This window comes from Novosphingobium sp. (genome assembly GCF_036803765.1).
In the GTDB taxonomy this organism is placed as follows: domain Bacteria; phylum Pseudomonadota; class Alphaproteobacteria; order Sphingomonadales; family Sphingomonadaceae; genus Novosphingobium.
Genome location: NZ_DAIRTS010000014.1, coordinates 1 through 57,366, shown reverse-complemented (window position 1 = coordinate 57,366; position 57,366 = coordinate 1). Strand labels below are relative to the sequence as shown.

Annotated in this window: 48 protein-coding genes (1 of these 48 only partly in view); 31 read left to right on the top strand and 17 right to left on the bottom strand. The window is 66.7% G+C overall.

Going from position 1 to position 57,366, the window contains the following annotated elements:
* A protein-coding gene (locus tag V7Q48_RS11000; RefSeq protein WP_333838126.1) for a zinc-binding metallopeptidase family protein crosses the window boundary here: on the top strand, window positions 1-342 show its 3' portion. It extends 786 nt beyond the left edge of the window; the window shows 342 of its 1,128 coding nt (coding positions 787-1,128); its start codon lies beyond the left edge, outside the window; the stop codon is at window positions 340-342.
* Window positions 343-356: 14 nt separating this feature from the next.
* Here the strand turns inward: V7Q48_RS11000 and V7Q48_RS10995 are convergent, their stop codons facing one another.
* Complete coding sequence (locus V7Q48_RS10995) at window positions 357-2,174, bottom strand: putative bifunctional diguanylate cyclase/phosphodiesterase (RefSeq protein WP_333838125.1); 1,818 nt, start codon at window positions 2,172-2,174, stop codon at window positions 357-359.
* A 165-nt stretch (window positions 2,175-2,339) separates the two neighbouring features.
* Here V7Q48_RS10995 and V7Q48_RS10990 point away from each other — a divergent pair, with 165 nt between their 5' ends.
* From V7Q48_RS10990 to proS, 7 genes are all read left to right on the top strand, one after another.
* The gene (locus V7Q48_RS10990) at window positions 2,340-4,106 is read left to right on the top strand and encodes a chloride channel protein (RefSeq protein ID WP_333838124.1); all 1,767 of its coding nucleotides are present in this window, start codon (window positions 2,340-2,342) and stop codon (window positions 4,104-4,106) included.
* Window positions 4,107-4,178: 72 nt separating this feature from the next.
* The gene (gene radA, locus V7Q48_RS10985) at window positions 4,179-5,546 is read left to right on the top strand and encodes a DNA repair protein RadA (protein ID WP_333838123.1); all 1,368 of its coding nucleotides are present in this window, start codon (window positions 4,179-4,181) and stop codon (window positions 5,544-5,546) included.
* A 9-nt stretch (window positions 5,547-5,555) separates the two neighbouring features.
* Complete coding sequence (locus V7Q48_RS10980) at window positions 5,556-6,158, top strand: CvpA family protein (RefSeq protein WP_333838122.1); 603 nt, start codon at window positions 5,556-5,558, stop codon at window positions 6,156-6,158.
* Between the two features lie 3 nt (window positions 6,159-6,161).
* A complete protein-coding gene (locus V7Q48_RS10975) occupies window positions 6,162-6,590 on the top strand; it encodes an iron-sulfur cluster assembly scaffold protein (RefSeq protein ID WP_333838121.1) in 429 nt (142 codons plus the stop codon).
* Window positions 6,591-6,647: 57 nt separating this feature from the next.
* On the top strand, window positions 6,648-8,255 hold the full coding sequence (locus V7Q48_RS10970) for an MFS transporter (RefSeq protein WP_333838120.1): 1,608 nt from the start codon (window positions 6,648-6,650) through the stop codon (window positions 8,253-8,255).
* 119 nt (window positions 8,256-8,374) lie between these two features.
* Window positions 8,375-8,947, top strand: coding sequence for a polyhydroxyalkanoate synthesis repressor PhaR (gene phaR, locus V7Q48_RS10965; protein WP_333838119.1), 573 nt, complete (start codon window positions 8,375-8,377; stop codon window positions 8,945-8,947).
* 84 nt (window positions 8,948-9,031) lie between these two features.
* On the top strand, window positions 9,032-10,579 hold the full coding sequence (gene proS, locus V7Q48_RS10960) for a proline--tRNA ligase (RefSeq protein WP_333838118.1): 1,548 nt from the start codon (window positions 9,032-9,034) through the stop codon (window positions 10,577-10,579).
* Between the two features lie 514 nt (window positions 10,580-11,093).
* Here proS and V7Q48_RS10955 read toward each other — a convergent pair.
* Window positions 11,094-11,552: a universal stress protein gene (locus tag V7Q48_RS10955; protein WP_333838117.1), complete on the bottom strand. Its 459-nt coding sequence runs from the start codon at window positions 11,550-11,552 to the stop codon at window positions 11,094-11,096.
* Between the two features lie 232 nt (window positions 11,553-11,784).
* On the opposite strand from V7Q48_RS10955, the gene V7Q48_RS10950 reads away from it, so the two are divergent.
* From V7Q48_RS10950 to lpdA, 3 genes are read left to right on the top strand one after another with little or no spacing between them, the layout of a single operon-like run.
* A complete protein-coding gene (locus V7Q48_RS10950; protein ID WP_333838116.1) occupies window positions 11,785-13,104 on the top strand; it encodes a pyruvate dehydrogenase complex dihydrolipoamide acetyltransferase in 1,320 nt (439 codons plus the stop codon).
* Window positions 13,101-13,505 carry an acyl-CoA thioesterase gene (locus tag V7Q48_RS10945; protein ID WP_333838115.1) on the top strand — a complete coding sequence of 135 codons (405 nt, stop codon included), beginning with the start codon at window positions 13,101-13,103 and terminating at the stop codon, window positions 13,503-13,505. Before V7Q48_RS10950 ends, V7Q48_RS10945 begins: the two co-directional genes overlap by 4 nt.
* Before the next feature lie 12 nt (window positions 13,506-13,517).
* Entirely contained in the window at window positions 13,518-14,930 is a 1,413-nt protein-coding gene (lpdA, locus tag V7Q48_RS10940; protein WP_333838114.1) for a dihydrolipoyl dehydrogenase, read from the top strand.
* A gap of 45 nt (window positions 14,931-14,975) precedes the next feature.
* Here the strand turns inward: lpdA and V7Q48_RS10935 are convergent, their stop codons facing one another.
* On the bottom strand, window positions 14,976-15,791 hold the full coding sequence (locus V7Q48_RS10935) for an SDR family oxidoreductase (protein WP_333838194.1): 816 nt from the start codon (window positions 15,789-15,791) through the stop codon (window positions 14,976-14,978).
* A 371-nt stretch (window positions 15,792-16,162) separates the two neighbouring features.
* Between V7Q48_RS10935 and V7Q48_RS10930 the strand changes: the two genes are divergently transcribed.
* The 5 genes from V7Q48_RS10930 (at window position 16,163) to V7Q48_RS10910 (ending at window position 21,476) form a co-directional block, all read left to right on the top strand.
* Window positions 16,163-16,873 (top strand): Crp/Fnr family transcriptional regulator, encoded by a 711-nt coding sequence (locus tag V7Q48_RS10930; protein WP_333838113.1) that lies wholly within the window; start codon window positions 16,163-16,165, stop codon window positions 16,871-16,873.
* 78 nt (window positions 16,874-16,951) lie between these two features.
* A complete protein-coding gene (gene ku, locus V7Q48_RS10925) occupies window positions 16,952-17,839 on the top strand; it encodes a non-homologous end joining protein Ku (RefSeq protein ID WP_333838112.1) in 888 nt (295 codons plus the stop codon).
* Window position 17,840: 1 nt separating this feature from the next.
* Entirely contained in the window at window positions 17,841-20,414 is a 2,574-nt protein-coding gene (gene ligD, locus V7Q48_RS10920; RefSeq protein WP_333838111.1) for a DNA ligase D, read from the top strand.
* Between the two features lie 102 nt (window positions 20,415-20,516).
* Entirely contained in the window at window positions 20,517-21,191 is a 675-nt protein-coding gene (locus V7Q48_RS10915; protein ID WP_333838110.1) for a DUF2490 domain-containing protein, read from the top strand.
* 84 nt (window positions 21,192-21,275) lie between these two features.
* Window positions 21,276-21,476 (top strand): hypothetical protein, encoded by a 201-nt coding sequence (locus V7Q48_RS10910; RefSeq protein ID WP_333838109.1) that lies wholly within the window; start codon window positions 21,276-21,278, stop codon window positions 21,474-21,476.
* 82 nt (window positions 21,477-21,558) lie between these two features.
* On the opposite strand, the gene V7Q48_RS10905 is transcribed toward V7Q48_RS10910, so the two are convergent.
* Together V7Q48_RS10905 and V7Q48_RS10900 are read right to left on the bottom strand one after the other, a co-directional pair.
* Entirely contained in the window at window positions 21,559-21,927 is a 369-nt protein-coding gene (locus V7Q48_RS10905) for a PRC-barrel domain-containing protein (RefSeq protein ID WP_333838108.1), read from the bottom strand.
* Window positions 21,928-22,076: 149 nt separating this feature from the next.
* On the bottom strand, window positions 22,077-22,433 hold the full coding sequence (locus tag V7Q48_RS10900; RefSeq protein ID WP_333838107.1) for a hypothetical protein: 357 nt from the start codon (window positions 22,431-22,433) through the stop codon (window positions 22,077-22,079).
* Between the two features lie 126 nt (window positions 22,434-22,559).
* Here V7Q48_RS10900 and V7Q48_RS10895 point away from each other — a divergent pair, with 126 nt between their 5' ends.
* From V7Q48_RS10895 to V7Q48_RS10885, 3 genes are all read left to right on the top strand, one after another.
* Window positions 22,560-23,729, top strand: coding sequence for an NAD(P)/FAD-dependent oxidoreductase (locus V7Q48_RS10895; protein WP_333838106.1), 1,170 nt, complete (start codon window positions 22,560-22,562; stop codon window positions 23,727-23,729).
* Window positions 23,730-23,872: 143 nt separating this feature from the next.
* A complete protein-coding gene (locus tag V7Q48_RS10890; RefSeq protein WP_333838104.1) occupies window positions 23,873-25,327 on the top strand; it encodes a M10 family metallopeptidase in 1,455 nt (484 codons plus the stop codon).
* An 86-nt stretch (window positions 25,328-25,413) separates the two neighbouring features.
* Window positions 25,414-27,138 carry a M10 family metallopeptidase gene (locus V7Q48_RS10885; protein ID WP_333838103.1) on the top strand — a complete coding sequence of 575 codons (1,725 nt, stop codon included), beginning with the start codon at window positions 25,414-25,416 and terminating at the stop codon, window positions 27,136-27,138.
* 19 nt (window positions 27,139-27,157) lie between these two features.
* Here V7Q48_RS10885 and V7Q48_RS10880 read toward each other — a convergent pair whose 3' ends face one another.
* The 3 genes from V7Q48_RS10880 to V7Q48_RS10870 form a co-directional block, all read right to left on the bottom strand.
* Window positions 27,158-27,427, bottom strand: coding sequence for a hypothetical protein (locus V7Q48_RS10880; protein ID WP_333838102.1), 270 nt, complete (start codon window positions 27,425-27,427; stop codon window positions 27,158-27,160).
* 218 nt (window positions 27,428-27,645) lie between these two features.
* Window positions 27,646-28,284 (bottom strand): CoA transferase subunit B, encoded by a 639-nt coding sequence (locus V7Q48_RS10875; protein ID WP_333838193.1) that lies wholly within the window; start codon window positions 28,282-28,284, stop codon window positions 27,646-27,648.
* Window positions 28,284-28,994 (bottom strand): CoA transferase subunit A, encoded by a 711-nt coding sequence (locus V7Q48_RS10870; RefSeq protein ID WP_333838101.1) that lies wholly within the window; start codon window positions 28,992-28,994, stop codon window positions 28,284-28,286. Before V7Q48_RS10870 ends, V7Q48_RS10875 begins: the two co-directional genes overlap by 1 nt.
* Window positions 28,995-29,082: 88 nt before the next feature.
* Between V7Q48_RS10870 and V7Q48_RS10865 the strand changes: the two genes are divergently transcribed.
* Window positions 29,083-29,952, top strand: a complete 870-nt coding sequence (locus V7Q48_RS10865; RefSeq protein ID WP_333838100.1) for a LysR family transcriptional regulator — start codon at window positions 29,083-29,085, stop codon at window positions 29,950-29,952.
* Between the two features lie 23 nt (window positions 29,953-29,975).
* On the opposite strand, the gene V7Q48_RS10860 is transcribed toward V7Q48_RS10865, so the two are convergent.
* Entirely contained in the window at window positions 29,976-31,475 is a 1,500-nt protein-coding gene (locus V7Q48_RS10860) for a Ppx/GppA phosphatase family protein (RefSeq protein ID WP_333838099.1), read from the bottom strand.
* Window positions 31,476-31,480: 5 nt separating this feature from the next.
* Window positions 31,481-33,688, bottom strand: a complete 2,208-nt coding sequence (locus V7Q48_RS10855; RefSeq protein ID WP_442947125.1) for an RNA degradosome polyphosphate kinase — start codon at window positions 33,686-33,688, stop codon at window positions 31,481-31,483.
* Window positions 33,689-34,272: 584 nt separating this feature from the next.
* Here V7Q48_RS10855 and V7Q48_RS10850 point away from each other — a divergent pair.
* From V7Q48_RS10850 to V7Q48_RS10840, 3 genes are all read left to right on the top strand, one after another.
* A complete protein-coding gene (locus V7Q48_RS10850) occupies window positions 34,273-34,449 on the top strand; it encodes a YezD family protein (protein WP_333838097.1) in 177 nt (58 codons plus the stop codon).
* A 130-nt stretch (window positions 34,450-34,579) separates the two neighbouring features.
* A complete protein-coding gene (locus tag V7Q48_RS10845) occupies window positions 34,580-37,051 on the top strand; it encodes a TonB-dependent receptor (protein ID WP_333838096.1) in 2,472 nt (823 codons plus the stop codon).
* 140 nt (window positions 37,052-37,191) lie between these two features.
* Window positions 37,192-38,484 carry a cytochrome b/b6 domain-containing protein gene (locus V7Q48_RS10840; protein ID WP_333838095.1) on the top strand — a complete coding sequence of 431 codons (1,293 nt, stop codon included), beginning with the start codon at window positions 37,192-37,194 and terminating at the stop codon, window positions 38,482-38,484.
* 22 nt (window positions 38,485-38,506) lie between these two features.
* On the opposite strand, the gene V7Q48_RS10835 is transcribed toward V7Q48_RS10840, so the two are convergent.
* The 5 genes from V7Q48_RS10835 to V7Q48_RS10815 form a co-directional block, all read right to left on the bottom strand.
* Complete coding sequence (locus V7Q48_RS10835) at window positions 38,507-39,142, bottom strand: TetR/AcrR family transcriptional regulator (protein WP_333838094.1); 636 nt, start codon at window positions 39,140-39,142, stop codon at window positions 38,507-38,509.
* 103 nt (window positions 39,143-39,245) lie between these two features.
* Window positions 39,246-39,500 carry a hypothetical protein gene (locus V7Q48_RS10830; RefSeq protein ID WP_333838093.1) on the bottom strand — a complete coding sequence of 85 codons (255 nt, stop codon included), beginning with the start codon at window positions 39,498-39,500 and terminating at the stop codon, window positions 39,246-39,248.
* Between the two features lie 113 nt (window positions 39,501-39,613).
* Complete coding sequence (locus tag V7Q48_RS10825; protein ID WP_333838091.1) at window positions 39,614-41,101, bottom strand: efflux transporter outer membrane subunit; 1,488 nt, start codon at window positions 41,099-41,101, stop codon at window positions 39,614-39,616.
* Entirely contained in the window at window positions 41,101-42,726 is a 1,626-nt protein-coding gene (locus V7Q48_RS10820) for an MDR family MFS transporter (RefSeq protein WP_333838090.1), read from the bottom strand. Before V7Q48_RS10820 ends, V7Q48_RS10825 begins: the two co-directional genes overlap by 1 nt.
* On the bottom strand, window positions 42,726-43,868 hold the full coding sequence (locus tag V7Q48_RS10815; protein WP_333838089.1) for an HlyD family secretion protein: 1,143 nt from the start codon (window positions 43,866-43,868) through the stop codon (window positions 42,726-42,728). The genes V7Q48_RS10820 and V7Q48_RS10815 overlap by 1 nt, the downstream gene beginning before the upstream one ends.
* Window positions 43,869-44,420: 552 nt before the next feature.
* Here V7Q48_RS10815 and ahpC point away from each other — a divergent pair.
* From ahpC to V7Q48_RS10775, 8 genes are all read left to right on the top strand, one after another.
* Window positions 44,421-44,984, top strand: coding sequence for an alkyl hydroperoxide reductase subunit C (ahpC, locus tag V7Q48_RS10810; protein WP_191323012.1), 564 nt, complete (start codon window positions 44,421-44,423; stop codon window positions 44,982-44,984).
* A gap of 233 nt (window positions 44,985-45,217) precedes the next feature.
* The gene (ahpF, locus tag V7Q48_RS10805) at window positions 45,218-46,774 is read left to right on the top strand and encodes an alkyl hydroperoxide reductase subunit F (protein WP_333838086.1); all 1,557 of its coding nucleotides are present in this window, start codon (window positions 45,218-45,220) and stop codon (window positions 46,772-46,774) included.
* Window positions 46,775-46,941: 167 nt separating this feature from the next.
* Entirely contained in the window at window positions 46,942-48,414 is a 1,473-nt protein-coding gene (locus V7Q48_RS10800) for an ATP-binding protein (RefSeq protein WP_333838085.1), read from the top strand.
* Window positions 48,415-48,533: 119 nt separating this feature from the next.
* Window positions 48,534-49,016 (top strand): MarR family winged helix-turn-helix transcriptional regulator, encoded by a 483-nt coding sequence (locus V7Q48_RS10795; RefSeq protein WP_333838083.1) that lies wholly within the window; start codon window positions 48,534-48,536, stop codon window positions 49,014-49,016.
* Between the two features lie 95 nt (window positions 49,017-49,111).
* On the top strand, window positions 49,112-49,510 hold the full coding sequence (locus V7Q48_RS10790) for a c-type cytochrome (RefSeq protein WP_333838081.1): 399 nt from the start codon (window positions 49,112-49,114) through the stop codon (window positions 49,508-49,510).
* 204 nt (window positions 49,511-49,714) lie between these two features.
* On the top strand, window positions 49,715-53,128 hold the full coding sequence (locus V7Q48_RS10785) for a glycosyl hydrolase (RefSeq protein WP_333838079.1): 3,414 nt from the start codon (window positions 49,715-49,717) through the stop codon (window positions 53,126-53,128).
* 71 nt (window positions 53,129-53,199) lie between these two features.
* Window positions 53,200-53,643: an RrF2 family transcriptional regulator gene (locus V7Q48_RS10780; protein ID WP_333838077.1), complete on the top strand. Its 444-nt coding sequence runs from the start codon at window positions 53,200-53,202 to the stop codon at window positions 53,641-53,643.
* 114 nt (window positions 53,644-53,757) lie between these two features.
* A complete protein-coding gene (locus V7Q48_RS10775) occupies window positions 53,758-54,567 on the top strand; it encodes an outer membrane protein assembly factor BamD (RefSeq protein WP_333838075.1) in 810 nt (269 codons plus the stop codon).
* A gap of 92 nt (window positions 54,568-54,659) precedes the next feature.
* On the opposite strand, the gene amyA is transcribed toward V7Q48_RS10775, so the two are convergent.
* Together amyA and V7Q48_RS10765 are read right to left on the bottom strand one after the other, a co-directional pair.
* A complete protein-coding gene (gene amyA / locus V7Q48_RS10770; RefSeq protein ID WP_333838073.1) occupies window positions 54,660-56,147 on the bottom strand; it encodes an alpha-amylase in 1,488 nt (495 codons plus the stop codon).
* 100 nt (window positions 56,148-56,247) lie between these two features.
* Window positions 56,248-57,309 (bottom strand): glycosyltransferase family 4 protein, encoded by a 1,062-nt coding sequence (locus V7Q48_RS10765; RefSeq protein ID WP_333838071.1) that lies wholly within the window; start codon window positions 57,307-57,309, stop codon window positions 56,248-56,250.
* Window positions 57,310-57,366 lie beyond the last annotated feature (57 nt).

Sequence of the window (57,366 nt, the reverse complement as noted above, 5' to 3'; positions counted from 1 at the left end):
GCGCATTACCTGCACATCGTCGACGTCCTGGCCACCGCCCGCGGCTTTGACCTGTCGCTGACGGCCTTCGGGGGCAGCGATGGCGATGGCCACGTCGCGGTCGAGTTCGATCCGTACCGCGCCGACGCGCCCGCTCTGACGGCCGAGATGGCGCCGGTTTCGTTCGCCATGAACGCCGTCAATCGCGCCATGGGTCAGCCCGATCTCTACCCGTTCCACCTGTCAGACGCGATCGCCGCCAAGCTCGCCTTCATGCAGCAGATGGTCGCCGACGCGCGCGCAGCCAATTCGCAGGCAATGGCCGAGCACCACCAGCCAGAGGTCATGGGCGTCGCGTCCTGATCGGGCGCAATTGGTCAGGCGCTGCGGCGATCGCGCGCCCACTGGTCATGGCGCGCGGCCTGCGCCTTGACCAGCGCGGCCAGGCCCGCAGCATCGACTGCCGGCGAGAACAGGTAGCCCTGGCCCAGCATGCACTCCATGTCCGCGAGCTTGGCCGCCTGGGCCGCTGTTTCGACACCCTCGGCCACGACCTGGATGCCGAGCTTGGAGGCGATGCCGATCACGCCCTCGACAATGATCTGGCTCGGCCGGTGCGATACGATCCGATCGACGAAGGACTTGTCGATCTTGATATAGTCGACCGGCACCGAGATCAGGTGCGTCAACGAGGCGAAGCCGGTGCCGAAGTCATCGAGCGCGACCTTGAGGCCGTGACGGCGCAGCGCGGCGACGGAATTGCGCACGACCCCGGCATCGTCGTCCATATAGACCGCCTCGGTGATCTCCAGCACGATGAGCGAGAGCGGTACGCCGTTCGCGCTCATGGTTTCGGCCAAGTGATCGAAGAACCCGGCGCTGTGCAGGTCGGGTGAACTGACGTTGATGCCGACGCGCTGGAAGTCGAGCCCACGGTCGAGCCACTGGCGCGCGTCCTGCGCCACCTGGCGGACCATCGCGCGAGTCAGCGCGCAGGCGGTCTGCGCATCGGTCGTCGCCTCGTGGAACGCTCCGGCGCTGTGGATCTGGCCGCCGACCTCGATGCGGCACAAGGCCTCGAGCCCGGTGATCAGGCCGGTCTCGAGATGGATGACCGGCTGGTAGTAGGCAAGCAGCCGGCCATCGCGCAGCGCGCTGTCCACTTCGCGTACCGCATTCATCCGCCGCGTCATGCGCGTGCCGATCCCCGGCCAGTATCGGATCACCCCGCCGCGGGCGATGTCCTTGCCGTGGTACAGCGCGAAATCGGCATTCTGCTGGACGCGTGTCGCGTTGCAGTCTCCGGGCGTGCAGGTGGCGATGCCGACCGTCGCGGCAGGCCGGACCAGGTCGCCCACGTCCTCCACCGGCTCAGCCAGGGCGCCAAGCAGCCGGCCGGCGGCCGTCTCCAGCGCTTCGAGCGTGGCGGAATGATCGACGATCACGGCAAATTCGTCACCGCCGATGCGGAAGACGCGATTGGGGTGGGCGGCCGCCACGAAGCGATGGGCGGCATGGCACAGCAGCCTGTCGCCGGCATGATGGCCGAACGTGTCGTTCACCGCCTTGAAATTGTCGAGGTCGATCTGGAACAACGCCCATCCGCCCTGCTCGCAATCCAGTGCCTCGAGCGCGGCGTTGAAGGCGGCGCGGTTGGCAAGGCCGGTCAGTTCGTCGGTGTTGGCGCGGCGAAGTTGCTCCTCCACCCGCCAGTGTCGCTCGAGTGCAATGGTGCACAGATCGACGCAGGCATCGACGATGCGTCTCTCTTCTGCGGTCGGCGGACGCGGATCGCGGTAATAGAGCGCCAGCGCGGCGACCGGATCAGGCTTCCCGGCGAAGATGGGCCGGGACCAGCAGGCGCGATAGCCATGCGGCAGGATGTGATCGCGATACCCGGCCCAGGCCGGGTCGCAGGCAATATCCGCGCTGACCACTTCCTGCCCGGTAAAGCATGCCGTGCCGCACGATCCCGCGGCGGGGCCGATCGGCAGGCCGTTGACAGCATCGACATAGGCCTGGGGCAGTCCGGCGGCGGCGAGCGTTTGCAGCGTTTCTTCGGGCGACAGGGTGACGATTGAGCAGGCAAGGCCCGGCAATAGCCGCCCGAGGTCTTCGCAAAGACGCTGCGCCGTGGCCTCCAGCGTCTCGCCGCGCGCGATCATTTCGAGAATGCGGCCTTGGAACTTGATCATCGCGCCATCCCGATCATTCCGGTCAATGCGTTGGTATGCTGGATTTGGGCTAACGAGTCCTTGCGCTGCCTAATGGTGGTACCCGTACGCGCCTGGAATATCTTGACAATTGATCGGGGCCACTTTGCGTTTGACCCGCCCGCCGTTCGCGGCTTTGAACGGGCGATGCGTAACGGTTGGTCCAGCGCCGTCTCTGCTCTCTCGATCAGGCTCTTCGTGCGCCTGCGCCGCCTGCTGCGCGGCAGCGAGGCCGCTTTCATCGTGCTCGCCGCGATCGCCGGCCTGCTCGCCGGCCTGTCGACCAACGCGCTCGGCTGGCTCGCCCACGCGATGCAGCAGGTGTTCTACGGGCTCGAGGGGAACCGCCTGAGCGCTCTGCCCGAAGTGCGCCACCCCTGGCGCTTGCTGGCGCTGCCGCTCGGCGGGCTGGTGCTCGTCCTGTGGTCGCGCTGGCTGCGGCGACGCGGGCGCGGGCTGGTCGACGTGGTCGAGGCCAATGCCCTCCATGGCGGGCGGGTGCCGCCTGCCGACAACCTCATCATCGCCGGCCAGACTGTCGTCTCGAACGGCGTCGGTGCCTCGGTCGGGCTTGAGGCGGCCTACGCGCAGATGGGCGGCGGGATGGCCTCGCTGCTGGGACAGGCTATGAAGCTGCGGCGCAACGACTTGCGCACGCTCGTCGGGGCCGGGGCAGGCGCGGCCGTGGGGGCCGCGTTCAACGCGCCGCTCGCCGGTGCCTTCTATGCCTTCGAGATCGTCATCGGCTCCTTCGTGCCTGGGGCCGTCGCGCCGGTCATGGCGGCTGCACTGGCCGCTGCGGCGATGTCGCGGCTGATGGGCAGCGAGCCTTGGCTGATCGCGACGACCGCTGCCGGACGTGCGCTGGCCTATCCGCAGTACCTCGCTTTCGGCGTGCTTGGTGTAATCTGCGCGGTCGTCGGCATCGTTACGATGCGCCTCGTCACCGGGGCGGAGCAGGGACTGCAGCGGCTCCCCTGGCTGGCCCGCTGGCGGCCGGTGCTGGGCGGTGCGCTGCTGATCCCGCTGGCCCTCGTCACGCCGCAGTCGCTTTCGGCCGGCCATGGCGCGCTGCATCTCAATCTCGCGCTGCGTCCCGGCCTCGATTTCCTGGCGATCGTGCTGCTGGCCAAGATCGCGGCCTGCGTGATCGCGCTGTCGAGCGGTTTTCGCGGCGGCCTGTTCTTTGCCTCACTGTTCCTCGGCTCGGTCGTGGGCCAGGCGTTCTCGATCATCGCCGGGCAATTGGTGCCGGGGCTGGCGCTGGACCCGACCGATGCCGCGCTCGTCGGCATGGCCGCGCTCAGCGTGTCGATCGTCGGCGGGCCGATGACGCTGGCCATGCTCATGCTCGAGATCACGCACGACTTCGCGCTCATGGGCGTGGTGCTGACCGCCTCGCTGGTTTCGGGCACGTTGACGCGCGAGCTGTTCGGTTATTCATTCTCCACCTGGCGCCTGCACTTGCGGGGCAGCACCATCCGCGGCCCGCGCGACATCGGCTGGATGCTCAACCTCTCGGCCGGGCGGATCATGCGGCGCGACTGGGTGTCGATGCCCGAGGACCTGACCGTTGCCGAATTTCGCGCGCGCATGCCGCTCGGCTCGTCGAGCAAGGCCGTGCTCGTCGACGAGCAGGGGCGCTATGGCGGCATCCTGTCGACCGCCGCGGCCTATCGCGCCGACTTGGCGCCCGACACCCGCCTCCATGCGCTCGCCGGCCTGTGCGACGTGACCGTCGCCCCGGCGGCCGACATCAAGGCGATCCTTGCACTGTTCGACGACCACGCCGCCGACGAAATCGCGGTGGTCGACGGCGTCGGCGTGGTGCAGGGGGTCATCACCGAACGTCATGCGCGGCGTCGCTATCTGGAGGAAGTCGAAGCCGCACAGCGCTCGGCCTTTTCGGAATAAGCGGTTCGCGCGCGCCAGACTGGAGCGAACGGTGGCTTGCGTTCCACATCTGTTCGCATTAGGCGCTAGCACATGGCCAAGCCCAAACGCCGTTATGTCTGCCAGGCCTGTGGCAGCCTGTCCTCGCGCTGGCAGGGGCAATGCCCCGATTGCGCGGAGTGGAATACGCTCGTCGAAGAAGCACCGCAGACGGTGTTCTCGGCCAAGCATGACTTGTCGAGCGGCGGTCGCGCGGTGCAGTTCGTCTCGCTCGACACGCCCGTGGCCCTGCCGCAGCGCCGCAAGACCGGCCTTGCCGAATTCGACCGCGCGCTTGGCGGCGGGCTGGTCCCCGGCTCGGCGATCCTCATGGGCGGCGACCCCGGTATCGGCAAGTCGACACTGCTGCTGCAGACCGCGGCGGCCATTGCCAACAGCGGCGGCCTCGTCGTCTACATCAGCGGCGAAGAGGCTTCGGACCAGATCCGCCTGCGCGCGGACCGGCTGGGGCTGGGCAAGGCGCCGATCCGCCTCGCCTCGACGACTTCGGTGCGCGACATCCTCACCACGCTGGGCACCATGGATGCGCCTGCGCTGCTGGTGATCGATTCGATCCAGACCATGCACTCCGACCAGATCGAGGGCGCCCCCGGCACGGTCAGCCAGGTGCGCGGCTGCGCCTTCGAGCTGATCCGCTATGCCAAGGAAAACGGCGTCGCGCTGGTGCTCGTCGGCCACGTCACCAAGGACGGCTCGATCGCCGGACCGCGCGTGCTCGAACACATGGTCGATGTGGTGATGAGCTTCGAGGGCGAGCGTAGCCACCAGTACCGCATCCTGCGCGCCATCAAGAACCGCTTCGGCGCGGTCGACGAGATCGGCGTCTTCGCCATGGCCGGGGCAGGGCTGGAGGAAGTGGGCAACCCCTCGCTGCTGTTCCTGTCGGGGCGCGAGGACCCCGTGCCCGGCAGCGCGGTCTTCCCCGCGCTCGAGGGGACGCGCCCGGTACTGGTCGAGATCCAGGCCCTGACGGTTCGCCTCGCCAGCGGCGCCACCCCGCGCCGTGCGGTGGTCGGCTGGGATTCGGGCCGCCTCGCCATGTTGCTCGCCGTGCTGGAATCGCGCTGCGGCCTCAGCTTTTCCTCGGCCGAAGTCTATCTCAACGTCGCGGGTGGTTATCGCCTGACCGACCCGGCGGCCGATCTCGCGGTGGCCGCGGCGCTGGTTTCGGCCCTGGCGGACCGGCCGCTGGCGGCGGGCAGCGCCTGGTTCGGCGAAGTCTCGCTGGCGGGCGAAGTGCGCCCCGTCGCCCATGCCGGCGTGCGCCTGCGCGAGGCGGCGAAGCTCGGTTTCCAGCAGATGCACGGGCCCGACGGCGCGGCGGAAAAGGTCGAGGGCTTGCGCTTCTCCCCCATCCGCCTCCTGCCAAATCTCGTTGACCGGGTGATGAGCGGGGCTTAGGTCCGGCCCATGACCGGGTTCGATTATGTCGTCTTCCTGATCGTCGCGGTCGGCGCGATCGGCGGGTTCTTTCGCGGCTTCGTGGAAGAAGTGTTCTCGCTCATGGCCTGGGCCATCGTGCTGGTCGCGGTGCATTACGGGCTCGAGCCGCTGACCGCCTGGCTTCAGCCGCACCTCAAGACCGAGACCGGCGCGGGCGTGCTGGCCTATGCCCTGCTGATGATCGTACCCTGGGGGCTGATGCGCCTCATCGCCCGCCGGCTCGGGGCGGCGAGCCGCGATTCCATGCTCGGCCCGATCGATCGCCTGCTCGGCTTCGGTTTCGGTGCGGTCAAGGGGGCTATCCTCGTCGTGCTGGGCTTTGCGCTGATCGTCTTTGCCTACGACGTGGTCTGGGGCGTGAAGGGCCGGCCCGAGTGGATCACCGCCGCGCGAACGTATCCGTTCCTGAATGCCGCGAGCGAGGAACTGGTCTCGATGATTTCCGAGCGCCGCGCTGCCGCGGCTGAGGCGGCCGACGACGATGCGACCGCCAACGCGACGACCGATCCCGAGGCGAAGCCGACGCACAAGGCAAAGTCGCACCGCCGCAAGCATCCGGTGGAAGGCTGACCCATGGCGAGCGTCGCCGTCCTCTACACGCCCGACGTGCTCGCCGCCGCGATGGAACTGGCGCAGTGGCCGTGGCGCGACGATCTGCCGCTGACCGGGTCGGCGCGATCGCGGGCCTGCGGCAGCGCGCTCGATATGGGCCTAGCGCTCGACGATGATGGCAACATCACCGCCATAGGCCTCAGGCCCCACGCCTGTGCCGTCGGGCAGGCCGCAGCCCGCATCTTTGTCGGCGCCGCAGCCGGCCGTTCCCTGGCCGACATTACCGCCGCGCAGGCCGCGCTCGCCGCATGGCTGGCCGATGCCGAGGCGCCCGAGCCGGATTGGCCGGGGATCGCCCTGCTGCGCACCGCGCGCGGCGTTCCGGGGCGGCACGGCGCGATCATGCTGGCCTGGGATGCGGCACTGGCGGCCTTGGCCAAGGCAGGCTAGGCTGCGGGCACAAGACAAGCCAGAACAGGGGCCGTGGCCCCGGGGGACATCACGACCATGACAACCACGACGGCGCAGCCGAGCGCTGCCGACATCCGCCTCGTCATCGGCGCGAGCGCGGCGGGCACCGTGTTCGAATGGTACGATTTCTTCATCTACGGCACGCTCGGTTCGATCTTGACCAAGGCGTTCTTCCCGACCGGCAATGCCACGCTCGAACTGTTGCTGTTCTGGCTGGTCTTCGCGGTCGGTTTCGGTTTCCGTCCGCTGGGCGCAGTCCTGTTCGGCTTCCTCGGGGATCGCCTGGGGCGCAAGTATACCTTCCTCGCCACCGTCGCGCTGATGGGCATCGCCACGGCCGGCGTCGGCTTCGTCCCGCCGGCGGCCCAGATCGGCTACGCCGCGCCCGCGATCGTCATCATCCTGCGGATCGCGCAAGGGCTGGCGCTGGGCGGTGAATATGGCGGCGCCGCGGTCTATGTCGCCGAACATAGCGAGCCGGGGCGGCGCGGGTTCTTCACCAGCTTCATCCAGGCCGGCGTCATCGGCGGCTTCATCCTCAGCCTCGTCGTGGTCCTTGTCTGCAAGCTGGCGTTCGGCCCGGCGGCATGGGCGGCATGGGGCTGGCGCGTGCCGTTCATCCTCAGCCTCGCGCTGCTGGCGATCTCGCTGTGGATGCGCTTCAAGCTGTCGGAAAGTCCGGTGTTCCAGGCGATGAAGGCCGAAAACGAACTGGCCGGCAACCCCTTCATCGAGAGCCTGACCTGGCCCGGCAACAAGAAGCGCCTGCTCGTGGCGCTGTTCGGCATCGCTGCCGGCCTCACAGTGATCTGGTACACCGCGATGTTCAGCAGCCTGAATTTCCTAAAGACCGCAATGCGGATGAACGAGACGGCGGCCGAATTGATCGTCGGCATCGCCGCCCTGTTCGGTATCGGCGGCTTTCTGCTTGCTGGCTATCTGTCGGACAAGGTTGGGCGCAAGGCGCCGATCGTGTGGGGCTATGTCGCAACGCTCATCCTGCTGTTCCCACTCTATCATGGCATCGGCGCGGTCGCCAATCCACGCCTTGCGGCGCAGGCGCGCGAGTTGCCGGTAATCGTCGCCGGCCCCGATTGCCGGTTCGACACTTTTGCAGCCGAGCAGGCCACGCCGTGCGGCAAGCTGCTGTCCGACCTCACCGCCAGCGGGGTGCCCTACCGTCTCGAGAACGCCGCGTCGCTCAGCCTCCACGCCGGCGCCGCGCGCCTGCCGCTCGATGACTATGCCTGGGGCGATAAGAAGCTGCGCGCCGAGCAGTTGCATTCGATGCTGCGCACAACGGGCTACGATCTCGCGCGCGTCACGCCTTCGGTGGGGCAGGCGGTCCTGTTGATCCTGTTGCTCGTCGCGCTCATGGCGCTGTCGGGGGCGACGTATGGCCCGGTCGCCGCAGTGCTGACCGAGATGTTCCCGCCGCGCATACGCTATTCCTCGCTGTCGATCCCCTATCACATCGGAACGGGCTATTTCGGCGGATTCCTGCCCTTCCTGTCGACGCTGATCGTCGCCAAGACGGGCAATCCCTATTCGGGGCTGTGGTACACCTGGGTCGTGGTCGTGGTGGCGTTCCTCGTCTCGGCCTGGGGCCTCAAGGGTGGGATGCCGCGCGACGACGCGTATTGACCGGTCGCCGCCACCATCCCGGTCGCAAGGTTTCGCCACCGGGATGGACCGACTGTTATTGCGCTGCACATATCGCGTCTGCTAATGGTTGACGACATCCGCAGCGGGGTCAGAAAAAAATGGCAAACCAGGCAAAGGACGGCGACACCGTCATCATCAAGAAGTACGCCAACCGCCGTCTCTACAACACGCGGACGTCCAGCTACATCACGCTCGATCACCTCGCGCAGATGGTAAAGGAAAACGTCGAATTCAAAGTGATCGACGCCAAGACTGGCGCTGATCTGACGCATTCGATCCTGACGCAGATCATCATGGAGGAAGAGGCCACCGGCGAGCAGATGCTGCCGACCAACTTCCTGCGGCAACTGATTGCGATGTATGGCAATTCCATGCAGGCGCTGCTGCCCGGCTACCTGGAGGCCTCGATGGAACACTTCCGCGAGAACCAGAACAAGCTGCGCAAGGCGATCGAGGATTCGATCGGCGCCAACCCGCTCGCGCAGATCGCGCAGCGCAACATGGAAATGTTCAAGGCTGCGGCCGCGGCCTTCGTACCCGGCGCCACCGCCGCGGCAACCGCCCCGCGCCCCGAAGGCGACAAGCCTGCGAGTGGCGAGACGGGCGAGCTGTTCGAACTGCGCAAGCAGATGGCCGAGATGCAGAAGAAGCTCGACCAGCTGGGCAACTGATGCGGGTCTTCTGCCGTTAGATTTTGCAAGTGCGGTCGCATTGGGGCGTTGCCCGAATTCGCCGCACCCGCTAACCGGCAGGGCATGAACCAGCCCAAGATCAAGCACGCGCTGCCGGTCACGCGCGACGAAGACTTTGCCCAGTGGTACCAGGCGGTGATCGCCGAGGCCGAGCTCGCCGAGGAATCCGGCGTGCGCGGCTGCATGGTCATCAAGCCATGGGGCTATGGCATCTGGGAACGCATCCAGAAGCTGATGGACGAGCGCATCAAGGAAGCCGGCGTCGACAACTGCTACTTCCCGCTGTTCATCCCGCTGTCCTATTTCGCCAAGGAAGCCGACCACGTCGAGGGCTTCGCCAAGGAAATGGCGGTCGTCACGCATCACCGCCTGATCGCCGATCCCACGGGCGGGCTGATGCCCGATCCCGAGGCCAAGCTCGAAGAACCGCTGATCGTGCGCCCGACCTCGGAGACCGTGATCGGCGCGGCGATGGCGCGCTGGGTTCAGTCGTGGCGCGATCTTCCGCTGCTGACCAACCAGTGGGCCAACGTCGTGCGCTGGGAAATGCGCACGCGCATGTTCCTGCGCACCAGCGAGTTTCTCTGGCAGGAAGGCCATACCGCGCACGCCGACGAGGCGGACGCGATGACCGAGACGCTGCGCGCGCTCGAAATGTACCGCAGCTTCGCCGAGGACGTGCTGGCTCTGCCGGTCGTCGCCGGCCCCAAGCCCGAGAACGAGCGATTCCCCGGCGCGGTCGCGACCTATTCGATCGAGGCGATGATGCAGGACGGCAAGGCGCTCCAAGCCGGCACCTCGCATTACCTCGGCACCACGTTCTCGCAGGCAGCCGGCATCCGCTACCAGGACAAGGAAGGTCAGCAGGCGCTGGCGCACACCACGTCGTGGGGCGTGTCGACGCGCATGATCGGCGGCGTCATCATGACGCACGGCGACGACGACGGGCTGCGCACGCCGCCGCAAGTCGCGCCGCATCAGATCGTGATCCTGCCCATGCTGCGCGACAACGACGGCGACGAGGCGCTGCTCGCCTATTGCGAAGAACTGCGCAAGGCTCTGGTCACGCAGCAGGTGTTCGGTGAAAAGGTGCGTGTCCTGCTCGACAAGCGCCCCGGCAAGGCCACCGCCAAGCGCTGGGCCTGGGTCAAGAAGGGCGTGCCGCTGATCCTCGAAATCGGTGGCCGTGACGCCGAGGGCGGTCAGGTGTCGGCCGTGCGCCGTGACAAGCTGTGGCGCGAGGACGGCAAGGTCAACTTCGTCGGCCAGAGCCGCGAGGACTTCATTGCCAGCGCTGTTGGCGAACTCGAAGCGATCCAGGCCGCGCTCTTCGCCGAAGCCGCCGCACGCCGCGACGCGCAGATCGAGACCGGCGTGACCGACCTCGACGGCCTTGCGGCCTACTTCGCCGAAGACCGCAAGTTCCCCGGCTGGGTCCAGCTCGGCTGGTCGCGCCCGACCGGCGCGGCGCTCGACAAGGTCGTCGAGCAACTGAAGGCACTCAAGCTGACCATCCGCAACACCCCGCTCGATGCACCGGCACCCGGCGGCACCTGCCCGTTCACCGGCGAACCGGCGGTCGAGACGATCCTGATCGCGCGGGCATACTGAGCCGGCCCGAACGGATCCAAGGGTGGGGAAAAGCCGCGGGTGGCAAGCTATCAGCTGCCCGTGTGCCACCTCCGTTCGCCCTGAGCCTGTCGAAGGGCGCTAGCGCTGCGCTTGCCAGCACGGGGCTTCGACAAGCTCAGCCCGAACGGTTCTATGGATAGGGAAAATGTGCGGTAGCAAGCTACCAACTGCCCACACATTACCCCCGTTCGCCCTGAGCCTGTCGAAGGGCGCTAGCGCTGTGCTTGCCAGCATGGGGCTTCTTCAAGCTCAGCCCAAACGGTTCTATGGATAGGGATGATGGGCGGCGGCAAGCTGCCAACTGCCCACACATTACCCCGTTCGCCCTGAGCCTGTCGAAGGGCGCTAGCGCTGCGCATGCCAGCACGGGGCTTCGACAGGCTCAGCCCGAACGGTTCTATGGATAGGGATGATGTGCGGCGGCAAGCTGCCAACTGCCCATACATTACCCCGTTCGCCCTGAGCCTGTCGAAGGGCGACAGCCGCAGACCGCTCAGCTCACGGCGTCGATCGCCTCATCGCTCACGCCGCCAGGCACGATCATCAGCACGCAGGGCAGGGTGCCGGCGTGGGCTGCGAAGTGGCTGACCAGCGGGCCGGGACCATCGTCCGCGGCGCCGAGCACCAGAGCCGAGACCTCGGGATGATCCTTGAGGTATTCGCGCACGACTTGCGGGCCGTTGCCCTGGCGCACCGAGATCAGCGGCGCGAGGCCGGACTCGCTGGCGAGGCTGCCGGCGGCGGTGGTGGCCAGCACCTCGGCGCGGTCGCGCGCTTCCTGCTCGATGGTGGCCTGAACGCTGCCGAAAGCGACGAATTCTTGGGGCGGGACGAGGGCGAGGATGTGTACGCCGCCTCCGGTGCGAACGGCGCGGCGTGCGGCGAAGCGGAGCGCGCGCGCGGATTCCTCGGTCTCGTCCATCGTGACCAGATAGATCCGCTGGTCGTCCATTGTCGCAAGTCCCTCCCGTTTGGCCGCTGAAGCTAGGGCAAATGCCCCCGGCTGGCAACGCATGCCCCATGCGCGGCGATTTGCGCAGCGCCTGCCGTATGACGCTTGACCTCGGCGGCAAAGCTGGTGAAATGCGGTGGTGAATTTCTAAAAATAAAAACCAGAATTTTCCACGAATAACCGTTTTAACGAACCATATTCGCACCTTTGCTGCAAGGACACCGAACTCGCCATGCCCACCGAGATCAAGATGCCCGCTCTCTCGCCCACCATGGAAGAGGGCACGCTCGCCCGCTGGCTCGTCAAGGTGGGGGACAAGGTCTCCTCGGGCGACATCATGGCCGAGATCGAGACCGACAAGGCCACCATGGAATTCGAAGCCGTCGACGAAGGCACGATCGTCTCGATCGATGTCGCTGAGGGTAGCGAGGGCGTGAAGGTCGGCACCGTGATCGCCACGATCGCGGGCGAGGACGAAGACGCCAGCGCCCCGTCCGCCAAGGCCCCGGCCAAGGCGGAAGCCGCGCCCGCTGCCGCACCGGCCCCCGCCAAGGCTGCAGAAGCAGCACCCGCGCCGGCCGCCAGCGCTCCGGCGCAGGCTCCGGCTTCGGCACCGGGGGCAAAGGGTGACCGCGTGATCGCCACCCCGCTCGCACGCCGCATCGCCGCCGACAAGGGCATCGACCTGGCCGGCGTGAAGGGCTCCGGCCCCAATGGCCGCATCACCAAGGCCGACGTGCTGGGCGCGACGCCGGGCGCTGCTGCCGCACCTGCCGCGGCTCCCGCGGCCGCCGCACCGGCTCCTGCCGCAGCACCCGCGGCCGTCGCCGCGCCGGCCCCGGCCGCCGTGCCCGACTACGGCATCCCGTTCGAGGCGCAGAAGCTCAACAACGTGCGCAAGACCATCGCGCGCCGCCTGACCGAGGCCAAGCAGACCATCCCGCACATCTACCTCACGGTCGACGTGCGTCTCGATGCGCTGCTCAAGCTGCGTAGCCAGCTCAACGCCGCGCTCGAGGCGCAAGGCGTCAAGCTCTCGGTCAACGACCTGCTCATCAAGGCGCTCGCCAAGGCGCTCGTCCAGGTCCCCAAGTGCAACGTCAGCTTCGCTGGTGACGAACTGCGCAGCTTCACTCGCGTCGACGTGTCGGTCGCGGTGGCGGCGCCCTCGGGCCTGATCACGCCGATCATCAAGGACGCCGGCGCCAAGTCGATCTCGGCGATCGCCACCGAGATGAAGGCGCTGGCCGCCAAGGCGCGCGAGGGCAAGCTGCAGCCGGCCGAATTTCAGGGCGGCACTGCCTCGCTCTCGAACCTCGGCATGTTCGGCATCAAGCAGTTCGAAGCCGTGATCAATCCGCCGCAGGGCATGATCCTGGCGGTTGGCGCGGGCGAGCAGCGTCCCTACATCGTCGACGGCGCGCTCGGCATCGCCACGGTGATGAGCGCGACGGGCAGCTTCGACCATCGTGCGATTGACGGGGCCGACGGTGCTGAACTGATGCAGGCGTTCAAGACCATCGTCGAGAACCCGCTGGCGCTCGTCGCATGAGCGCCAAGGCCGACACGGTGGTGGTGACGGGCGTGCAGTCGCGCGAACCCGCCATCCGCGTCACCGCCATGCCCGCTGATTGCAACGCCTATGGCGACATCTTCGGCGGCTGGCTGATGAGCCTGATGGACAACGCCGCGGGGCTGATCGCCGCGCGGCGTTGCCGGGGGCGCGCGGTCACCATCGCGGTCGACGGGATGAAGTTCGTCCAGCCGGTCAAGGTCGGTGACGAGGTCTCGGTCTATGGCGAGATCGTGCGAACCGGCCGGACTTCGATGACCATCGCGATCGAGGCCTGGCGCCGCGAACGCCATCGCGAGCAGTCCTCGATGGTCACGCAGGCCAATTTCACGTTTGTTGCCGTCGACGGCACGGGCCGCCCCCGTCAGATCGACGAATAAGGAGAATTCCAAGTGGCTGATCAATATGACGTGATCGTCCTCGGTTCTGGCCCCGGCGGCTATGTCGCGGCGATCCGCTGCGCGCAGCTGGGCCTCAAGACCGCGATCGTCGAGCGCGAGCTGCTCGGCGGCATCTGCCTCAACTGGGGCTGCATTCCCACCAAGGCGCTGCTTCGCTCGGCCGAAGTCTTCAACCACATGAAGCACGCCAAGAACTATGGCTTGGCCGCGGACAACATCCGTGCCGACCTCGACGCGATCGTCACTCGCTCGCGCGGCGTTGCCAAGCAGCTCAATCAGGGCGTCACGCACCTGATGAAGAAGAACAAGATCACCGTGCACATGGGCACCGGCGTGCTCAAGAGCCCGACCTCGATCGAGGTGAGCGGCGACAAGGGCAAGGAAACGATCAGCGCCAAGCACGTCATCGTCGCCACCGGCGCGCGCGCCCGCGACCTGCCATTCGCCAAGGCTGACGGCGACCGCGTCTGGACCTATCGCCACGCCATGACCCCCAAGGTCATGCCCTCGAAGCTGCTGGTGATCGGCTCGGGCGCGATCGGCATCGAGTTCGCGAGCTTCTACAACGACATGGGCGTCGATGTGACGGTCGTGGAAATGATGGATCGCGTGGTGCCGGTCGAGGACGCCGATGTCTCGGCCTTCCTCGAGAAGTCGCTGACCAAGCAGGGCATCAAGATCATGACCGGCGCCGGCGTCGAGGCGCTGGCCGTCTCGGGCAATGGCGTGAAGGCCAAGATCAAGGCCAAGGACGGCAAGGTCGCCGAGAGCGACTTCAGCCACGTCATCGTCGCGGTCGGTATCGTGCCCAATACCGAGAACATCGGGCTTGAGGCGCAGGGCGTGAAGATGGACCGCGGCTTCATCCAGATCGACGATTACGGCCGCACCGGCACCAAGGGGCTCTGGGCGATCGGCGACGTCACGCCGGGTCCGTGGCTGGCGCACAAGGCGAGCCACGAGGGCGTCATCGCCGCGGAGGCGATCGCGGCCGAGCTGGGCAACAAGGACGTGCACCCGCATCCGATGGACCGCTCGAACATCCCGGGCTGCACCTACTGCCACCCGCAGATCGCGAGCGTCGGGCTGACCGAGGCCAAGGCCAAGGAAGCGGGCTATACCGTCAAGGCCGGCACGTTCCCGTTCATCGGCAACGGCAAGGCGATCGCGCTGGGCGAGGCCGAAGGCTTCGTGAAGACGGTGTTCGATGCCAAGACCGGTGAACTGCTCGGTGCGCACATGATCGGTGCGGAAGTGACCGAGATGATCCAGGGCTTCGTCGTCGGCAAGACGCTGGAGACCACCGAGGCCGAGCTGATGCACACGATCTTCCCGCATCCCACGGTCAGTGAATCGATGCATGAATCGGTGCTCGCCGCCTACGGCCGCGCACTGCACATCTGAAAGATCGCTCCCCTCCCGGCATGCGCGGGGAGGGGAGCGCTTTTATCAGCCGTTGACGACCAGCCCGCCGTTGGGGTGCAGCACCTGGCCGGTCATGTAGCTGGAATCGGCACAGGCCAGGAACAGGAACGATGGCGCGACCTCGTTGGGCTCGCCCGCCCGCTCCATCGGCGTGTCCTCGCCGAAGGTCTTGACCTTCTCCGGGTCGGCCCCGCCCATCGGATTGAGCGGCGTCCAGATCGGCCCCGGCGCCACCGCGTTGACGCGGATGCCCTTGCTCACCAGGTTCTGGCTCAGTGATCGCGTGAACGCGGTGATCGCGCCCTTCGTCGCGCTGTAGTCCAGCAGCTTGGGCGATCCCTTGTACATCGTCACGCTGGTGCAATTGATGATCGCGGCGCCCGCCTCAAGGTGATCGAGCGCGGCCTGGACCATGTGGAACATCCCGAAGATGTTGGTGCGGAACGTGCCTTCGAGCTGTTCCTGGCTGATGTCGCGGATGTCTTCTGCGGGATGCTGCTCCCCGGCATTGTTGACCAGCACGTCGAGCCCGCCGAAGCGATCGACGACCTTGTCCACCACGGCACGGCAGAACGCGGCATCGCCGACGTCGCCCTGCAGGCACAGCGCGTGCCGGCCTTCCTGCGCGACGATCTCGGCCGTGGCGTGCGCGTCCTCGCGATCATGGCGGAAGACGATCGCGACGTCGGCACCCTCGCGCGCGAACAGGGCCGCCACCGCACGGCCAATGCCGCTGTCGCCGCCGGTGACGATCGCCACCTTGCCGGCGAGGCGGCCTGAGCCGGGATAGATCGGCTGCCACTTGGGTTCGCGCTGCAAGGCGGCTTCCTGGCCCTGCATCGCCTGGGCCGCAGGGTCGGCGCCTGTCTGCGCGTCACTGGCCTTGGCCTGCTGGTCCTGCGCATTTTCGCCGACCTTGCCCGCGTTGCCATGGGCATGGGGCGTTGTCTCGGCCTGCGGATGGGTCAATTCGGATTGATCGGTCATCGCGGGTTCCCGGGGGTTGCGCGGCCCTCTCCCTTAAGGCTGCGGGGACCACGACAACGGTCGAAAGAAGAAAAGGTGTCAGGCCTTTACCTATGTGAAGACTGAAATGTGACGCTCCTCTCATATGGCCTCGCAATGAACATGGGGCCACGCGGAATGATCGATCAGGAGATTGCGGCTCCTACGGGCCGAAAGCTGCGTGCATGGGAAACATGACTGCGCCGATGCTTTCCAACGACCCATTGATCCATCGCCTGCAACGGTTTCAGCCTCTCTCGTCGGACGACATACACGCGCTCGAGCGGCTGTGCGCGGTGCCGCGGCGGCGCCTGCGTGCACGGACCGAGTTTCTGAGCGAAGGCGACCGGCCGGGGCAGGTTTCCATCCTCCACGAGGGCTGGGCTTGCAAGCTGGTCATGCTTCCCGACGGCCGTCGCCAGATCGCCGGCTTCCTGCTTCCCGGCGACCTCTTGTGGCGCCCGGCCGGCGACGTGCGGCTCGACTATTCGGTCCAGGCCCTGACCGAGGTCTCGATCATCCCGATCGGCGCCGCGGCGTTCGAATTCCAGTTTGCCGCTCGGCCGGCACTGGCGACGGCGCTGGCGGTGCGCGACCGGGTCGAGGAGGCGATCCAGCGCCGCTGGCTGGTCAACCTCGGCCAGCGCAGCGCGCTCGAGCGCATCGGCCACCTGTTCTGCGAACTGCACCATAGGCTCGACGCGATCGGGCTGGTCGACGGCACGGGCTTTGCGTTCCCGGTCACCCAGGTCGAACTGGGCGAGGCGACGGGGCTGACGCCGGTGCACGTCAACCGCACCCTGCGCGCGCTGCGCCACCAGGGGCTGATCGACCTGGAGAGCCGGACGCTGCGTCTCCCACAGCCGGCCGAGCTTGCGCAACGGACGCTGTTCGATCCGGGCTATCTCGAGCCTTAGGTCGCAGATCACAAACCTTGAGCAGGCCGCCGGGAACCGGACGCGGTCACCGTGCGCTTGGGGCCGTGGAGGTACGCTATGCCCGCACGCGCCTGGTGGAAGGGACAGATCAAACTGGCCCTCGTCTCGATCCCCGTCGAAATCTATCCTGCAACGCGTTCCGGCGCGGCCATCGCCTTCCACCAGATCCACGAACCGAGCGGCGAGCGCATCCGTTACGAGAAGGTGGCGCCGGGCGTCGGCCCGGTCGATCGCGACGACATCATCAAGGGCTTCGAGATTTCCAAGGGCCAGTACGTGCTGCTGGACGATGAGGAGATCGAGGCGGTCAAGATCGAAAGCCGCAGCACGCTCGACCTCGTCCAGTTCGTGGGCGCGCACGAGATCGACGTGCTCTATTACGAAAAACCCTATTTCGTCGTGCCGGCCGACGATCTGGCCGAGGAAGCCTATGGCGTATTGCGCGATGCCTTGCGCGCCACGCAGAAGGTGGGGCTCGGCCAGTTGTCGGCCCGCGGACGCGAGCAGCTCGTCTCGCTCAAGCCTTGCGGGCGCGGCCTGATCCTCGAGGTGCTGCGCTATGCCGACGAGGTGCACAAGGCGCAGGGTTATTTCCGCGAGATCGGCGACGACAAGCCCGAGAAGAGCCTGCTCGATCTGGCGACGATGCTGATCGAGCAGAAGACCGCGCCGTTCCACCCTGACGAATTCCAGAACCGCTACGTCGATGCGCTGCATCGCCTGATCGAGCGCAAGAGCAAGAGCCGCAGCAACAAGCGCATTCTCGAAGATCCGGGCGAGCCGGAGCGCAAGGGCGGCAACGTCATCGACCTGATGGCCGCGCTCAAGAAGTCGGTCGGCAGCGATGCGGAGAAGGCAGCGCCCGCCAAGCCGCGAAAGACCGCCACCAAGGCCGCGGGCAAGACGCCGGCGAAGCGTGGCGCCACCCGCCGCAAGAGCGCCTGACATGGCGCGTCGCCCTGCCACGCCGAAGGCTTCGGCCAAGTCCAGCGAGGACGCGCTCGCGATCTACAACGCCAAGCGCGACTTTACCCGCACGGCCGAGCCGGCCGGAAAGGCGGGGAAGGCGGGCAGCCGTCATTTCGTGGTGCAAAAGCACGATGCCACGCGGCTGCACTGGGATTTCCGGCTCGAAGTCGATGGCGTGCTCAAGAGCTGGGCGGTGACGCGCGGCCCCAGCCACGACCCCGAAGACAAGCGGCTGGCGGTGCGGACCGAAGACCACCCGCTGGATTACGCGACCTTCGAGGGGACCATTCCCGCCGGGGAGTACGGCGGCGGTACCGTCATGCTGTGGGACCAGGGCACCTGGGCGCCGATTGCGGGCAAGAGCGCCGCCGACCTTGAAGACGGGCACCTCCATTTCACGCTGGACGGGCAGCGGATGCGCGGCGAATGGCTGCTGGTGCGGATGAAGCCGCGCAAGGGCGAGAAGCGCGAGAACTGGCTGCTGCGCAAGGTCGCCGATGCCGAGGCGGGCGAGGGCGATACTCTGGTGGAAACCGCGCTGACCAGCGTCACCACCGGACGCACCATGGCGCAGATCGCGGCCGGCAAGTCGGGCAAGGCTGCCAAGGCCAAACCTGCCAAAGCGGGATCATCGAGCAAGGCGAAGGCTCCTGCCAAGTCTTCGGCCCGGTCGAAGAAGGCGGCTGCGCTCCCGGCATTCCGGCCTGTGCAACTGGCGACGCTCGTCGACGCCGTGCCGCAGGGGCGCGAGTGGATTCACGAAATCAAGTTCGACGGCTATCGCGCGCTGGCGTCGGCCAATGGGGGTGAGGTGCGGATCCACACCCGCTCCGGCCTGGACTGGACCGAACGCTTCGCGCCGATTGCCGAGGCTTTGGCCGCGCTGGACCTGCCGGGTGTCCTGATCGACGGGGAGATCGTCGCGCTCGACGACGACGGAAACCCCAGTTTTGCGCGGCTGCAAGCGGCGATGAAGGACGAGGCCGATGCCCGCCTCGCCTTGTTCGCGTTCGACCTGCTGGCGGTGGACGGCGCCGACCTTACAAGCGAGCCGCTGCTGGCGCGCAAGGAGCGGCTCGCCGGATTGCTGGAGAATGCCGGTGCGCCGATCCACCTGTCGGACCATGTGGTCGGCGCAGCGGGCCAGCGCCTGTTCGAGACGATGTGCGCCGCGGGGCAGGAGGGCATCGTCTCCAAGCGCGGCGACGCGCCCTATCGCGGCGAGCGCACGCGCGGCTGGGTCAAGGTCAAGTGCGCGCAGCGGCAGGAATTCCTCATCGTCGGCTACACGCAAAGCACCGCGCGGGGTCGCCCCTTCGGGTCATTGCTGCTGGCCCAGCGCGATCCCGAGGGCGAGGGGCTGGTCTATCGTGGCAAGGTCGGAACCGGGTTCGACACCGACACGCTGACCGATCTCGCACGGCGGATGAAGCCGCTCGAGCGCAAGACCGCTCCGCTCGATGTACCCCGGGCCGAGGCGCGCGGCGCACGATGGGTGCGCCCCGACATGGTTGCCGAAGTCGTCTACGCCACCATCACCCCCGACGGGCGGCTGCGTCATGCCAGTTTCGTCGGGCTGCGCGCCGACAAGCCTGCGAGCGAGGTCGTGCCCGAAACCGCCGTTCCGGTCGCCGAAGTCGCCAAGGCCGCGCCAGGGAAGGCGCGCAAGAAAATGCCGGCGCCGGCGGACGACGGCGTCACCATCACGCACCCGGAACGCGTGGTCTTTCCCGAAACCGGCGAGACCAAGGGCCAGCTGGCTGACTGGTATCGTGCCATGTCCGGCCCCATCCTGCGCGATCTGGCGCGGCGCCCGGGCAGCCTCGTGCGCTGCCCGCAGGGCCGGGCCAAGGCCTGCTTCTTCCAGAAACACGACAGCGGCCTGTTCGGCAAGGAGGTCGCTCACGTCAGCATTGCCGAAAAGGACGGCAAGTCGGACGACTATCTCTACCTGACCGATGCGGCCGGCCTGCTGCGCTGCGTGCAGATGGGGACGATCGAGTTCCATGGCTGGGCCTCGCATATCGAGGACGTCGAGCAGCCCGACCGCATGATCTTCGATCTCGACCCCGACGAGGATCTCGAATTCGACGACGTGCGCCGCGCCGCGCTGCATATCCGCGATGCCTTGGCCGATATCGGCCTCGTCAGCTTCGCCATGCTGTCGGGCGGCAAGGGCATCCATGTCGTCGTCCCGCTGACACCGGGCCATGACTGGGAGGCGCACAAGGACTTTGCGCGCCGCTTTGCCGGTGCGCTCGCCGCGGCCGAGCCGGATCGCTACGTCGCGACGATGAGCAAGGCCAAGCGCAAGGGGCGCATCTTCATCGATTGGCTGCGAAACCAGCGCGGCAGCACCGCGATCATGCCTTGGTCGGTGCGATCGCGGGCCGGGGCGCCCGTCGCCGTGCCGGTCGCGTGGGACATGTTGCCCGAATGCGAAAGCGCACACCGTTGGTCCATCGCCGATCAGCCGTTCCTCGCGGGCCACGCCGACAAGATGGAAAGCGAGGGCTGGGGCCGCGCGGATCAAACCCTGCCCGATCTGTGACGCGGCGGTCGATGTCGAAAGATTGCAAAGATGTGACGCTGCCGTTACGGGCCAGCATGACGGCATGGGGGCGTATCAGCCCGTCGCCGCATCCGGAGCCCCATGCGCGCATCCTCGATCGTTCTCCCGTTTTTGTTGCTCGCGGCACCGGCCCACGCCCAGCAGATGGATGACCAGGCCTGGTTGCAGGTCAATGCCAAGCTCAAGATCGACGATCGCTGGAGCGGAACGCTCGAGGCGATTGCCCGCGCCAGCGACCGCCAGGGCGGTCTTTACACCACGGAATTCGGCGGCATCGTCGGCTACAAACTGAGCAAGGCGGTCGAACTCGGCATCGGCTATCGCCATGTCGGTTTTTACAACGCCAATACCGGCGCCGACGAGGACCGCTTGCGCCAGCATGTGGTCGTCACGCTGGGCCGCTTTACGACACGGCTGCGGCTTGACGAACGGTTGCACCCCGGCGGCCCGCAGATCGGCCTGCGTTTCAGGCCGCTGCTGCGCTACAATCTCCCGGTCGGTAATGGGCACACCCTGTTCGCCAGCCACGAGGACATCCTGCTGGTCAACGACACCCGCTGGGGCCAGCGCGCCGGATGGGAGCGTATGCGCAATATCCTGGGGTTCACGCTGCCGCTGGGGCGCAAGTCGAACATCGAGCTGGGCTATCTCAACCAGTACCGTTTCGGGCGGTTCGGCGCACGCCCGCAGATGGATCATGCGTTCAATATCCAGCTGAACCTCGGGTTCGAACGCCATCATTCGCTGGGCGACTAGGCGGCGGGGCCTAACCCCGGTTAGCCGCAGCCGGGCCTTTTCCTGTGTGTCGCGTTGATACCCATCTGCACAGGAGAACAGCCCATGAGCAAGGAACGCAGCCCGGTCGAGGAACAGCTCGGCCCCGCCGGCGACGTCATCCCCACCAATGACGGACGCGACGCGCGCACTGCGGGTGGCCTGCCGCCCGAGCCGGTCGAGGATCGTCCGATGGTCAGCACGGTCAAGCCCGAGGACTATCCGCTGGACGAACGCCAGGCGGGTGTCGAGCAGAAACGCGACTGACGCAGCGACCGCATAACGAAAAGGCCGGCGCTGCTGTGATGCGGCGCCGGCCTCCCCCGTCAACGGGTTTCGCGAGTGGAGATCAGTACGGGTAGTTCACGCCGTAGTGCGAATAGACCTGCTCGCCATAGGCACGGTCGTAGACCGGGTCTTCGCCAGCCGCATAGCGCGGCCCGCCTTCGAGCGTGGAGCGATCGAGATTGACCACGTAGCCGCCCTGCGAGGTATCGTAATCGAGGCTGTCCCAGGGAAGCGGATAATAGTCGCTGCCGAAGCCGAGAATGCCGCCGAACTGCAGCACGGCGTATTCGACCTTGCCGCTGCGCTTGTTGACCATGAAATTGTAGACCGAGCCGAGCTTCTCACCCTTCATGTCATAGACGGCCGTTCCATCCACCTTGTTGGATGCGATCAGGCGGTCGGTTTCGTCGGTCGCGATGCTGTCGGCCATGTCTGGTCTCCGAGAAAAGTGGATGCAGCGTCGGTGCTGCACCCATGGAAACCATCAGGCAGATAAAGGGACCCCGGCAAAGCCACAGGCCGTGGGGCGCACGCGGCGACCCGCGCCTATACTGATCGAGGTTAAGTTGGTCGTCCCGTTCAGGCAGCGATGCAGGCGAGCATCTTCTCCGCGTAGCGATCCGCCTTGGGATCGAATTCGGCGAAGACGTGCGACGCCTGGCCCGTCAGGACGACGTCGCGCAGCCCCGAGAGGCGGTAGGTGCCGAGCTTCTCTTCTGCCGGGGCAACGCCATCACGCTCGTAGACCACGGCGTCGACATGCGGTGCGCCATGGCGCTCGAACAGGACATGCGGCGCCATGATCACGTCGCCACGGTTGTAGACTGCGCGGACGCACAGCTTGTTGGCGATGGCGAAGCCCAGCATGTGGATCGACTGGTCGATGTCTGGGACGTCCGGCGCCGCGCCGGGTGTGTCGGACTGATTCTGCTGCATCGCAGCGTAATAGGCCATTCGCGCCCCTCTGTGCAATCTGCGATCGCGACCGTGACCGCGACCACACCTGGCTCGCAATCATGCGGCAGGCTTGCCAAATTCGCTTGCGTAACGCAGGCGCAGGCGATGACGCACGACGTGATCATCCTGGGCGCCGGAGCGGCCGGCCTGTTCTGCGCGGCGACCGCAGCGCGGCGCGGGCGGCGTGTCCTGGTGCTCGATCACGCCGAACGGCCGGGCAAGAAGATCCTGATCTCGGGCGGTGGGCGCTGCAACTTCACTAATCTGCACACCGCGCCCGACCGCTACCTGTCGGAAAATCGCCATTTCGCCCGCTCGGCGCTGAGCCGCTACACGCCGGCGGACTTCATCGCGCTGGTCGAGGCGCACGGCATCGCGTGGCACGAGAAGACGCTGGGCCAGCTGTTCTGTGACGGGTCGGCGCGGCAGATCGTCGACATGCTCATGGCCGAATGCGCCGCCGGCGGCGCCGAAGTGCGTTGCAACAGCCCGGTCGACGCGGTCGCGCGCGAGGGTGATGGCTTCACCGTGCGCAGCGGCGCCCATGTCCATTCCGCGCCCGCGCTGGTGATCGCCACGGGCGGCCCTGCCATCCCCAAGATTGGCGCCACCGGCCTGGCTTACGACCTAGCGCGCCAGTTCGGGCTCAAGGTCGTGCAACCGCGCCCGGCGCTGGTGCCCCTGACCCTGCCGCCCGACGGTGCCCTGTTTCGCGAGCTTTCGGGGATCGCGGCGCCGGTCGAGGCGTCGTGTGGCAAGGCCGCGTTTCGCGAGGCGGCACTGTTCACCCATCGCGGGCTGTCCGGCCCGGCGATCCTGCAGGTGTCCTCCTACTGGAAGCGCGGCGAGGCGGTACGGATCGATTTCCTGCCCGACCGTGCGGCCGGCTGGCTGCTCGAGGCCAAGCGACAGCGCCCACGTGCGGGCCTTCGCAGCGTGCTGGGCGAGGCGCTGCCCGACCGGCTGGCCACGGCACTGGCCGCGCAGATCGGCATCGTGGCCGAGATGGGCAATGCCAGTGACAAGGCCCTGCGCGCCGCCGAGGCGCGGCTGGCCGCCTGGGAATTCATGCCCGATGGCAGCGAAGGCTTCGCCAAGGCCGAGGTCACGGCCGGTGGGATCAGCACGGCCGAGCTGTCCTCGCAGACGATGGAGGCACGCAAGCGTCCTGGCCTCTACGCCATCGGGGAGGCGGTGGACGTGACCGGCTGGCTGGGCGGCTACAATTTCCAGTGGGCCTGGGCCAGCGGACACGCGGCTGGCCAGGCTGTCTGAAACGGGCGGTCCGGCGGAACGCGCCTGCCGCCCTGCGGCCTGGCGCTGCCGTCTGCGGGACACTACGTGCCGCCTCGCTTAGCCGATAGTGACTCGATCCGGGCTTTATACAGGCGCTCCATAGAACAGGACCGGACCGCCTCATGGCTTTCTATACCGACGCCTCGGTGACGACGACGTATGCTCTCACCGGCAACAAGTTCACCGATGCGCTGCTGTTCGCCAAGCCATTCATGCGCAACAAGTGGGCGACGGTGGCTGACGGCAAGACACTGGTGTCCTACAGCTTTCCCTGGGCCGATGGCGTGGCCAGCAAGTTCTCCGCGAACTACGGCACCGAGCCGACGGCCGCGATTCACGCGGCGATGCCCGCCGGCCAGATTGCGAATATCCAGGGTGCGTTCCAAGCCTGGGCCAATGTGGCGAAACTGACCTTCCAGCAAGTGACCGAAACCGAAAGTGGGACGGTAGGCGACATCCGCATTGCCCAATCATCGTCGGTCACCGGGCAGTATTGGGGCTATGCCAAGCTGGCCGGCAACGGCGCGGCCAACGGCCACGGCGACATCTGGATATCGCCATCCTACGGGTCGGGCTCGTTCGAGCCGGGCACTTACAACTACATGGCGATGATGCACGAGATCGGCCACGCGCTCGGCCTCGATCACCCGTTCGAGGGCAACAAGATGCCCAGCGGCTACGACATGCGCAACTATACCATCATGTCCTACACCGATCCCAAGAACGTGTGGTGGCTCAACCCGGCGACGGGCAATGCCGAATATCTCATCAAGACGCCGATGGTTTATGACATCGCCGCCATCCAGGCGATCTACGGCGCCAATGACGGCTATCACGCAGGCGACGATACCTATGTCGTTTCGCCCACCGAACCGTCGTTCTCGACGATCTGGGACGGTGGCGGCACCGATACGCTCGATCTCCACGCCTTCAGCCGGGGGTGCCGGATCGACCTGCACCCCGGCAGCTATTCGACGCTGGTCTACGACAACCTCGCCACGATCACCAATAACCTCGGCATCGCGTTCGGCTGCACGATCGAGAATGCCTGGGGCGGCCGAGGCGCAGACAAGATCAGCGGCAACGATGCGGCCAACATGCTGTTCGGCGGCGAGGGGGATGATACCCTGGTCGGCAACGGTGGCAGTGACGCCTTGAACGGCGGCGCCGGCAACGACTTGCTCCAGGGCGGCGCGGATGGCGACAACCTGATCGGCGGTGCCGGCATGGATATACTGACCGGCGGGCCGGGGGGCGACACTTTCGTGTTTACCTCGGTTTCGGACTTTGGCGGGTCGACGCGAACCACCTGCGATGTCATCACCGATTTCAGCCGGGTGCAGGGCGATGTCATCAAGCTGCGGCAGGTCGACGCCAACACCACCAACGGCAGCGGCGACGATCCCTTCGTGTTCATCGGCACGCAGCCCTTCCACAAGGTCGCGGGCGAATTGCATTACGCCTATGTCGGGAACACGACGCTGGTCTCCGGCGATGTCGACGGCAATGGCGTGGCCGACTTCGCGTTGGTTCTCAACGGCAAGATCGCCCTGGCGGCCGGCGACTTCGTGCTGTGATTGCCTCCGAAACGAACCTGTCGTCCGTGCCGTAACGGGGGTGGGCAGCGTAGAACTGCCCGACGGTCTCCCTCCGGCAGGCAGCGATGGCGCTCTACAACCAGGCATCCCCGACCCGTACCTATGCCCTGACCAAGGATGCGCGGATCAACGGGCTGCTCTTTGCCGATGCCGCCTATCGCAATGCCTGGTCCACCGTCTCGGCCGGCAAGACGCAGGTGAGCTATAGCTTCATCTGGGGCGGCGGCGTGGCCTCGGTCTTTGCGCCGGGATATGGCACCGAACCCACGGCGGCCACGGTCGGGGCCGTTCCGTCGGGCGCCGCAGCCGACGTCGCCAATGCGTTCCAGCAGTGGGCCAACGTCGCCAATATTGCCTTCCGCCAGGTGGCCGAAACTGCTTCGGGTACGGTGGGCGACATCCGCATCGGCTTGTCCTCGCGCGTTGGCACGGACAATTGGGGATATACCCGGGTCAGCGCGAAAGGCGCCGACAACGCGCATGGCGATATCTGGATCAACCCGCTGTTCGGCACTACGTCCTATGCGGTAAATACCTATAACTTCACCGCAATGATGCACGAGATCGGTCACGCGCTGGGGCTCGATCACCCCTCGAGCGGCAATGTCATCCCCGCCGGGTACGATGTGCGCAACTACACGATCATGTCGTACAACGACCCCTACGGCGTCTATGCCTACAACCCGGCCAAGCAGGATTTCGACTACATCATCCAGACACCGATGGTCTATGACATCGCCGCGATCCAGGCGATCTATGGCGCCAACATGGCCTACCACGCCGGCGACAACACCTACGCCTACGATCCGGCGCATCCCTTCTACGCCACGATCTGGGACGCAGGCGGGAACGACACCATCGACTTGCGCAGCTTCAAGCAGGGGTGCTGGGTTGACCTCCACCCCGGCGCCTATTCGTCGCTCGGCTTCACCAATGTTGCCGTCTCGGACAACCTCGGTATCGCCTATGGCGTCACGATCGAGCGGCTGCTGGGGGGCAGCGGTGCCGATACGCTGGTCGGCAACGATGCGCTAAACCGCATCTACGGCAATGGCGGGAACGACAAGATCTACGGGTACGGCGGCAACGACCGGCTGAGCGGCGGGGCCGGGGACGACATCCTGTCGGGCGGCGAGGGCAACGACATGTTCCTCGCCGGAGACGACACCGGCAACGACCGCTACGTCGGCGGCCCTGGTAATGACCTAGTCACGTATGGAGGGGCCAAGGCCGGCGTCACCGTCAACCTCGCCACGGGGGTAGGCAATGGTGTGGCCGCCGGGCTGGGCACCGACACCATCTCGGGCGTGGAGCGCGCCACCGGCGGTGCATTTGCCGACACGCTGCTGGGCGATGGCTACGACGATGTCCTGTCGGGCAACGGCGGGAATGACATGCTGAGCGGGATGGCTGGCAACGACACCCTGCGCGGCGGGGCCGGCAAGGATACGCTGACCGGCGGCAGCGGCGCCGACCGCTTCGTGTTCGAGCGCGTGCTGGAATTCGCCGGCGCGGTCTCGACGACCTGCGACGTCATCACCGATTTCAGCCATGCCGAGGGCGACACGATCATTCTATCGCCGATCGACGCCAACACGCTGACGGCCGCCGATGATCCCTTCGTGTTCATCGGCAGCGCGCCGTTTCACCACGCCGCCGGGGAATTGCGCGCCACGATCGCCGGCGGCAACACGCTGGTTCAGGGCGACATCAACGGCGACGGCACGGCGGACTTCGCCTTGCTGTTGACCGGGGCGCTGACGCTGACGCGCTACGATTTCCAGCTGTGATCGAGGCGGCAAGCGCCGATCAGATCCAGCGGCGGACATCCTTGGCCAGGACATGCGCATCATGGCGGATCGCGTGGATGGCGCTGTCGTGTTCAAGGTGGGCATAGGCATGCGCGGGAACGGCATTGGCGTCGCCCTCCCACTGGCTGGCCATGACATGCACCTCCGGCACGATCACCGCGCGCACGATCATCAGCGTGCAAACCCACAGCGGCACTGACAGCACCACCGACCACATCATGCAGCGGCTGGCCTTGCTGAGCGAGCGAACCGCGCGTTCGTAGATCATGACGTACCTCATCCGGTTTCCCGGTCCCTGGACCAAGGAGCTAACCGCCGGAGACTGACAGCCAGATGAATGTCGAAAAGTTCATGTTCCCAAAGCGGTGGTGACGCCCATCCGAACGGGAACGGGCCGGAACGCATCATGCGCCCGGCCCGTCATTCGATCATGCGGTCTGGACCGCTGATATCGCTACCTGGCCGGCGCGTGGCGGCCCGATAGTGTCAGTCCGCGATGAAATGCGCCGTCGTGCGGGCGCGGATGTCTTCCACGCTGATGCCCGGGGCGCATTCGGTAAGGCGGAACGGGCTGGCGTGGTCGGCGCGCTGGAACACGGCGAGATCGGTGATGATCATGTCCACCACGCCCTTGCCGGTCAGCGGCAGGGTGCAGGCCGGCACGAACTTGGCCGAGCCGTCCTTGGCGCAGTGCTCCATCACCACGATGATGCGCTTGACCCCGGCGACGAGGTCCATCGCACCACCCATGCCCTTGATCATCTTGCCGGGCACCATCCAGTTGGCGATGTCGCCCTGTTCCGACACTTCCATCGCACCCAGCACGGTCAGGTCGATGTGCCCGCCGCGGATCATCGCGAAGCTCTGCGCGCTGTCGAAGTAGGCGGTCTGGGGCAGCTGGCTGATCGTCTGCTTGCCGGCGTTGATGAGGTCGGCGTCCACTTCGTCGTCGAACGGGAAGGGGCCGATGCCCAGCATGCCGTTCTCGGACTGCAGCGTCACGTCCATCCCGGCGGGGATGTGGTTTGCCACCAGCGTCGGGATTCCGATGCCTAGGTTCACATAGAACCCATCCTCGAGCTCGCGGGCGGCGCGGGCGGCGATTTCGTCACGTGTCCAGGCCATCATGCGGTCTCCCGGCTGCGAGTGGTGCGGAATTCGATCTTCTTGTCATACGGCGCGCCGAGCACGAGCCGCTGGACATAGACGCCGGGCAGGTGGATCGCATCGGGATCGAGGGTGCCGGTCGGCACGATTTCCTCGACCTCGACCACGCAGACCTTGCCGCAGGTGGCGGCCGGCACGTTGAAGTTGCGCGCGGTCTTGCGGAACACGACATTGCCGCTTTCATCGGCTTTCCACGCCTTGACCAGCGACAGGTCGGCAAAGATCCCGCGTTCCAGGATATAGTCCTGGCCGTCAAAGGTCTTGACCTCCTTGCCCTCGGCCACGAGCGTGCCGACGCCGGTCTTGGTGTAGAAGCCCGGAATGCCAGCGCCGCCGGCGCGCATGCGTTCGGCCAGCGTGCCTTGCGGGCAGAATTCGACCTCGAGCTCACCCGACAGGTACTGCCGCTCGAATTCCTTGTTCTCGCCGACGTAGGACGAGATCATCTTCCTGACCTGCCGCGTGCGCAGCAACTTGCCGATGCCTTCGTTGTCGATGCCGGCGTTGTTGCTGGCGAAGGTCAGGTCCTTGACCCCCGAATCGCGCACGGCGTCGAGCAGGCGTTCGGGAATGCCGCAAAGACCGAAGCCGCCGCAGGCGACGAGCAGGCCGTCGCGCAGCAGACCGTCCAGCGCGGCGGTTGCAGAGGGGTATATCTTGTTGGCCATCGGCACCTCTCCTGTGATGCAGCTTGGTAGCGCGGCAAACACATCGAAACCAGCGATACATTTTTATCTTTTATGATAAGCTTCGGCCATGAAACGCTTGGCCATCTACCATCTCGAGACGCTGCTCTGGATCGCCCGGCTGGGCACGTTCCGCGCCGCCGCCGATCGCCTCAACACGACCCAGCCGGCAATCTCCGCGCGGGTCAAGGAGATCGAGGAGCAGCTCGGCGTGTCGCTGTTCCAGCGCGAGGGGCGCAACATGGTGCTCACCGCCCGCGGGCGCGCGCTGGTTGCCGATTTCGAGCCACTATGGGCCGGGTTCGAACGCGCCCTGTTCAAGGCCAGCGACTTTGGCGGCGCCACCGGCATCGTGCGGATCGGCACGGGAGAAATCGCGGCTGCCAGCTGCCTGCCGGCGTTCGTCTGCGGGGTGGAGCGCGACCTGCCGGGCGTGACGCTGGAGATCGAACTCGACCTGACCGCGCGCATGCTGCAGCAGTTGCTGGCAGGCACGAGCGACATGGTGTTCCTCGCCGGCCCAGTCGCCAGCCCGGGCGTGCGCACCACGCCGCTGGGCGCGATCGACCTCGTCTGGGCGGCCAGCCGCGCCACGGTCGAGGCCGGCGGGTTCAAGCGACCGACGCCGGTGTGGTCGATCCCCGAGCATTCGCCGATCCACGGCATCATGACCGAAAGCCTGGCGCGCCACGGCATCGTGCCGCCGGTGGTGCGCACCTGCAACAACGTGCGCGCGCTGGTTGACATCGTCGTGCAGGGCAGCGGCGCCGCCTTGCTGCCTGAAAGCATGATCCGCGCCGAGCTGGCCAGCGGTGCGCTGGTCCCGATCCTGCCGTCGCCGCGTCGCCAGCTGCGCTTCGAGGCGGCGATCCGCAGCACCGAACGCGACCCCTTGATCCTGGAGCTGTTCCGCCGCGTCCAGGGCCTGAAAATTGGCTGAGACGCAAGGGCGCGTGGTGCCGATCATCCCTCGCGGCGCACTTCGCTGCGCAGGCCGAGGATCGTCGCCAAGGCTTTCAGATCGCGCACCACGCTGTCGCTCAGCAGCGCGGCATGGCGGTCGTCGACCGTCAGCGCCAGCGTGTCGTCCGCGCGGGCGAGGGTGCTCGCGTTGAGCGCCGGTGCTGCACAGACGCTGAAACGGCGGCACAGGCGGGTGGCCAGGCCCCAGGCCTGGGCCTCGCGCAGCGCGGAAGGGCTAGCCAGCTGCGAGAGGCTTGTAGGCAGTGTCAGCTTGCCGGTGTTGGCGATCATGGCCGCGGTCAGCATGGCGCGATCGCGGGCAGTGGCGCCGATCCAGCGCTTGCGCAGGCCCCATTCGGACGCGACGTCGCTGCGCAGGTTGGGCTCGATAGTGGCCGAGGCGAGGCACAGCATCGTGGCCGTCAGCCGCAGGCGCTCGCGGCGGTCGGGCACGTCGCCCGGCACGATGCCGGCGGTCCATCCGGCGACCATCGTCGCGGTATTGGCGGCGACGCCGTTGTCCTCGGCAAAGGCGGAAGCTCCGGCGACCAGCGGATCCTGGCTACGCACGGCGGCGGGCATCGCCTCCCACAGCACGCCCTCGCGCAGGCCCCAGGCGGAGAACACCAGCTTTTCCGGCTTGAGCCGCGCAATCAGCACGGCCAGCAAGGCCGCGGTATCGGGCAAGCTGGCCAACCGTCCGCTCGACACCCCGTCGATCGGGGCAAGCGCGTCGCTTTCGCGCCGGGCCATGGCCTTGGCCAGCCGCAGCGCGACAGCCGGATCGGCGACGTAGCCGTGCGGATCGTCGATGGGAAAGCCGGTCTCGACCATGATGTGTCGCGCCAGCGCGCGCAGCGATCCGCCCACGAGGTAGAGCGTCTGGCCCGGCGCGGCCTGCCAATCGGCCTTGGTCAGGGCTTTGCCGACCTTCTGACCGAATGCACGCAGGCCCTCGGCGCGCAGCGCCGGTAGCCGCAGCGTGCCCAGCGGCAGGCTGATCCCGTGCGTGCATCGCTCGCCATCGATGTCGACAAGCTCGAGGCTGCCGCCGCCAAGATCGCCGACCATGCCCTTGGCGCCGGGAAAGGCGCCGATGACCCCGTGCGCGCTGGTCACGGCCTCTTCGCCTCCCGACAGCAGGCGCGGCGTCAGGCCCAGCTTGCGAATATCCTCGAGAAAAGCCGCGCCGTTGCGCGCGTCGCGGCTGGCGGCGGTGGCAACCACGTCGATGTCGGTCACGCCCTTGAGCGAGAGGATCGCCCGATATCGCGCCAGCGCGGCGAGGGCGACGCCCATGGCCTTGGCCGAGAGGTCACCGGCTTCGGCGACACCCTTGCCCAGCCGCGCGGTGACCTTCTCATTGTGCAGGATTTGTGGCGCGCGCAGCGGCTCGCCGTAGATCACGAGGCGGACCGTGTTGGACCCGATGTCGATGATCGCCCGGTTGCGGGCTTCCTTGGCGCGGGCCGAACCGAGTCCGATCTTGCTTAACACCATGCCGGTCAGTTTACCGTCGCGCCGCCGCGTCGCAGCGCCAGCTTGGGCACCTTGCGACCCTTGGTAAGCGCGGCGCCTCGGCCGGAGAGCGAGGGATTGGTCATGAAATACCGATGCACGTTAAAGGGTTTCTCGTCCGCTGCGATCTTGTCGGAGACGCGCTGATAGTCGCCCTCGGCGTTCAAAGTCCAGCTTTGCTCGGTATCGATGAGGTTGGCGAGCATGACCTGGTCGAGGATCTGGTCGTGGACCGTGCGGTTGCGGATCGGCACCAGCACCTCGACACGGCGATCGAGATTGCGGCTCATCCCGTCCGCCGAGGAGATGAACACCTTGGCGCGGCGGTTGGGCAGTGGATTGCCGTTGCCGAACGCCCAGATGCGGCTGTGCTCGAGGAAGCGGCCGATTACCGACTTGACCGTGATGTTGTCGGACACGCCAGGCACGCCGGGGCGCAGGCAGCAGATGCCGCGGATGACCAGGCTGATCTTCACCCCGGCCTGGCTGGCGGCATAGAGCCGGTCGATCAGTCGGCTGTCGGTCAGCGAATTGAGCTTGATCCAGATGGTTGCCGGCTTGCCCTCGCGCGCGAAGGCAATCTCGCGCTCGATGCACTCGTAGATCGTGCGGCGCAGCCCGATCGGCGAGATCGAGAGGAACTCGGGGTTCTTGGGCTCGACGTAGCCGGTGATGAAGTTGAACAGCTGCCCTGCGTCGCGCCCGGCCTTGGGATCGGCGGTAAAGAACGACAGGTCGGTGTAGATGCGGGCGGTGACAGGATGATAGTTGCCCGTGCCGAAGTGGCAATAGGTGCGATAGCCATCGCCCTCGCGGCGCACGACCATCGAGACCTTGGCGTGAGTCTTCCAGTCGACGAAACCATAGATGACCTGGACGCCCGCGCGCTCGAGCTGGCTGGCCCAATGCAGGTTCTGCTCCTCGTCGAAGCGGGCCTTCAGCTCGACCACCGCAGTGACGGACTTGCCTGCCTCGGCGGCTGCGATCAGCGCGGCGATCACCGCCGATTGCTTGCCCGCGCGATAGAGGGTCTGCTTGATCGCCACCACGTCGGGGTCGGATGCAGCCTGGCGCAGGAAGTCGACCACCACGTCGAAGCTCTCGAACGGGTGGTGGATCACCAGATCCTTTTCGCGGATCGCCGCGAAGCAGTCGCCGTCATGCTCCAGCACGCGTTCGGGATAGCGCGGGTTGTAGGGCTCGAACTTCAATTCGGGACGCGGCATGTCGACGATTTGCGACAGCCCGTTCATGGCAAGCAGGCCCGGCGATTTGATCACGAGGGCATGGTCGAGCCGCAGCTTGTCGCGGAGCAGCTGCTCGGCGGTGGGATCGAAATCGTCCTGCAGCTGCAACATGATGACCTTGCCGCGCCGGCGCCGCTGGATCGCGGTGCGGAAATAGCGGACGAGGTCCTCGGCGTCTTCCTCGATCTCCATGTCGCTGTCGCGCAGCACGCGGAACGTGCCCGAGCCGAGGATGCGGAAGCCCGGGAAGATTTCGGCCGCGTTCCGGCGGACGAGTTCCTCGATCGCGATCCAGGCGCCGTCGTCGCCAGGCAGCTTGACGAAACGTGGAAGTGCCGGCGGGATCAGCACCATCTCGGTCATCGGGTCGTTGTCGACCACGCGGACCATCGAGAACAGGATGCCGGTGCCCTGGTTGGCGATGAACGGGAAGGGGTGCGCAGGGTCGATCGCCTGCGGGGTCAGCACGGGGACGACGTGTTCGCGGAAATAGCGCGCCAGCCAGTCGGCTTCGTGGCGGGTGAGGGGCTTGTCGCCAAGCAGCCGGATGCCGGCGTCGGCCAGCAGGCGCGACAGCTGGCCAAGCACGTCGTGCTGGGCATGGATCAGCGCCTCGACGGCGTCGTGGATCTGGACCAGCTGCTGTGCCGGGCTGACCCCGTCGATGGACGGCTCGTCGATGCCGCGCCGAACTTGTCCGGCAAGGCCGGCGACGCGCACCATCATGAATTCGTCGAGGTTGCTGCCCGAGATCGACAGGAACCGCAGCCGCTCCAGCAGCGGATAATTGGCATTCTGCGCCTCGGCCAGGACGCGGCGGTTGAAGTTCAGCCAGCTCAGTTCGCGGTTGAAATAGCGCGCGTGCACCGGCGTCTCGGCCAGGGTGCCGAGATCGGGCAGGATCTTTTCGCCCTCGCCATGCTCCTCGGCCGCGTCCTTGGACAGCATGTCCGCGATGATCGCCTTCGTGCTGGTCGAGTTTCCGGTATCGCGCGCCATGGTCCCGCTTTGCTTTAACCTGAGTTGTTCCAGCATCCCTAGCATTGGCGAGGGGCGGGATGGCAAGCCTTTCAGCGTGCTGTCAGAGAGTGTCGATCCGGCACCCGAAACTCTACGCAATCCATCGACAATCGCGCGCGGCTGAACGCCGAGAGGCTTCTGCGGCCCGAAGCATCCGGTAATGCTGGGTCATCCCGGTGAGTCGCAGCCCACGGCGCGCTCGCCGGATCATCTGCAGCGGGCGGGTGGCGCATGTCCGCCCGCTGCAGAGCCCCTTTCAAGAAAGAGGCCCTCCGTCAGGCCTGACGGCCTGCCACCTCCCCACCATGTGGGGAGGATCGACCCTTAGGTCCTCCCACAAGGTGGGGAGGGGGACCGCCGGCGCAGCCGGTGGTGGAGGGGTGAACACAAGCGACGAAAGTTTCCCTTTCCCCCCTAGAAAAACTCGTTTTAACTCTATCGGAATGGTTGAGTATAAGAGGGTGGCGCGGCCGGACTTGTTCATCCGCCGTGCACAGGTCCTGGAGTTCCGCATGTCCCACAAGCCCGTCTCGTCCGATCCGGAAGCGGCTCGCCTGATCGAGCAGTCGCTCGACAGCGTGCGCGAGGCACTGGTGGGTCTGCGCTACGGTCATATTGGCATCACCATCCACGAGGGCCGCGTCGCCCAGATCGACATTACCGAAAAGCGCCGGCTCAAGACCGGCTGATCCTTGCACACGGCGTGGTTGCGCAACGGCCCGGAGGGAGGGCTGCAACCACCCGGAAAAACCAGACTTCATGCTGCCTCCGCTACGGTTCCTCGCCGCGCAGGGGCAGACATGTCCGAAGGGATTGACCATGCGTCTTCGTCACAGCCTTGCCACCGCCACCGCCGCCACCACGCTCGCGCTCGTTTTCTCTGCCCCGGCCCATGCCGCCGATGCCGCCGCACCTGCCGACGCAGCCGAAGCGCAGGGCGCCGCCGCCCAACCGCCGATCGACGACAGCATCGTCGTCACCGCACGTCGCCGCGCCGAAACCGTGCAGACCGTCCCGCTGGCCGTGACCGTCGTGGGTGGGCCGCACATCGACAACAACGGCGCCTTCAACGTCGGCCGCCTGACCCAGCTGACGCCGACGTTGCAGTTCTACTCGTCCAACCCGCGCAACACCTCGGTCAATATCCGCGGCCTCGGCGCGCCGCTCGGCCTGACCAACGACGGCATCGAGCAGGGCGTGGGCGTCTATATCGACGACGTGTTCTACGCGCGTGCGGCATCCTCGACGTTCGACTTCCTCGACGTGAGCCGCATCGAGGTTCTTCGAGGACCGCAGGGCACGCTGTTCGGCAAGAACACCACCGCCGGTGCGCTCAACATCACCACGCGCGCCCCGACGTTCGAGCCCGAGGCGCGCCTCGAGGCGACTGCGGGCAACCTCGGCTTCCGCCAGGTCAAGGCCGCTGCGTCCGGCCCGATCACCGACAAGCTGGCGGTGCGTATCGCGGGCTCCTACACCGAGCGCGACGGCACGATCTACAACATCCCGCAGCGCAAGTGGATCAACTCGCAGGACAACAAGGGCGCGCGCCTCCAATTCCTGTGGAAGCCGACCGACGGTGTCGAATTCACCCTGTCAGGTGACTACAACAAGCAGAACCCGATCTGCTGCGCGCAGATCTACGTCCGTACGGGATCGACCCAGCGTCCGCTCAACCGCCAGTACGCCGCCCTCGCCGCCGCGCAGAACTATGCTGTGCCCAGCACGAACCCCTTCGACCGCCTTGCGGACGAAGACGTGGCACTGCGCGCCAAAAACGAAATCGGTGGCGTATCGCTGCGCGCCAAGATCGACACCGGCCTCGGGCAGATCACCTCGGTCACCGCGTGGCGCTATTGGGACTGGGACCCCTCGAACGACCGCGACTTCCTCGGCCTGCCGATCACCACGAAGTCCAACAACCCCTCGCACCAGGACCAGTATTCGCAGGAACTGCGCCTGACCGGCGAGACCGGCCGCTTCAACTACACCGTCGGCGCGTTCGGCTTTTACCAGAAGATCCACACCACCGGCGTTCAGCAGCAGGGCCCCGCGGCCAGCAAGTTCCTGATCGCGCCCAGCAATGCGCTGTCGAACGATCCTTCGGTGCTCAATGGCCTGACTGCCGCGAACGACATCACGCTCAAGAACACCAGCGCGGCGCTGTTCGGCAAGTTCGGCTACAAGCTGACCGATACCCTGTCGATCCAGCCGGGCATCCGCCTGAATTACGACAAGAAGGACGGCGTCTACAGCTCGGTGGTAACGGACGGCACCGGCGCGCTGGTCCTGTTCAAGCCCAACAACTCCGCACGCGAGAAGGCCCAGCTAGCGGTGCTCGCCCCGCAGTATTTCGCCTCGAAGTTCAGCGACTGGAACCTGTCGGGCGACGTGACGCTGGCCTATGATCCGGCGCCCAACATCCACACCTATGCGACTTATGCGCGCAGCTTCAAGTCGGGTGGCCTCAACCTCAACGGCGTGCCGGCCAATGCCGACGGCACCCCGCTGACCTCGCTCGCGACGATCGCGCCGGAACGCGTCAATCACTTCGAACTGGGCATCAAGACGCAGTTCTGGGACCGCAAGGGCACGTTCAACGTCGCCGCCTTCCGCACCGAGATCAACAACTACCAGGCGCAGGTCACCAACTACACTGTGGGCGCGCTGCGCGGCTATCTCGCCAGCGCGGAAAAGGTCCGCACCCAAGGCGTCGAGATCGACTTTGCGCTGCGTCCCAGCGAACGCTTCAATGTCTACAGCAACGCTGCCTATACCGACGCGAAGTATGTTCGCTTCCGCAATGCGCCGTGCGCACCCGAGCTTTCGGGCGGCACCGCGCAGGCACTGGACGCCAACGGCAATCCGACCGGTCCCACCAGCCCGGCGGGCACCCCGGGGGGCGTCAGCCCGGCCAACTGCGACATTTCCGGGCAGGTCCTGCCCGGCGTGTCGAAGTGGGCGTTCTCGTACGGCGCGGAAGCCAACCTGCCGTTCCAGGGCTTCGGCGGCGAAGCGCAGGCCTATGTCGCGGTCGATGGCAATTACCGCTCACGGTTCTCGTCGAACCCGACGCCCTCGGCCTATACCTGGATCGAAGGCTATGCGCTGACCAACTTCCGCCTCGGCGTGCGCCGCGAGGGCAGCATCGACATCTATGCCTGGCTGCGCAACGCGTTCGACGTGCACTACTTCGACCAATTGGCGGTCGCCTCGGGCAACACCGGCCTGATCGTCGGGCAAGTCGGCGATCCGCGTACCTACGGCCTGACCGTGCGCACGCAGTTCTGATCGCGGTCTGCGATGTCACGTGGAGCGGGCGGCGTCGGGTTCGGCGCCGCCCGCTTCGTGCATGGAGCCATTGGCCCATAGGCACATGGGCAGCGACCTGATATGCGAGAGGCATACCGCAGGCAGGACGAAACACCCGCATGACCACGACCACGTTTGGCGCCGCCGCGCCGCGCCGCTATGCTCTGGGTGCCATCGTGCTGCATTGGGCCATCGCGGCCCTGCTGATCTTCCAGGTCTCGCTTGGCTGGCGGCTGGAAGACCTCCCGGAAGGGACGGCGCAGTTCGCCGGTTACCAGTTCCACAAGTCTGTCGGCTTCCTGATCCTGGCGCTCAGCCTCGCCCGGCTGGCGATCCGGCTCGTGGTGCGGCGGCCCGCCCCGGCCGAGGGTGCGCCCGCGGTCAAGCTGCTGGTCAAGGTCGTCCATGTCCTGCTCTATGCGGTGATGATCGTCGGCCCGCTGTCGGGCTGGATCATGATCTCGACCTCCAAGATCCGCATGCAGACCATGGTCTTCGGCAGCCTGCCCATGCCCAACCTGCCGCTGGGGCAGGGCTGGAACGCGCCGGCCGAGACGATCCATGGCGCACTCGGGCTGGTCACGCTCGGCCTTTTCGTGCTGCACGTGGCCGGTGCGCTGCGCCATCACTTCATGGGCGACGATCTCATGGGCCGCATGGTCCCGTCGCGAACGCGGCAGGGCCTGACGATCGGTACGGCCGTGCTGCTCGTGCTGGTGATCGGCATGTTCCCGCTCGCGCGCATCTGGCCGTTCGGTGCTGCCGCGCCCGCCGTCGCAGCCCCGGCGGCCGAAGCTTCTGGCCCCGCTGTGGATCCGGATGCCGAGGCCACTGCCGCAGTCGCTGACGCCTCTGCCGATGCCATGCCGGCCGACGATGCCTCGGCCGCCGCTTCGACTGCGCCGGGCGTCAGGGCCAGCGACTGGCGCGTGGCGCCGGGCGGCAAGCTGGGCTTCCGTGCCACGTATTCCGGCGAAGCCGTCGTCGGCAGCTTCTCCCGCTGGGACGCGAAGATTCGCTTCGCACCCGAAGATCTCGAGCATTCGACCCTGCGCGTCACGATCGACCTGGCCTCGGCCGCGTCGGGCGATGCGCAGCGTGACGACATGCTCAAGGGCGACGGGTTCTTCCATACGGCCGCGCATCCCCAGGCGGTCTATACCGCCTCGCGTTTCCGCGAGCAGTCGCCGGGGCATTACGTCGCGCAAGGGACGCTGTCGCTCAATGGCAAGATCCGCCCCGTGCCGCTGGCGTTCGTGCTGACGGTCAAGGGCGACGCCGCCGACGCCCATGGCACGGCAAGCCTGTCGCGCAGCGCGTTCGCGGTCGGGACCGGGGAGTTTGCCGGCACCGATACGCTGCTCGATGCGGTGACGGTGGACTTTGCGCTGAAGGCGCGTCGTCAGCCCTGACCGCTGGCGCCTGGAGGGGGGCTCAGCCCAAGGGCCCGCCGGGCGATCCGCCCGCGCGGATACCCGAGAGGAAGAAGGCGAGGTAGCGTTCGGCCCAGTCGTCGTGTCGCGCCCGTGTCTGGCCACCCTCCGAGCTGGCCATCTTGTAGTGCCCGATAACGCCCTCGAGCCAGAAGCGCGCCGCGGCCTGGCAGTCGCCGACGAGGATCTCCCCCCGCTGCTGCGCGCGTTCGAGGTGTCCTCGGATCTGCTCGACGGCGCTGCGATAGACGTAGGCGCGATAGCCGCCCTGCGCGCTCCCCGCCTCGTTGTCGAGCACATCGATGAGCCGTTCCATCAGCTTGCCGTCGGGCGAGAACAGCAGTTCCATCGCCTCGGTCGCGCGCAGGCGAAAGGCATCGGCGACGGGGAGGTGCTCGCCCTGGGCGTCGAGGAATTGCTTGCGCTTGGCGATGCCGTGATGAAGCAGCGCCTCGAACAGTTCGCGCTTGCCGGCAAAGCGGGAATAGATCGTCGCCTTGCCGATCCGCGCGTGCCGCGCCACCCGGTCGAAGGTAAAGGCCTCGAAGCCGACCTCGAGCAGGACGTCCCAGCTGGCGTCGAGAATCTTGCCGTAAAGCTGCTCGGCTTCCGCGACAGAGGGGCGTCCACGTCGCACCGCGCCGCAGGAACGGCCAGGCGATCGGGACCCGGCGGGGGATTTCGCGGCGGTTTCAGCCGAATTCGGCGAATCGTCGGGGCCGCCGCCGGCGTGTCCGGTGTCAGTGTCTGACGGGTGATCCGGGCTGGATGGCCTGTGCGACATCATCCTGCCGCCCGTCGATACGCGCCGCCGCGATCATGGCCACCGAGGCCTCCACGGTGGGGCCCGTGAACATCGGCGTGGTGCCCAAGGGATTGTCGATGCGGCCGAATTGATGGGCCATGCCATTGGCGCAATGCGCCGCGCAGGTCATCTCCAGACCTTCCTGATAGGCTTCCAAAATGCGGCGCCCGAACTGCGTAAACCAGTCCATCGTTCCCGTTCCTCAACCCAGTGGTGTGGCGCCTTTGCGGCGCTGCTGACGGAAAAGCTGCCACACAACCGGATTGATGCAAAGCACTATAAACAGAACGGGAACGGTCCATTTCAGGCCTCCGGTCTGCGCGGCTGCCAACCTAGCCCGAGCGCCTTCTGGACGGCGATGTAGTCGGTCGTCAGCTCGGCCGCCGCCGCAGCGCTGGCCTGCGCCGAGAGCAGGCGCTGGCGCTGCGCGGTAAGCGCGTCGCTGGCCGCGATCGTGCCGGCACGGGCGCGCTGCTGCTGGAGATCCTCGGCGCGGGCGGCCTGGCCCTGCGTGTCGAGCGCCTTGCCATAGACCTGCCGCTGGCCGCCGAAGCGGGTCAGCGAGGTTTCGGCATCCTGCAGGGCAGTCAGCACCGTGTTGCGGTACTTGGCCTCCGCCTCGTCGTAGGCGGCGCGCTTGTTGCGCACCTGCGCCTTGTTGCGGCCGCCGTCGAACAGCGACCAGCGCAACTGGGGCAGGGCAAGGCCGATGATCTTGGCCGGATCGACCACGTCACCGATGTTCGGCCCGCCAAGGCCGAGCAGGCCCATGAAGCTGATCTTGGGCAGCCCTTCCGAAATCTGCGCACCGATGTCGGCATTGGCCGCTGCCAGCTGGCGCTCGGCCATGCGGATATCGGGCCGGTTGCGCAGCAGCGTGGCCGGGTCACCGATCGCGACGCTCGCGGGCGGCATGGGCAGCGGTGCCGGCGGCGTCAGCGTGGCGTCGAGCGTTCCGGGTTCCGCACCGGTCAGGACCGCCAGCTGGTCGATCAGCACGACGATGTCGGCACGCGCCTTGGCGCGATCGCCTTCGGTCTGGGCGGCCTGTCCGCGCAGTTGGGCCAGCGGTTGTTCGGGCGCGGTGCCACCGGCCAGGCGCTGCTGAGCAAGATCGACGAGGCGCGCATCTACGGCGGCCTGCTGGTCGAGCAGTGCTAGGACCGCCTGCCGGGCGCGAAGCGCGACGTAGGCACGGGCGATTTCGGCCGAGAGCGTGACCTGCGCATCGGCGGCGCCGGCCTCGGCGGCCTCGGCGCGGGCCGTGGCCGCCTCGATCTTGCGATGCGTGCCCCCGAACAGGTCGATCTCCCAGCTGGCGTCGAACCCGAGGTTGTAGATCAGCGAGTCCGTCCGGCCGCTGTCGTTGCCGCCGAGGATGTTCTTGGGCACGTTGATGTAGGGCGTTGCCGCCGAGGCGCTGACGGTCGGGATCAGCGCGGTCTTGTTGGCGGCGAGGCCGGCACGGGCCTGTGCGATGCGGGCATTGGCGGCCGCAATGTTGGGCGAATCCGCGAGGGCGCGATCGATGAGCTGCGAAAGTGTCGCGTCACGCAGCGTATCCCACCAGCGGGCGCTGGTGGCGACGGCCGAGGTCTGGGCCGGATCGGCGCGCATGAATGCACCGCGTGCGGCCGCCGTGGGTGCTGCTGCCGGGGCGCCCTTGAAATCGGGGCCGACGGTCGTGCACCCGGCAAGCGCCAGCGCAAGGGTTGCGCCGAGCGTTGCCGGAAGGATGGGCGCGCCGCCAAGCCGGGGGCTGCGCGAAGGGCGGAGGCTCGTGAACAGCATCAGTGCATCGCCATCTTGTGGTGGCCCCGGGGAAGGGGGCGGAGAAGGAAAACGAGCGGAATGACGATCGAAATGCAGACCATCAGCGCGATAAATTCGTCGGTGTAGGCCATGACCAGCGCCTGCTTGAGCACAGTGCCGTCGATCGAGCGCAGCGCGGCAGCGAGACCTTCGGGACCTCCGCCGAACGACGCGGCCTGGCTGGAGACCCAGTCCTGCACCGCGCCGCTATTGGCCGGCAGGGCTTCGTGGATCGTCCAGCGGTGATATTCCTCGCGCCGTTCCTGCAGCGTGGCGAGCAGGGCCAGTGCGATTGAGCCGCCGAGGTTGCGGGCGGCGTTGAACAGGCCCGAGGCATCGCCCGCCTCTTCGGGTTTCACGCTGGCGATGGCCGCCTGGTTGAGGAACAGCATCGACAGCGCCTGGCCTAGGCCACGCATCAGCTGCGAGATCACGAAGTCCGACCCGTCGGAATTGACGGTGAGTGTCGTGTCCATCCAGCACGATCCGGCCATTATCAGCATGCCGGTCATCACCACGAAGCGCAGGTCGAACCGCGCGACGAGGATCGGGAACAGCGGCATCATCATCGCGGCGGGAATGCCCGACAAGAACACGATCTGGCCAGATTGGTAGGCATTGTAGCCGGCGATCGCGGCAAGGAACTGCGGGATGACGTAAGCCGTGCCATAGAGCACCGCGCCGATCAGCAGGCCGAGCACGAAGACCGCGGCAAAGGCGCGGTTGCGCAACAAGGCCAACTTGATCACCGGTCGCTTGGCATAGAACTGGCCGAGCGCGATCAGCACGAAACCAAGCGCGGTCACGCCCGTCAGCTTCCAGATGAGGTCGGACTGGAACCACTGCTCGCGGTTGCCTTCCTCGAGCACGACGGTCAGGCCGCCGAGGCCCAGGGCCATGCCGGCGATCCCCATCCAGTCGGCCGAGAACAGCTCCTCGAGCTTCATCTTGGCATTGGTGAGGCCCACGATCAGGAACACCATCAGGATGATGCAGATCGGGATGTTGATGAAGAAGGCATAGTGCCACGAGAAATTCTCGGTCAGCCAGCCGCCGGCCAGCGGCCCCATCACCGGTCCCAAAATCAGCGTCGAGCCGAACAGCGCGGTGCCCATCGGCTGCTGGTGCCGCGGCAGGCGCGTGGCGATGATGGTCATGCCCGTCGGGATCATGGCGCCGCCGGTAAAGCCCTGGCCGACGCGGCCGACGATCATCATCGTCAGCGTGGTCGAAAGGCCGCAGACGATCGAGAACCCGGTGAACAACACCGAGGCGATGAGCAGGAAGCGCTTGAGGCCGAAGACGCGCTCCAGCCACGCGGTCAGCGGGATGATGACGATCTCGGCAACGAGATAGCTCGTGGCGATCCAGGTGCCTTCGGTCGACGAGGCGCCGATCTCGCCCTGGATGGTGGGCAATGCCGAGTTGACGATCGAGATGTCCAGCGTGGCCATCAGCGCGCCGATGGCGCCCGCGATCACCGCCAGCCAGGCGGTGATGTCCGCGTTGCCGTTCGCCGTGCGGCCGGTGGAGGGCGCGGCGTCCTGTCCGGCCCCACTCTTTCGGGCATCGGCCTCGGCCGGCACGCTTGCGCCGCCGGCCATTACTTGGTTCCCTTTTCCTGCTCGGCCCGGATCGCCTTGATCGCGCCCTGTGCGCCCTTGGTGTCGACCTTGACGGTCAACGACAGGCCGGGGACCAGCACCTTACGGCTCTCTTCACCCGCATTGATCCGGATGCGGACGGGCACGCGCTGCACGATCTTGGTGAAGTTGCCGGTCGCGTTCTGCGGCGGGATCAGCGAGAAATTGGCGCCGGTGCCGGGCGTGATGCTGTCGACCACGCCGTGGAAGTCGACGTCGGGAAGGGCGTCGACGTGCATGGTCACGGGCTGACCCGGGCGCATCAGGCCGATCTGCGTTTCCTTGAAGTTGGCCTCGACGTAGATTGCCTGAGTCGGCACGATCGTCAGCAGGCGCTGCCCGGGCTGGACATATTGCCCGAGGCGGACGGCCGAGGACCCGACCTTGCCGGCGATCGACGCGGTGATGCGCGTCGTGCCGAAATCGTTGCGGGCGGCCTGGCGCTGCGCCTCGGCCGAGCCGATCTGCGCATTGGCCTGCTGGACCTGGGCACGCGTGGTGGCGATCTTGCTGGTCGCAGCCTGTACCATCGCCTGCTTGGCGCGCACATCGGCCGCAGCCTTATCGCGCGCGCTGGTCAGCTGGTCGAGCTGGGTCTTGGGTTCGGCGCCCGACGCGGCGAGGGGAGCGTAGCGCGCCACTTCGCTGCTGTAATAGGCCAGATCGCGCTGCGATGCGGCGAGGGCGGCGCGCGCCTGATTGAGGCTGGCTTGCGCCTCGGCAATGCCGGCATTGGTCGCCTGCTCGGCGGCACGCGCTACGGCGACCTGGGCATCGGCCTGGTTCAGCTTAGTGCTGTAGTCGGTCGGGTCGATCTGCAGGAGGAACTGTCCGGCCTGGACCTGCTGGTTGTCGGCCACGCCGATCTGGCGGACGTAGCCGGCCAGCTTCGAGCTGACGGTCACGCCATCGGCCTTGACGTAGGCGTCGTCGGTCGACTGGATGTACTGACCGTTGTTGCGGTAGTCGATGAAGGCATAGATGCCATAGACCAGCCCGACCGCGGCGACGCCGATCGCGATGCGGCCGATCAGGCGCTTGCGACTGCGCTTCTGCTCGGGCGCGACGTCGTCGGTTTCAGGCTTATCGGAAGAGGCGCTCATCGGGGACATCCTGTCGCTGCGAAAATAGAACGAGACCGTTCAGTTCCATTTAGCGCACATGCATTCGCTGGTGCGGCGAAACAAGTGCAAGTTTGCAAATCCAACATGAAAATTATGCAATCGTCAGGATCGATTTCCCGAATGGCGATGTATCGGCTGCGTGACGCCGGCCCCATCACGCCTCGCATCATTTGCACGAGGGGATGTGGCGTGCTGCAGCCGCCCTGCGCCGCGGTTCATGATCCAGATTGGTTTTGCCGTCGCAATCCCCGACGCCCGCTTGTGTTCCCGCCGCCGCCCCGAATGCCATCCGCAGTGGAGCGAGGCACGGCTGTTCGTGTGATCGGTTCTTTCAATCAATCTGGAAGGAATTGCTCATTGGCAATCCGTGCTGCGGGTGCGTACTTCCCCATCACGGACGCTGCATCGGCCTTCACGGCCCGCAATGTGGTGTCTGGATGCACGCCTTGTGCAAAGACTCTCGTCGCTTAGCGATCACCCGGCGCTCAGCGATCCATCACGCTAACGACCAACCAAAAGGAAGTCGAACCCATGTCGATCGTCGGAACCAAGCTCAAGCCGTTCCAGGCCACTGCCTACCTCCAGGGCAAGTTCGTCGATGTCAGCGACGCTGACGTCCTCGGCAAGTGGGGCGTGTTCTTCTTCTACCCGGCCGACTTCACCTTCGTGTGCCCGACCGAACTCGAAGACCTTGCCGACAGCTATGAAGAGCTGAAGGGCCTTGGCGTCGAAGTGTACTCGGTTTCGACCGACACCCACTTCAGCCACAAGGCATGGCACGATTCGTCGCCCGCCATCGGCAAGATCAACTACTACATGCTGGGTGACCAGAACCACACGATCTCGAACAACTTTGGCATCCTGCGCGAAGGCGTTGGCCTGGCCGACCGCGGCACCTTCGTGGTCGATCCGGACGGCGTGATCCAGCTGGTCGAAATCACCCCCGAGGGCGTGGGCCGCAACGCTGCCGAACTCGTCCGCAAGATCAAGGCTGCCAAGTACTGGCGCGAGAACCCCGGCCAGGTCTGCCCGGCCAAGTGGGAAGAAGGCGCCGAGACGCTGGCTCCCTCGATCGACCTCGTCGGCAAGATCTGATCCTGTTGCCGTGATACCCGGGGCGCTCCTTGCGGGCGCCCCGGACCCGGTGAGTTATCTCCGGGTCAAAGTTTTCCCGGCGGATGATCCGATGCCGCGCCGGCCTGCCCGATGGGCCGCCCTTTCCGACGCGCCGCTTCCGCCCCATATTTCTGCCGATCCCGCCCATCCCAGGCGTGAGGCCGTCCACGGCCCCACGCGGCACGCACCCTCCTGCCTGAGAGAAACGTCCCATGCCTATTCTCGATGCCCCTACCACCGCCCAGCTCAAGAGCCTGCTCGGCAACCTGCGTCGCCCGATCGAACTGGTCGCGAGCCTCGATGACGGCGCCAAGTCTGCCGATACGCGCAGCCTGGTCGAGGAAATCGCCGCGGTCAGCGACAAGGTGTCCTATCGCCTCGACGGCACCGACGCGCGCCGCCCGAGCTTTGCCATCCGGGCCGACGAAGGCCGCGCCGAAGCGGTGTTCGCAGGCCTGCCGCTTGGCCACGAATTTACCTCGCTGATCCTCGCGCTGCTGCACGTCGGCGGCCACCCGCCCAAGGAGGAAGCCGAACTGCTCGACACCGTGCGCGCTCTCGAGGGGCCGCTGCACTTCGAGACGTTCTTCTCGCTGACCTGCCAGAACTGCCCCGACGTGGTGCAGGCACTCAACATCATGGCCGCGCTGAACCCCAACGTGACGCACGTCGCGATCGAGGGCGGGCTGTTCCAGGACGAGGTCGAGCGCCGCAAGGTCATGGCCGTGCCGACCGTCTATCTGAACGGCGAGCAGTTCGGCCAGGGCCGCATGGATCTGGCGCAGATCGTCGCCAAGCTCGACACCGGATCGGTGGCGCGCGCCGCCGAGAAGATCGCGGCCAAGGATGCGTTCGACGTGCTCGTCGTCGGCGGCGGCCCCGCGGGCGCTGCGGCCGCGATCTATGCCGCCCGCAAGGGTATCCGCACCGGCGTCGTCGCCGACCGCTTCGGCGGGCAGGTGCTCGACACCATGGGGATCGAGAACTTCATTTCGGTGCCGCACACCGAAGGCCCCAAGCTGGTCGCACAGCTCGAGCAGCACGTGAAGGACTATGAGGTCGACGTCATGAACGCCCAGCAGGCGGTGGCGCTCAAGCGCGCCAACGGCGACGGGTTGCACCATGTCGAACTGGCCAACGGCGCGAGCCTCAAGGCCAAGACCGTCATCCTGTCGACCGGCGCGCGCTGGCGCCAGATGGGCGTGCCCGGCGAGGACGAGTACAAGAACAAGGGCGTGGCCTATTGCCCGCACTGCGACGGCCCGCTGTTCAAGGGCAAGCGCACAGCGGTGATCGGCGGTGGCAACTCGGGCGTCGAGGCGGCGATCGACCTCGCTGGTCTCGTCTCGCACGTCACGCTGATCGAGTTCGACAACCAGCTGCGCGCCGACGCGGTGCTGCAGACCAAGCTGCGCAGCCTGCCCAACGTCACGATCATCACCTCGGCGCTCACCACCGAAGTGCTGGGCGATGGCAGCAAGGTCAACGGCCTGGTGTACAAGAACCGCGAGAGCGGCGAACTGCACACCATCGAGCTGGAAGGCATCTTCGTGCAGATCGGCCTGGTGCCCAACACCGAATGGCTCAACGGCAGCCTCGCGCTCACCAATCGCGGCGAGATCGAGGTCGACACGCATAACGCCACCAACGTGCCCGGCGTGTTCGCGGCCGGCGACTGCACCACGGTGCCGTTCAAGCAGATCGTCATCGCCATGGGCGAGGGTTCGAAGGCCTCGCTGGCGGCATTCGATTACCTGATCCGGCATTGATGGCGGCGTAGCAATCCCTCCCCCCGACCCCCTCCCGCATGCGGGAGGGGGAGTTCTGCCCTCCCGTTCACGGGAGGGGCCGGGGGAGGGGGTGTTGCTTGGCACCCTTCAACACCTTTTCCCCGCCAACCCTTGTCCCTCTGGCAAGCCTTGCTAAGAGCGCAGGCGTGAGCGCAACGATCGTCATTGGCGCCGACGACCGGTCGGCCACTCCGGTCCGCATCGACGTGGAGGAGCTGCTGGCCACGCGCCTGCTGGTGCAGGGCAACAGCGGTTCGGGCAAGTCGCACCTGCTGCGCCGCATCCTCGAGCAGAGCGCCAGCCTGGTGCAGCAGGTGGTGATCGACCCCGAAGGCGATTTCGTAAGCCTGGCGGAGCCGTTCGGGCACGTCGTGGTCGATGGCTCGGCCTATGACGGCGCCGAGATCGTCAAGCTGGCGGCGCGTATTCGCCAGCACCGTGCCTCGGTCATCCTCGCGCTCGACGGGCTCGAACTCGAGGCGCAGATGCGCTGCGCGGCGATGTTCATGAACACGCTGTTCGATGCCCCGCGCGACCAGTGGTATCCCGCGCTGGTGGTGGTCGACGAGGCGCAGATGTTCGCGCCTGCCGCCGCCGGCGATGTCGCCGACGATGTGCGCCGCCTGTCGCTCTCGGCGATGACCAACCTCATGTGTCGCGGGCGCAAGCGCGGGCTTGCCGGGATCATCGCCACCCAGCGCCTCGCCAAGCTGGCCAAGAACGTCGCGGCCGAGGCGTCGAACTTCCTGATGGGCCGCACCTTCCTCGACATCGACATGGCGCGCGCCGCCGACTTGCTGGGCATGGAACGGCGCCAGGCCGAACAGATCCGCGATCTCGAGCGTGGGCATTTCCTCGCGCTCGGCCCCGCCATCTGTCGGCGGCCGGTGGGCGTGAAGATCGCCGACGTCGAGACGCGCGCGCGCAATGTCGTCCATGGGCTGATGCCGCTGCCCAATGCCGCCGGCTCGGAGATGGAAGCGCTGCTGCTGTCCGAGTCGCTGATGTTCGATCCCCTGCCGACCCCGCCGGAGCCGGAGGCGCTCGCGCCCGACAGCGGCGAACTGCTCGACCAGATCGAGAGCAGCGTGCCCGCCGCCGAGCAGGTCGAACCGCCGGTCGAGCCCAGCCTCTTCGCCGCCGAGGAGACCGCGGCGGATATCGCGACGATCCTGGCCGACATGGCGGCAGAGCCCGACTGCACGTTCCAGCCCGCCGCCCAGCTGTTCCAGGATTTCACGGTGCGCTGCCGGATGCAGCGGCTGGGGCAGGTGGGGATCGATCTGGCCGAATTCCGCCGCCGGTTCGCGATGGCGGTTGCCGGCATCCCCGATGATCGCGAGCCGCGCTGGCAGCCTGCGCTCAAGCTGGCGGCAGGCGTTGCCGACGACGTGCTGGCGCCATTCCTGGTCTTGGCCGTGGCTGCAGTGGAGGGTGCGCCTTGCCCCGACGATGAGCGGCTTGCCGAAATCTATGGCACGCGCTCGCCAGGGCGTATCCGGCGGCTGCTGGACCATCTCGAGAAGAGCGGCCTCATCGTCGTGCGCACCGATTACGGCGGGCGCCGGTCCATCGGTATTCCCGGGCTGGGCATGACGACGGCGCCGGTCGAGGCTTGACTTCGCGGGAACGGGCGCCTGCTGCGCCGCAAAATGTTTGCGAAAAATCCGTTCGTGTGCCTAATGGTCTCCAATCGGTAACGCGGCCGTGCCGCGCCTCGCATGCGAAAGGCCTCAAATTGACTGCGGATGTCCTGACCCGTCAATCGGTGACGCCCGAACTGGCGTTGGATGGACTGGATTCGGTCCTTGGCCTGCACATCGGCACGACCAACACGCTGTTCGTCTCGCGGCTGGAACGCCAGCTCGAGCCGCTCAGCGTCACGCCCAAGCAGGTGGCGATCCTGTGGCTGGTCAATGCCAATCCGGGCGTCAAGCAGACCGACCTATCGCGCTTCTTCAAGATCGAGCGGCCGACCGTGCACCAGTTCGTGCGTCAGCTGATGCGCAACGACTACCTCGTGAACGAGCCGTCCAAGCTCGATCGCCGCGCCGGCGGCTTGTGGATCACCGAGCGCGGCGCGATCACGCTGGCCGAAGCGCGGCGGGCGATCGTCTCGCACGAAGATGAACTGACCGCGTGCCTGACCGCGCGCGAGAAGAGCGAGCTGTTCCGCATTCTCATGAAGGTCTACCTGTCCGCCCCCGCCAAGGACGCGTGAACGGGCGCTATCGGTGCCATTCAGCGCCATGACAGGCGCCTTGCCGCATGATGCATGCTATGGGGCAAGGCCACTGCCGCCCCGGGGAGACCTCGATGACTGATTCCATGTTCTATCGGCGCGCCATCGCGCTTGCCGCCGGTCTTGCCGGATTGGGCCTCGCTGCAGCCCCCGCACTCGCGGCCGAGGGCGATCCGGCGCATGGCCGCACGGTTGCGGCTCGGTGCCTGGCCTGCCACGACCTCAGCACCGGAGCCACCCGGATCGGCCCTTCGCTCAAGGGTGTGATCGGACGCCGTGCCGGCAGCGTTCCGGGCTATGCCTATTCCGAGGCGATGAAGGCCAAGGGCGTGACGTGGGACGCGCGTTCGCTCGATGCGTACCTTGAAAGCCCGTCGACCTACGTCAAGGGCAACAAGATGGCCTTTGCCGGTCTGCACGATCCCAAGGATCGCGCCGATGTGATCGCCTATCTCGAGCAGGCGACCAAATAGCCTATCGACACCAACGTCTTCCTGAACCCGGCCGTGCCCAGCATGGCCGGGTTTTTGATTTTTGGGCTTTCATTTTCGCGCGAAATTGCGCAAAAACGCGCAACGACGATCACGCGCTATGTCCAGTGCGGTTCGGCCTGACATTCAAAAACGCCCGGGAGCCCAGCCATGACACCACCGACCACTCGTTCGAATCGATGGGCCTTGCGTGCCGGGCTTTTGCTTGCCGCGACCGCGACGCCGATGTTTGCCGTGGCGCAAGGACTGGTGCCCGCCGAGGCTCCGTCTGCGACTGCCAGGCCGTCCGAGCCCGCATCGCTCGATCAGCAGTTCCGAGACCCGCCAGCCAGTGCCCGTCCGCGCGTCTGGTGGCACTGGATGAATGGCAACGTCACCGAGGACGGCATCGCCAAGGACATGGACTGGATGCAGCGCGTCGGCATTGGCGGGCTGCAAACCTTCGACGCCGGGCTCGAGGCGCCGCAAATCGTCGCCAAGCGGCTGACCTTCATGTCGTCCGAATGGAAGCAGGCGTTCCGGTTCGCGGCGCAGACGGCCGATGCCAAGGGCCTGGAACTGGCCATCGCGTCGTCGCCGGGCTGGTCGGAGACTGGCGGTCCCTGGGTGCCGCCCGCCGATGGGCTCAAGAAAGTGGTGTGGACGGAAATGGTCGTGCCGGGCGGTCAGCCGCTCGTGGCGGCGGTCGCAAAGCCGCCGGTGGTCGCCGGCGCCTACCAGGATCTCGAACTGTTTGATCCTCTGGCCGCCCTTGCCTCGGCTCATGCCCATACCACGCCAAGCTGGGCTGCCGACATCGCGGTGCTTGCGGTTCCGGTGCCTTCCGGCACTGCGGCGTTGCCGCTCCCCCGGATCTTCGGCCCCGATGGCAAGCCGCTCGATGCCGCTGCCTTGACGGCCGACAGCTATCGCAACAGCCAGATGCTGCAGCACGGGACAGCAGAACAGCCGTCGATGGTCGTTGCACGCTTCGACGCACCGCAGACGGTGCGCGCGGCCACGCTTTACATCCACGGCGCCAAGGCCATGTTCGGCGGACCCGTGGTCGCGCCGCGGCTGGAGGCGAGCGCCGACGGTAGCACCTGGAGCAAGGTGGCAGACTTCGCGGTCACCGGCGCGCCGACGACGGTCAGCTTCCCGGCCGTGACCGCGCGCGTATTCCGCATCGTGCTTCAGCCGCTGCCGTTTTCGGGTTCTAATCTTGGCGATCCAGCGCCGGGGGCCGATAGCGATGTCGGTTTCATGAAAATGATGGCCGCGGGAGCAAGCGCGCCATGGGACTTGCGGCACTTCGCGCTGCATGCCGAGCCCCGCGTTGATCAGGCCGAAGCCAAGGCTGGTTTCGCAGTGGCCCGGGACTATTACGCGCTTGGCACGCCCGATGCTGCTGCCACAGGGCCTTCTGCGGCGCAGGTCATCGACCTGACCGGCAAGCTGCGCCCCGACGGAACTCTGGACTGGACGCCCCCGGCGGGACCCGCCTGGCGCATCCTGCGGTTCGGCGCGAGCCTGCTCGGCACGACCAACCATCCGGCGGCACCCGAGGCGACAGGCCTTGAGGTCGACAAGTTCGATGGCGCGGCGGTGCGTCGCTATCTGGATCATTACCTGGGGATGTATCGCGATGCGACCGGGCCCGAAATGATCGGCCGGCACGGCGTGACCGCACTGCTCACCGATTCGATCGAAGTCGGCGCAGCCAACTGGACGCCGAAGATGATCGCGCAGTTCAAGCGGCTGCGCGGCTATGACCCGACACCATGGCTGCCGACGCTGGCGGGCGTGCTCATCGGCACGCGTACCGAGGCTGATCGCTTCCTCTACGACTGGCGCCGGACGCTCGCCGATCTGCTGGCGTCCGAGCATTACGGGATGGTGGCGCAGGTTGCGCACGAGAACGGCCTGAAGGTCTACGGCGAGGCTTTGGAAGACAACCGCCCGATGCTGGGCGACGACATGCAGATGCGCATGCGTGCCGACGTTCCGATGGCAGCGCTGTGGACCTTCAGTCGCAAGGCCGGACCCAATCCGAGTTATCTTGCAGATATGAAGGGCGCGGCGTCGGTCGCGCATGTCTACGGTCAGAACCTTGTGGCCGCCGAATCGATGACCTCGGCTTTGGCGCCGTGGGCGTACACGCCGCGCGACCTGCGGCGCTTCATCGATTTGGAATTCGTCAGCGGCGTGAACCGCCCGGTGATCCACACCTCGGTGCACCAGCCGACCGACGACAAGGTCCCCGGCCTGTCGCTGATGATCTTCGGCCAATTCTTCAACCGGCATGAAAGCTGGGCGGAACTGGCGCGGCCCTGGGTGGACTACATGGCGCGGACCGCGCTCGTGCTCCAACAGGGCCGCAACGTCGCCGATCTGGCCTATTTCTATGGCGAGGAAGGCCCGCTGACCGGGCTGTTCGGCAAGACGCCGGTGGCCGATGCGCCCAAGCTCCATGCCTTCGACTACGTGAATGCCGATGTGATCGGCGGCGTGCTGGTCAACCAGGGCAACGAACTCGTCAGCCAGGGCGGCGCGCGCTATCGCGCGATCTACCTCGGCGGCTCGTCACGGATGATGACCCTGCCGACGCTGCGCCGGCTCGCGGCGCTGGTCGAGGGCGGGGCGGCTGTCATCGGGCTGGCGCCGCAGGCCTCGCCGGCGCAGGCCGATGCGACGCCCGAGCGCATGGCCGAATGGCGTTCGCTCGTCACGCGGCTGTGGCCGGGGAGCGGTGATGCCCTGGTCGGGCAAGGGCGCGTGATCGCGATGACGGATGCCGATGCGGGGCTGGCCCGTCTCGGCGTCACCCCGGATTTCCGCGTCACGGGCGCGGCAGCCGACGCGGACCTGCCCTTCATCCACCGCACGTTCGCGCAAGGCGAGACGTGGTACGTGGTCAATCGTCGCAATCGCGCCGAGACGTTCGACGCCCACTTCCGCGTGACCGGCAAGGTGCCGGAACTGTTCCATGCCGACAGCGGCCGGATCGAGCCCTTGAGCTACCGTACCGTCGGCGTCGAGACGATCGTGCCGCTTCAGCTGGCGGCGGAAACCAGCGCGATCGTGATGTTCCGCAAGCCGGCGACCGCCAGCGCGCTGCAGTTGCCGCAGCGTGCGATGGTGACGTTGGAAAGCGTCGCGGGTCCCTGGAAGGTTGCCTTCGAGGCGGGGCGCGGTGCGCCTGCGTCGATCAGTCTTCCTGCGCTGGCGCGGCTTGACCAGCAGGCCGAGCCCGGCGTGCGCTATTTCTCGGGCATCGCCACTTACACCCGCACCTTCCGCCTGCCCAAGGGATGGAAGCGCGGCCAGGCGCTGTGGCTCGATCTCGGCGAGGTCAACGATCTGGCGCAAGTCACCGTCAACGGACACGATCTCGGCACGCAATGGCATGCGCCCTATCGTTTCGACATCGGGGCGGTGGCACGGCGCGGCGACAACGCGATTGCGGTGCGCGTCGCGAACAGCTGGGTCAACCGCCTGATCGGCGATGCGCAGCCCGGCGCGCAGAAGGTGACCTGGACCGCCATTCCGACCTATCGCGCCGATGCACCGTTGCGCCCGTCTGGCCTGGTCGGTCCGGTCGTGATCTCCACACAGCGCTGAGCGAAAGGCTGCAACCGGGACAATTCCACCAATGGCGTTGACAATCGCGGCGAGGGCGCTTTTGTAACAGAATGCTTTCGCAAAAGACGCGATATACGATCCGGGCGCTCCAGCATCTGGCAGACACTTTCGGTCAGGGGCCGGTGCGGCTCGACGCCATTGCCGAGGCGCAGAACATTCCGCGCAAGTTCCTGACGGTGATCCTGTCGGAGATGGCGCGCGAGGGCGTGGTGATCTCGCTGCGCGGCCGTGATGGCGGATACGAGCTGGCGCTACCGCCGGTCGACATCCGCTATGGCGACATCATCCGGCTGACCCGGGGCAGCCTGGCGCTCGTTCCCTGTGCCTCGCGCAATGCGCACGAGCATTGCCCCAATTGCCTGCCCGAGGCCGATTGCCGGCTGCGTGGGCTGATGATCCGGCTGCGCGATGAAATGGCCGACCTGCTCGACCGTGTCACGCTGGCCGATCCTATCGCCCTGGTGCCGCCGTTCGAGGAAGAGGCCGCCGCCTGAGTTGACGGCACATTGGGGGCGATACTTGCGCGCCGTTCGTAACACGCTGCAAGTTTTCCGGTGGCCCGCAACCTTCACTTGGCGTTCGCCGGAGCGCTGGTTATAGGACGGCGCATGACGCTTCCCGCATTTGCCCGCAGCCCGCTGCGCATCGCCGTTCTTGCCGCCGCAACCGCTGCCCTGGGCCTGACTGCCGGCTGTGCCGGTGGCAACAAGGCGAAGAAGGACGTGGCCTACGTCGCGCGTGACGTCGACACGCTGTACATGACCGCCAAGGATCGGCTCGACCGTGGCGATGCCAAGCAGGCCGCCGCATTGTTCGACGAAGTGGAGCGTCAGCACCCCTATTCGCCCTGGGCCCGCCGTGCGCAGCTGATGGGCGCGTTCAGCTACTACGTGGCGCGCGATTATGCCAAGTCGGTGCAGACCGCGCAGCGCTTCCTTTCGATCCATCCCGGCAACAAGGATGCGCCTTACGCCTACTATCTCGTCGCGCTGTGCTATTACGAGCAGATCAGCGACGTGACACGCGACCAGAAGATCACCCAGCAGGCGCTGACCGCACTCACCGAAGTGACGCGCCGCTATCCCAACACCGATTACGCGACCGACGCACGCCTCAAGCTGGACCTGGTCAACGACCACCTTGCCGGCAAGGAAATGGAAGTCGGCCGCTTCTACGAGCGCAGCGGCAAGTGGTTGGCGGGCACGCTGCGCTTCCGCGTGGTGATCGAGAAGTACCAGACCACCAGCCACACGCCCGAGGCGCTGTTCCGTCTCGTCGAGTGCTACCTGGCGCTCGGTGTGCGCGACGAGGCGCAGAAGGCCGCCGCCGTGCTGGGCAACAACTATCCCGGTAGCGACTGGTACAAGCGCGCGTTCAAGCTGATGAACGCCAAGGGCGACGACATCTCGGCCGCGTAACGCACCCGAACAAAAAGGCGCAGCGTACATCGAGCACGCTCGCGCCTTTTTCGTTGGGTGGGGGCATTTGCAGCCCCCGTTCAGCGGAATTGTTATTGCGCGACGTCCTGGCGAACCCAGACCGAAACGCTCTCGCCGTGCACCGGCGCATCGAAGCCGCCGTTCTCGTCGGCCGTCACCACCGCATCGTGATGGCCAAGCCAATCGACGAACGTGGCGCCAGCGTGATCGGGGCCAAGTTCGGCGCGGACACCGGCGTCACCGGCGTTCGACAGCACCACCACGCAGCCTGGCGCTTCAGCCGTGCCATGCCGGATGAAGCCGATGCATTGCGGGCCATCGAACAGGTCGGTCTGTGCGCCATGGGCGAAGCGCTGGCGCGCCTGGGTAAGTTTGGGAAGACTGGGAACAGGCGCCAGGTCGACCTGATACTCCCCGCCATCGCCGCCGGTATCCTTGTAGGACGCCCCGTAGAGATCGGCGTGGAACACGCAGGGCGTGCCGCCCTCGCGCAACAGGGCCAGTGCATAGGCCAGCGGCTTGAACCAGTCCTCGACCGGCGCCTCGAGCGCCTGCAGCGGCTGGGTGTCGTGGTTCGAGACGACGGTGACGGCGTGCTCGGGCGCCCGGGCGACCAGGCTGCCGTCGAAGATCGTGCGCAAGTCGAAGTCGCCATGGGCAAGCCCGGCTTCGTGGAAGCGGTGGACCAGCGCGACGTCGAACAGCGCGAGTTGCTGGTCGACGCGGTCGAGGTAGGTCAGCAGCGAGTCCATGTCCGGGTGCCAGTATTCGGCGACGACGAACAGGTCATCGGCCAGGCTTTCGCGCATGTGGCCGACCCAGTCGCGGAAGAACCACGCGGGGATGTGCTTGGCGGCATCGAGGCGGAACCCGTCGACGGGCACCTGTTCGGCGAGCCAGCGCCCCCAGAACTTGAGTTCCTCGTAAACCGCGCGATTGCGGAATTCGACGTCGGCGCCCATCAGGAAGTCGAAGTTGCCGAGTTCTTCGTCGACTTCCTCGTTCCACTCGCCTTCGCCATAATCGTTGACGATGCGGAATACGCCGTCTTCCTGCGGGTCCTCGAGCCGATCGACCCCGCTGAAGCACTTGTGATCCCACTCGAACTTCGAATGCTTGCCGCCGCGGCCGGGGAAGGTGAAGCGGGTGTGGACGTTGGCGTCGAAGGTCTCGTCCTCGATCTGGGTGCGATCGTCGGGATTGACGCGGTGAACCGCCACGCGTTCGGTGTCGTCGGCCCCCATCTTGTGGTTGAAGACCACATCGTGAATGACCCGCAGGCCCGCCTCGCGAAGCGCGGCACAGGCGCGCTCGAGACCGGCGCGGTCGCCGTACTTGGTGGCGATGGTGCCCTTCTGGTCGAATTCGCCGAGGTCGAAGAGGTCATAAGTGTCGTAGCCGACCGAGCCCGCACCGCTCGCGCCCTTGTACGCCGGCGGCAGCCAGACATCGGTTACGCCCATGCCCGCGAGCGCGACCGCTTCCTTGGCGGCATCGGCCCAAAGCGTGCCCTCGGGCGTGTACCAATGGAAGAACTGGATCAGGGTGCGTTGCGGCATGAAGGAAGCTCCGGCGCGAGGATTTCAGCCCTAACCCGCCGAAGCTCATTTGGTTGCCGTGCAACATGGCAGGCGGCCGGGCCTGCCCTTTCGTACCCGGTCAGGCGGCGAGGATCGCCATGCCGGTGGCCGCGTCGGTCAGCGCGGACAAGAACTGATCGGTCGCCGCTTCCCAGGAATAGCTCGCGCCATAGGCGGCGGCAGCGCGGGGCGAGCAAGCCAAGGCCCCCTTGATCGCGGCGGCCAGGTCGTCGTCGAGCACGCCGACCGGCTGCGCCAGGTCTGCTCCCGCGCCGCGACCGCTGCGGCCAACCACATCGAGCGGGCCCGGGACAGGATAGGCCGCGACCGGCAAGCCGCAGGCCATGGCCTCGATCATCACCAGTCCGAAGGTGTCGGTGCGGCTGGGAAAGACGAAGCAATCGGCGGCGCAATAGGCCTGTGCCAGTCGTTCGCCCGATAGTGCGCCGGTGAACACCGCCTGCGGGTATCGGGCCTTGAGCGCCACGAGATCCGGGCCGTCGCCGACCACCACCTTGGTTCCGCGCACGTCGGCCTCGAGAAACGCATCGAGGTTCTTCTCGACCGCGACGCGGCCGACGTAGAGCAGAACCGGTCCGGGCAGCTGTGCAAGTTCGGGCAGCGGCGAATGGCCGGCGTGGAACAGCGCGGCATCGATCCCGCGTGACCACAGCCGCGTTTGCGTGATGCCCTGCGAGGCCAGTTCGCGCACCATGGTCGGCGTTGACACCAGCACCGCGCGGCTTGCGGCATGGAAGCGGCGCATGACCGGCCAGAACGTCTCGGGACTGAGGCCGGTGCGCATCGCGGCGTATTCGGGGAAACGGGTGTGGAACGCGCTGGTAAAGGGCACGCCGTAACGGCGGCACCATCCGCGCGCCGACCAGCCGATCGGCCCTTCGGTGGCGATGTGGACGATGTCGGGCGCGAAATTGTGCAGCGTGCGCCGGGTGCCGAAGCGCGGGGCAAGGGCGAGGCGGATCTCGCTATAGCCCGGCAGTCCCCAGGTCAGGAACTGTTGCGGCGTGATCAGTTCAACCTCGTGTCCGCGCGCGGTTAGGTGCTCGACCGTGGTGGCCAGGGTGCGAACGACGCCGTTGACCTGCGGGTGCCAGGCATCAGTGCACAGCGCGATCCTCATGCAGCAGCCGCCTCGGTGGGGGCGGCTGCTGCATGAGGATCGCGCTGTGCACTGATG

Excerpts from the sequence above, each read along its gene's own strand:
- V7Q48_RS10995 (WP_333838125.1), bottom strand. The coding sequence starts at position 2,174 with ATGATCAAGTTCCAAGGCCGCATTCTCGAAATGATCGCGCGCGGCGAG.
- V7Q48_RS10990 (WP_333838124.1), top strand. The coding sequence starts at position 2,340 with ATGCGTAACGGTTGGTCCAGCGCCGTCTCTGCTCTCTCGATCAGGCTC.
- radA (WP_333838123.1), top strand. The coding sequence starts at position 4,179 with ATGGCCAAGCCCAAACGCCGTTATGTCTGCCAGGCCTGTGGCAGCCTG.
- V7Q48_RS10980 (WP_333838122.1), top strand. The coding sequence starts at position 5,556 with ATGACCGGGTTCGATTATGTCGTCTTCCTGATCGTCGCGGTCGGCGCG.
- V7Q48_RS10975 (WP_333838121.1), top strand. The coding sequence starts at position 6,162 with ATGGCGAGCGTCGCCGTCCTCTACACGCCCGACGTGCTCGCCGCCGCG.
- V7Q48_RS10970 (WP_333838120.1), top strand. The coding sequence starts at position 6,648 with ATGACAACCACGACGGCGCAGCCGAGCGCTGCCGACATCCGCCTCGTC.
- phaR (WP_333838119.1), top strand. The coding sequence starts at position 8,375 with ATGGCAAACCAGGCAAAGGACGGCGACACCGTCATCATCAAGAAGTAC.
- proS (WP_333838118.1), top strand. The coding sequence starts at position 9,032 with ATGAACCAGCCCAAGATCAAGCACGCGCTGCCGGTCACGCGCGACGAA.
- V7Q48_RS10955 (WP_333838117.1), bottom strand. The coding sequence starts at position 11,552 with ATGGACGACCAGCGGATCTATCTGGTCACGATGGACGAGACCGAGGAA.
- V7Q48_RS10950 (WP_333838116.1), top strand. The coding sequence starts at position 11,785 with ATGCCCACCGAGATCAAGATGCCCGCTCTCTCGCCCACCATGGAAGAG.
- V7Q48_RS10945 (WP_333838115.1), top strand. The coding sequence starts at position 13,101 with ATGAGCGCCAAGGCCGACACGGTGGTGGTGACGGGCGTGCAGTCGCGC.
- V7Q48_RS10935 (WP_333838194.1), bottom strand. The coding sequence starts at position 15,791 with ATGCAGGGCCAGGAAGCCGCCTTGCAGCGCGAACCCAAGTGGCAGCCG.
- V7Q48_RS10930 (WP_333838113.1), top strand. The coding sequence starts at position 16,163 with ATGCTTTCCAACGACCCATTGATCCATCGCCTGCAACGGTTTCAGCCT.
- ku (WP_333838112.1), top strand. The coding sequence starts at position 16,952 with ATGCCCGCACGCGCCTGGTGGAAGGGACAGATCAAACTGGCCCTCGTC.
- ligD (WP_333838111.1), top strand. The coding sequence starts at position 17,841 with ATGGCGCGTCGCCCTGCCACGCCGAAGGCTTCGGCCAAGTCCAGCGAG.
- V7Q48_RS10915 (WP_333838110.1), top strand. The coding sequence starts at position 20,517 with ATGCGCGCATCCTCGATCGTTCTCCCGTTTTTGTTGCTCGCGGCACCG.
- V7Q48_RS10910 (WP_333838109.1), top strand. The coding sequence starts at position 21,276 with ATGAGCAAGGAACGCAGCCCGGTCGAGGAACAGCTCGGCCCCGCCGGC.
- V7Q48_RS10905 (WP_333838108.1), bottom strand. The coding sequence starts at position 21,927 with ATGGCCGACAGCATCGCGACCGACGAAACCGACCGCCTGATCGCATCC.
- V7Q48_RS10900 (WP_333838107.1), bottom strand. The coding sequence starts at position 22,433 with ATGCAGCAGAATCAGTCCGACACACCCGGCGCGGCGCCGGACGTCCCA.
- V7Q48_RS10895 (WP_333838106.1), top strand. The coding sequence starts at position 22,560 with ATGACGCACGACGTGATCATCCTGGGCGCCGGAGCGGCCGGCCTGTTC.
- V7Q48_RS10890 (WP_333838104.1), top strand. The coding sequence starts at position 23,873 with ATGGCTTTCTATACCGACGCCTCGGTGACGACGACGTATGCTCTCACC.
- V7Q48_RS10885 (WP_333838103.1), top strand. The coding sequence starts at position 25,414 with ATGGCGCTCTACAACCAGGCATCCCCGACCCGTACCTATGCCCTGACC.
- V7Q48_RS10880 (WP_333838102.1), bottom strand. The coding sequence starts at position 27,427 with ATGATCTACGAACGCGCGGTTCGCTCGCTCAGCAAGGCCAGCCGCTGC.
- V7Q48_RS10875 (WP_333838193.1), bottom strand. The coding sequence starts at position 28,284 with ATGGCCTGGACACGTGACGAAATCGCCGCCCGCGCCGCCCGCGAGCTC.
- V7Q48_RS10870 (WP_333838101.1), bottom strand. The coding sequence starts at position 28,994 with ATGGCCAACAAGATATACCCCTCTGCAACCGCCGCGCTGGACGGTCTG.
- V7Q48_RS10865 (WP_333838100.1), top strand. The coding sequence starts at position 29,083 with ATGAAACGCTTGGCCATCTACCATCTCGAGACGCTGCTCTGGATCGCC.
- V7Q48_RS10860 (WP_333838099.1), bottom strand. The coding sequence starts at position 31,475 with ATGGTGTTAAGCAAGATCGGACTCGGTTCGGCCCGCGCCAAGGAAGCC.
- V7Q48_RS10855 (WP_442947125.1), bottom strand. The coding sequence starts at position 33,688 with ATGCTGTCCAAGGACGCGGCCGAGGAGCATGGCGAGGGCGAAAAGATC.
- V7Q48_RS10850 (WP_333838097.1), top strand. The coding sequence starts at position 34,273 with ATGTCCCACAAGCCCGTCTCGTCCGATCCGGAAGCGGCTCGCCTGATC.
- V7Q48_RS10845 (WP_333838096.1), top strand. The coding sequence starts at position 34,580 with ATGCGTCTTCGTCACAGCCTTGCCACCGCCACCGCCGCCACCACGCTC.
- V7Q48_RS10840 (WP_333838095.1), top strand. The coding sequence starts at position 37,192 with ATGACCACGACCACGTTTGGCGCCGCCGCGCCGCGCCGCTATGCTCTG.
- V7Q48_RS10830 (WP_333838093.1), bottom strand. The coding sequence starts at position 39,500 with ATGGACTGGTTTACGCAGTTCGGGCGCCGCATTTTGGAAGCCTATCAG.
- V7Q48_RS10825 (WP_333838091.1), bottom strand. The coding sequence starts at position 41,101 with ATGCTGTTCACGAGCCTCCGCCCTTCGCGCAGCCCCCGGCTTGGCGGC.
- V7Q48_RS10820 (WP_333838090.1), bottom strand. The coding sequence starts at position 42,726 with ATGGCCGGCGGCGCAAGCGTGCCGGCCGAGGCCGATGCCCGAAAGAGT.
- V7Q48_RS10815 (WP_333838089.1), bottom strand. The coding sequence starts at position 43,868 with ATGAGCGCCTCTTCCGATAAGCCTGAAACCGACGACGTCGCGCCCGAG.
- ahpC (WP_191323012.1), top strand. The coding sequence starts at position 44,421 with ATGTCGATCGTCGGAACCAAGCTCAAGCCGTTCCAGGCCACTGCCTAC.
- ahpF (WP_333838086.1), top strand. The coding sequence starts at position 45,218 with ATGCCTATTCTCGATGCCCCTACCACCGCCCAGCTCAAGAGCCTGCTC.
- V7Q48_RS10790 (WP_333838081.1), top strand. The coding sequence starts at position 49,112 with ATGACTGATTCCATGTTCTATCGGCGCGCCATCGCGCTTGCCGCCGGT.
- V7Q48_RS10780 (WP_333838077.1), top strand. The coding sequence starts at position 53,200 with ATGCTTTCGCAAAAGACGCGATATACGATCCGGGCGCTCCAGCATCTG.
- V7Q48_RS10775 (WP_333838075.1), top strand. The coding sequence starts at position 53,758 with ATGACGCTTCCCGCATTTGCCCGCAGCCCGCTGCGCATCGCCGTTCTT.
- amyA (WP_333838073.1), bottom strand. The coding sequence starts at position 56,147 with ATGCCGCAACGCACCCTGATCCAGTTCTTCCATTGGTACACGCCCGAG.
- V7Q48_RS10765 (WP_333838071.1), bottom strand. The coding sequence starts at position 57,309 with ATGAGGATCGCGCTGTGCACTGATGCCTGGCACCCGCAGGTCAACGGC.